The following is a 57,671-nucleotide window of genomic DNA, read 5'->3' on the forward strand; positions in this document are numbered from 1 at the left end:
CAAACGAAAAGACGCTGTATGTCCAACTTTTTCTTGATACATCCGATTAATGAGTTCGTCCATCTTACGGCTCTGGGCCTGAACCGCTTCATTACTGCTTAACGGAATTCCCTGCTCCAGTGATTTCTGTCCGAGTTCATTCAGCTTGCGCTTTTCCTCCTCATATTTGTACTTCAAATGTTGCATTGCACCCCCACCTTCTTGGAAAAGCTATGTCTGTAGACATTTTCATTTACACTGATTATGAATAGTTTTTATTTCCTCTTCTTTACGTATAACTTTTTTAAAGTAAATCTATTAGTGCCACTCAAGAATGGGATAAAAATATACGTTAGCAAGAACAATAAGTTTCTAAGTGTTACGCATATGAGTACCATACTTGGGAATATTATACGGTACGCTTATACGTATAGTCAAGATTTAAACTCAGAACAAGCGAGGAGATTCTAGTGGGAAAGAGAGTTATCGTGAAAATATCTCAGTTGACGAAAAAGCATGGTATCTCTCTACGAGAGTTGTCAAGAATATCCGATGTTAGACATGCTGCTTTGAGCGAATTAGCCAACAATAAAAGAGAAGGTATTAACTTTAATCATATTATTAGAATAGCAGAGTCATTAGAGATTACCGATATTCGAGAGATTATTGATTTAGTTGACACTGGAGATACAAATTGACCAGTAATACTGCGAGTAATCTCATGGTCAACTTTCTAGGAATTAAATATCAAGTTAAAAATCAATAAAAAAACGAGAATACCTGATTCTAATACGTCAGATGATATTCTCGCTTTTTCACCTTCAATCATTTACTTCAATCTTTTTTATCTGTAGTTCGTTCTTCCGCACCATCAGTATTATGACTCAACCCGATCTACTACTACATTTTTTACAGCATCGCTCACCAACACAGCCACTCTCCAAATGGGATGAATGTCCGGTGTGAACAACTTTATACGATGAATCTCCAACAAAGTTTGATATATGTCCGATACTCTTCTCCCGGATGATTGAATCCATAACCACCATTTATACGATTTGATATGTATTCTTTAATTCTAGTAGCGAAATCAATCTGTACACCTTCTAATAATACGTTGAGAGAAGGAGTCAACGGATCGAGCACAACAATCTCATCAATTTTATAAAGAAACTCCATTTCTCCACCACCACTAGATCTGAAAGTTATGTATATTGGAGTTTTATATGAAAAACCCTTCGCAGTATGTGGGCACGCATGAACAAAGTAATTTTTCGTTAACTCATACGTCTTACCCGCAGCAACCGACAGAACTTCAACCTCGTAGTATTTCATTCCTTTTCTCACCCCTATAATAAAATCTATAAATTCTGTTGCAATTGTTACATCCTCACATTTTCTTTTCTCTAGACTAATTACATCGTTTATCAATTCTATAATATCTGTCCAAGTAAGGCTGACAAATCCATTCTCAGGCGGATGAAGAACTTTATACTTTGTTAAAGTTACACCTATCTTAGGCACATTAGCGTCGAGCGGAAAATTTGTTGGATCAAGATACGACTCCAGTTGCCTTGTGATATCCTTTTGCAGTACAGAAGCACTTACACTCTTTGCTTCAATTACTATAACTAGTTTTTTGGTGTTCCCGTGGAATAAAGACAAAGTAATATCGCGTCTTATTTTCTTTAATCCAGCTGATAACATTTCTGCGTCTACTTGGACAAAATCGATTCCCTGCTTAAATTCTGGATACTTATATTTAGTCAGACGATAAATTACTTTTAAAAACAGCTGTATCAAGTTAGGATATCTTGAGAGTCCTTTGGTCTGCTTCGTCTCTGTATCCCCATGTAACAAATCAAAAAAGGTTGAATGGTAATCCGTATTTCCTTCATGATAAAGACGTAGCATAGTTTTCATTATCGATTCTCCCATACAAGATAAATAGGTTTCGTATTCACTAGATGCTATCATTCATTCGATGAATAGTCTGTCAGAAGTCTTTCATAATATCCCTCAGTAGCCCAAATCCCCAATACTATAATAGAATAGTATTATAAATGCAGAATTGACTTCACAAATACTAAACTGCATAACCGGAGGGACTTATGAAAAAACATATCTACGTAGTTGGAGCTGTCATCATCGAAAATAATAAGATCCTCTGTGCCCAGCGCGGGGCTACTAAAACACTAGCTTACAAGTGGGAATTCCCTGGCGGCAAAATTGAGGAAGGCGAAACACCTCAGGCTGCGCTAAAGCGCGAAATTAACGAAGAAATGAACTGTGCGATTGAGATTGGTGAAGAAATTGAAACTACCATACATGAATACGACTTTGGCTTTGTGCATCTGACTACTTTCTATTGTCACTTACTAAGTGGGAAGCCTACCTTAACTGAGCATGTTGCAATCCAGTGGTTATCTGCTCATGAACTGATGTCTCTAGATTGGGCTCCAGCTGATATTCCTGCTGTACAAAAAATCCAGAAGAAGCTGACAATATAAAATGGAAAATTCAACTGAGCATTTGAAAAGCACATTAAGCTGGGCGTTTATTGACCATCAGCAGGATTCATTGGATCAATACAAGCCTAGGCTTCTAGTCAATAATAAAGAGACCAGCGATTTTGTTCTTACTCCTTTGTTGGAAGAACTAGATCGCTGCCAGTCCTTTATTTTTTCGGTTGCTTTTATTACAGAGAGTGGACTAGCCACCTTGAAGTCGCATTTGGCTGATCTAAAAACGCGCGGAATAACAGGCAAAATCCTTACCTCAAATTATCTGAACTTCAATCAACCCAAAATCTATAAAGAGCTACTAAAAATCACAAATGTTAGCGTGCGCTTAACGGATCTAAGTGGATTTCATGCCAAAGGCTATGTTTTCCAACATGAAGATCATTCCACTATCATTATGGGAAGCTCCAACCTAACCGCTGCTGCTTTAAAAGCCAACTATGAATGGAACGTGAAGCTAACCTCTTTTAAAGATGGAGGGCTCCTAGGACAATTTCATAATGAATTTGAAAAGGTATGGCAAAAGGCTGTCCCATTAACGGATAAATGGATCGAATTATATCAAATTTTCTATGAAGAAGCTCAAAAAGCAAACCAAAAGATGAATATAGCGTTACCTCTAATTCCTGAAACTATCCCACAGACTGTTTTCAGTAGCATTTCACCCAATAAAATGCAAGAGAGTGCGCTTAAGAATCTACAGGAGCTTCGCAGCACCGGAGCGCATCGAGGTTTGGTTATTTCGGCAACAGGAACAGGGAAAACCTACCTCTCTGCATTTGACGCAAAGAACTTCGCACCAAGTCGAATGCTATTTATTGCACATCGAGAACAAATTTTGCATAAGGCTATGACTGATTATCAACGAATTATAGGTGGGAAAGATAGCGATTACGGCATTTTATCAGGTACAAGTAGAGATACGGATGCCAAATACCTTTTTGCCACCATCCAAACGATTTCTAAACTCTCAACATTAACAAGTTTTGATCCTAAGGCGTTTGAGTACATACTAATTGACGAAGTTCACAAAGCGGGAGCCCATTCTTATCTTAAAGTTATTGAACATTTTGAACCAAAATTCCTGCTTGGCATGACTGCAACTCCAGAACGAACGGATGACTTTAATATCTATGAGTTATTCGACTATAACATCGCCTATGAAATTCGTCTGCAGGAAGCTTTAGAAGAGGATATGCTGTGTCCCTTTCACTATTTTGGTGTCACTGATTTTGAATATAACGACCAAATGATCGACGATACAACGATGCTCTCTCAATTGGTTACGAACGAAAGAGTTTCTTACCTAATCGAAAAAATCGAATATTATGGACACTCCGGCGAAACGGTAAAGGGATTAATCTTTTGTAGCCGTAAAGAAGAAACTTTAGAGCTATCTCGTATGTTAAATGAAAGAGGTTATCGCACAAAGGCATTAACAGGAGATGACTCTCAGGAAGTTCGTATGCAGTGTGTAACAGACCTTGAAGCCGGGTACCTGGACTATATCCTAACGGTGGATATTTTTAACGAAGGAATCGACATTCCTTGTATTAACCAGGTCGTGATGTTGCGACAAACCCAGTCTAGCATCGTCTTTGTTCAGCAATTAGGACGTGGTCTGCGTAAGCACTCGGATAAAGAGTTCGTCACCATCATCGACTTTATCGGTAACTATAAGAACAACTATTTGATTCCAGTAGCCCTCTCCGGAGACAAGTCTCAGAACAAGGATAATATCCGTCGTCATATGAAGGACACTAGTTATATTAAAGGCGTCTCAACAATCAATTTCGAAGAGATTGCAAGGCAACAAATTTACCGCTCGATTAGCAACAGCAATTTAACAGCTCTCAAAATCCTTAGAGAAGAGTATTTCCAACTCAGAAATAGACTGAATCGAATTCCTCGATTAATCGATTTTATTGAAAATGATTCAATTGATCCACTTATTTTTACTGAGGAACACTTTAGCTATTATCACTTTTTACAGAAGATCAAAGAAACAGTGCCACATCTATCCGAGCACGAGAGAATGTATGTAATAATGTTGTCCGCTGAGATCCTAAATGGAAAACGCAGACATGAAATCATCGTGTTGAAGCTACTATTAGCAAATGATCAGGTTACTCATGAAGAGTACATAAATGCCCTGAACGAAAGTGGTTGTTCAACGGATTCCGAAACAATTGACTCAGTTAAACGTGTTTTAGATTTGTCTTTTTTCACTGAGGCGGTGAAGAAGAAATACGGTAACACTGCTATAGTGGAGTTCACAACAGATCAGTATTTTGCATTCCACCCGGCGATGGCACAGTCCTTACAGAACAACTCTTATTTCAGAAACATGATCCTAGATATCGTTCAGACCGCTTTTCATAAAAATGAGCAGTATGTATTTAGCGAGCCACTAACTCTTTATCAAAAATACTCCCGCAAAGATTCCTGTAAATTATTGAATTGGCATAGCGACGAAAGCTCTACCATGTACGGATACAAGACGAAGCACCAGACCTGCCCAATCTTTGTAACCTATCATAAGCATGAAGAGGTGGAAGCGAGCACGAACTATCAGGAGGAATTTGTGAGCCCTGAGGTCCTGAAGTGGTCCACAAGAAGTAGACGAACTCTTGAATCCGATGAGGTTAGAACGATACTTGAAGCGGATCAACGAAACATCGACCTGCATGTATTTGTGAAAAAGGACGATTCGGACGGAACGGAGTTTTATTATCTGGGTAAAGCACATCCAGATCAGAAAAGTGCTGTTCAGGCGTCTATGGTCGATAAAAATGGGACATCCATATCGGTTGTGCATATGGATTTGGTATTGGAGCGTTCGGTGGAAAGTAAGTTGTATGGGTATTTGACTCGGGGTTAGGATTGAGTTGTGGTATTGTTCAATATAATCGGCCGCTGCTCTAGCCAAATGATAATTAAATAGGAAAACCTAGAGTAACGTTGATCTTAGTCATTAACATGAGCGATAACCATTAAGAACAACGAAATAGACCATCCTACAAAGGGATAGGTGTATTTCTCTTACCTGAACAATTACATAAAAAATCATTTCAAACATATTGTACAGAAAGTTGTGTTACCATACGGCATTCTTCGTCATTTTGCAACTTTATCTTCTTCTGTATACACAGTGAAAAAAATGTATTGGGACTATTTTAATATCTTTAGTCCACAATACCATTTTTTCATTATTCACACTATTGAAGCAAGAGTAAAAAAAACAGAACACCTTTTGACTTCATGATGCATCAGTTACTCATTATCAATGAAGACATTGGACGAATTAAAACGGACTGTATCAAACATATATAAAATACTCCTTTAGTTAAAAACTTGGGCGTAATTAGACGTATTACAAGAAGTGCATTATAACACTTCATAACGTGATGTATTATCATTCGGCATGATTCAAAATCATGTGCTGTATTTTTCGTATGACCTTTCAGGAATTGATAGATCATAACACTCTAAAGGAGGGACTAAAGATAAACTGTATAGTATTTGGTTTAGAAATAATAATGTTTCTTGATATCAATACCTACTCAAACAAGTTTAGATCATGATTTCAAATTAAATGCTATACTTCGCATTCACTAACTTAATTGATCTCGATTCAAGTACCGCGAAGAAGGTGATACTTGACGTTACCTTAATAGTCGAAAGTAAAACTGATTTCACTTCCTTTACACTATCCTTATGCTAGACATTACTAAAATCAAGAATGAGGATAGACATAAGTTGTTAAACATAATAACAGACTTAACATCAAGCGTAGCTAATTAAAATAAGGGTAGCTCTGAGGAGCTACCCTTTAACAATTTGAATCCTTAATTTATATATTTATTTCACCGGTTTAACGGTGCAATCCGACCTGTCGGTTTTCTTATTACATTGCTTCTTACTAACCGCATTTCTACCTATAAGCCTTCAAGCCTCAACAAAGCTAGTTCATATATTAAGTATGAACTTCTGTTGAGTTTCTAGGTCTAAACTCAATATTTAATTTTTCTTTTAAGTATTGTTTTAAAACAAACACTTCAATTTTATGTGGGTTTCTTGGTTCATCCAAGAAATATTTGGTGTACTCTCCTTGTTGAGTTGGAGCTAAAATTATCATTTTTCGCTTTTCTCTATTAATATCTTCGATAATATCTCCATGTTTTATATCTGTATCCCAACAAATAATACTATGTAAATTGACAAAGGAATGATTAAAGTTATTTTTCAGGAAGTTTTTGAACTCAACGTAAAAAAGTTTTGATTGATAAATTGGTGTTGTATGGTCGCCTTTTACGATTACATCTATCCCAGCATGAGTATCATAATCTAAAATTTGAAAAGGAAATATGACTGGATTTATAGTTGTCAGTTGAATCGTTAAGGCGAAAACACCGCTTTCTCTTTCTGGTTGAACTAAAGTATGACCTTCATAAAATGCAATATTAGACTTATTTATCTTATCTTTACGCCAATCAAAGTCCTTTTTCTCTTTTTCCGTTGTTCGATAACCATCAGCTTCTTCTTCTAACCATTCAAGCTGTCTCCAATCATCACTTTCAATAATTTTTGAATACATTTCGTCATAAACAACTTGTTTAATGTCGTTTAATATTTCCTGAGGCGTGTTTTCTACTGATCCTCTGTTTGCAGTGAGCCTTAAATCCTGACAATTCAAGAATGCATGAAATTTTGTATATTCAGACCCTTTATATGTAATCCATTCGTTTTTTCTTTGAATCGGTATATAATCTTTACATAACCAAATTCCATATCTTTCTTGAACGGTATATGAACCAGTAGGTGCTGTATAACCTCTTCTTCTAAGCATATTATTATAGCTCTGTTTAACCTTGTTTCCCTCAATATAAAAAACAGCTTCATACTTAATTTCGGGGAAATTCTTAAGTTCCCCTACCTTAACGATTTTTTTGCAGTAGTATTCTGGAGCATTGATTGTATATTCATCAAATAATTTATTTACATCGTGATTTTCCAAAGGAAATACATGACCGAAAGATAATTCTTCATACTCAGAAGCATTTAAACCTTTTAAATAAAGTTTGGTATTATTAAGCTCGTTCTTATCAAAATGTAGTTCAATTGATCCAAATTTTGTATACCAATTAATATAATCTTTTAGTATTTCATGCGTGAATTTATCCCTTCGATTGTTGTTGTACCCCCTAATGATAACTTCTGTTCCATAATCACTAACATCTTGAATCTCTTTTGTCACATGGACAATTGGAATCTGTCTATCATACAAAGTTTTGTATGGCTCAATTACTCTAGCAGTATGCTTTTCTTTTCCCTTTCTAGTGATTACTTCAATGCTCTTACTGTTTAAATAAACTTTTGTGCCATGCCCCTTTTCTCCGATGGATTCATTATCTCCCCTTCTTAAGGAGTTCCCCAAATCAAAAAATGATTGTAAGCCTTCTATATCCATTCCTCTTCCGTTATCTTTTATTATAATTTGTAAGATACTCTCCCCATATTCTCGAATCACTTGGAAGGAAATCCATATCTTATTTGCTTTTGCATCAAAAGAGTTACTAATAGCTTCTCTCACTAATTCAAGTGGATTGGAGAAGTCGTTTGCGATTTCAATAAACTCCTGTGTTTCATCGACCTTGGGTCTTATTGTAAACTCAACGGCTTCTATCGCTTCATTTGACTGCTCCATAAATATTTCCCCTTATACATTTTTTCGCCTTTATATTCCATAATAATCCAATCATTATGGTAAGTCATTATTATTATTGAAAACCTTCGCTAAATCAACATTCATATATACACGTAACAACTTCAAATGTCCCCAAAGTCGGTTGATGGAAGTGCTTACGCATCAATTAAAATGGTATTGTCCGTAAATTGTGTTAGCTCTCCCACTACCACCTACATTCGAGCGTTCAAAAGGCATAATAATAAAAGAATGATTTTATCCCATAATCAGAAATCCCAGAAGTCTCTATAAAGGCAATAGGACATCCTCCAAGCCCCGAGTTACGATGCCCCTTCACCCCCCTTATCGGTGCTTGTTGGACACCTACTGTTTCAATACTCAGTTTTCATTGGTAATCAAACCAAAACTCCATTCAAAAATGCGCTCTCCTCTAGAAATGAAAGATCTACAATAAATCCCTTGATAGATCAAGCTCTATAAACTCTAATGTATTATCGTATTGGAAAAATTAACAGGACTCTGTCTTTAGGTTACTACTGTAACCTAAATGACATTTTATGAAAGCGATCGCAGTTACAGTAAAAATAAAAAGCACTCCTTAGAAGAGCTCAATACCGTTACTTCTCCTTTAATTTTTCATCCAAAACTAACAGTGAGCAGTATTCCACATGTGTCGAGTAGACAATGGGAACAAACTTTATACGATGTGTCCACTTCAAATGATGTGAAATTTAACTCTACCCGATAACCCTAACCGCATTCTCTTTAATCTGCGTAACCATCTCTACAAGTCTTCGTTGCTTCATCCCGTCAAATAGCTTGATGAAACTCTGCGGCTTGTCAAAGGGCGGCTTAATCAGTTCAGACACATTGTCGATATAACCGTTCTGAACTATATAATCAATTACCTTTTTAACAAAGACAATCTGCCCCTGACTCAGCGACTGATCATTGATAAATTCCGAAAAAGCAGCCGTTGCCGCCTCATATTCCAGCTTGGCAATTTTGCGCACCAGCAAGCCAAACGGAGTGTCCTTAAATTCTCGCTGATAATCCTCTGCCGTGCCAAGTTCGCCTGTAAAGATTTTCTCCAAGGCTTCATAGTCCAGCGCCGTTAACGGAATATTATTTCGGAGCTTGTGAATCACAAGATTGTCCCGGTTCTTCTCAATATAGCGGTTGACCTTGAGCTTATAATCCTCAAAGGTATAGGCCTCATACATTGCTTTCCCCTCGTGGACTTCAAGAACCTCATCGGCGAGGTTGGTATAAATCGGATTCCTGCCGCCTTCATCCACGATAAATTTAATGAGACTACGTAGCTCTGTACGTACTTTTTCAAAATTCAGTATATTAGCGCTTTCCCAGAACTCGTCCGTACCTATGGTTTGGATAATCGTCAATTTTTGTCTAACCTGCGGTATAGTTGCACGCTGCAATAGGGTGGTAGCTACCTCTATCAGTTGCTTCTTTCCCTTCTTGTATTGAGGCGATTCCTCAACCTGTGCAAGCATTAGACCATATATCAAATTATCAAAACGTTTGGCATGCTCATCTACATCATCCATGTAAACAATAGGCGAGAGATACTTAATCAGATTGGATTGATCCTGCTCCAGTAGGCAGACAAAAGCCGCATTATGTTTATACTTCTCTATATATTGCAGCTGCATTTTTACAGATATTAATTCCGTATTAAGGGCTTGAATTTGTCCTATTACTATTTCTATCAAATCAGCACGAATCAATTGATAGGGTTCATCTATAAAGATAGACTGCTGCATATGATGAATTAACCGGACCCGCTTTGCATAAATAGCTTCAGACAAGCTGTGCGCTTCATTCCCCTGCAATCCCTCCTTATGTTGACGGAAGAACTCAAAGTTACCTAAATAATCAAAAATAACAAAAAGTGTCTTGTCCTCTCCCTCTCCAAATAGATCTTTACGAAGCCTTGTCCCACGGCCTATCATCTGCCAGAACTTGGTTTTGGAACGAATCCGCTTGAAGAACACCAGATTGACGATTTCCGGCACATCTATACCTGTATCCAGCATATCTACCGTTACGGCGATATAAGGACTTTTGTCGGGTATTTTGAAATCTTCAATCAAGCTTTGCGTGTAATTATCCCCCGATACAATGCGCTGGGAAAAATCGCCTTTATATTGAGGATACAGTTTATTAAATCGATCTACGATGTACTGTGCATGTTTTTTGGTTTGCGCAAAAATAATCGTTTTTCCCAGTCGGTCTCCTCCTGACACTTTAATACCCTGAGTCATTAGATCCTCCAGCACTCGATCCACAGTTGCCTGATTAAAAATAAAATCGTTGATTGCTGGAGAGGGGATGAATTCGGGCATCTCGCCATCATCATCTGTAAAATCCTCTTCATATCGCGCCTTATCATCCTCAGAAAGAGTCTCATACGTGATGCCCTGCTCCAGAAACTTCGTCGTAACTTCAATATTATGATAAGGCACCAGAACGCGGTCGATCTCTACAGCTGTCTCGTAAGGATAAGCATAGGTCGGCACACCGCTCTCCATCTCGAAGAAATCATAGGTATTACGATCCACTTCCGTCTTGGGTGTCGCTGTCAGCCCTACAATAATGCCGTCAAAATATTCAAATATGGTACGGAATTTCTTGAATATACTCCGGTGTGCTTCGTCCACGATAATTAAGTCGAAGTGAGCAGGAGTAAATAAACGCTTACCGTCATCGCTTTTAGCGCTATCGATAGCATTCAGCATCGTTGGATAGGTGGAAAAAACAATACGAGCCGTCTTATCATCCTTATTGCTAAGCAGATTACAAAGAGACATATCCGGTAGGTAGTTCTTAAAGTCGTCCTTCGCTTGTTTGACCAAGGCTTTTCTGTCGGCCAAAAATAGGATGTTGGTCACATATCCACCACGAGATAACACATCGGTTAGACTGGAGGCTGTTCTTGTCTTCCCGGTTCCTGTCGCCATAACCAGCAAAGACCGTCTATGACCTGTCCCAATATTCTCGCATACCGCACGAATCGCTTCTTTCTGGTAGTAACGGTCTGTGATGTTATCATCAATAACCATTTCATCCAAAACCTTGCGTTCCTTCCGCCGATTCATCAGCTTCTGCAAATCTGACTTGGAGAACACACCGCTTACCTTACGCTGTGGAGAGGTAATGTCATCCCACAGATTGGTTTCGAATCCGTTGGTAGTGAACATCATGGGTCGTCTGCCGGTCATTTGCTCCAGACAATCTGCATACAGCTTGGCCTGATGGGTTCCGACCTTCGGATCCTTGGATGTACGCTTTGCTTCAATGATCGCCAGAGGCAAGCCATCCTTGCCATAAAGCACATAGTCGGCATATCCTTTTCCCTCATTATTAGGCATCCCGTACAGTTCTACTTCTTCTCTTACATCACCACCGATTGTCCAGCCAAGTAGCTTCAGGTCTACATCTATGTATTTCTTTCGAGTGCGGAACTCCGAGATATCCTCAGGGGTAAAATGACGCTCTTCCTGATGCTGCTCTTTATCTGCGGTAAGCTTGTCACTCATCGCCGCGATCTGGGCACGCAGAGCTTCTATTTCAGATTCCTTTTGCTCGATTAAGCTGTCTTTCTCTTTGATCTTGGCTTCATCCAGAATTACCTTCTCTACAGGAATATTACTCTCTGCGAAATGGCGTTCTTCATAGTTAGCACCATAGCAATAATCAATCCACTGCACGAATTCAAATAAAGCGGCCAGTGACAACACTGCATCACTGCTACTGATCGCCTTATCCGTATGTACCGCAAGGTTCCCCAGCTTGATAATATAAGAAAGCTTGCCCCAAGTCTGGTTGTCCATCGCAAATTTAAAAGTAGGTTCATGAATCAATGCCTGCAAATTGTCCTTATACGGCATGGTAATGGTGTTATCAGCAGCGTAAACCCATTTCACAGCAAGCTCAAAAGCCTTACGACTACCTACCGCCGCCATTGCCGGAGAGGTGGCAAGCACCCTCTCCGCTTCAATGGAAGCTGTAGCAAATAACTTATATTCCGTTTGTCCCTGTAAGAATTCAAAATTAGCAGGCATTGGATTCACCTCACGGGTAGAATGTGGTGGAGATTAATTGAATAATGAAAAATGATTAGGATAAGCTATAGCTCGTTATTCGAAGTACTCGCTCATTAGGCTGTCGAAGAGGTGCTGTGTCTCTTCAATGGCCTTTTTCACGAGGGATTTTTGTTTTTCTATTTTATTTACTATAGTCGCGAATTGACTTTGGAGTTCTAGTGGTGGAATTGGAATAGCAAGTTTTCTAACAATCCCCACATTCAGAATATCCATAGTTCCACCTCTTGACACCTCAGACAATCTATTTTTAAGGCTATCGGAAACAAAATAATATTTAAAATAAGTTGTGTTCACAATTTCTTTATCGAACGTTATTTTCATCAACCGTGGATTAATTATTCCCTTCTCGAATTCTTTCGGAATAATAATCAATTTACCATAAGTTCCAACTAGGCTGATTAATACATCGTTTTCTTGTATAGCACAGTTCTCTAGTTCCTTATACTTACTCTCAGAAATATAATAGTCTCCAAAGTTTGGGTCATCTTTTATTACCTGTTCTTGTCCATAAATTTTGTAACCTTGTTCAACATAAAATTCTTTCTTTAATGCAGATCCAAACGGCCCTGCTTTTATAGCATTTTTCTCTTTAGAAACAGTATCCTCGACAAGAGGCATACTCCAACCTTTATCATTAGCAACGGGATCACCAAACATTTCATAAAAGGTAGCTTTGATCAGATTGTCCAGCTCTGAAAGCTGATGTTTACGCATGGCAAGCAGTTCTGCGGCGGTGTCTAATGTTTTGGCAATTTGCTTTTGAGTTCCGAGCGGCGGTTTGGGAATATCAATTGATTTTAGTACACCGCTATTAATCCCTTGGATTGTTGCCCCCCGCTTTTGAGTATCAAAATATCGATTGTAGCTATTTATGCTATGGAGAATATAAGGCTTGTAAAAATGTTCCTCATTAATATTCTCAATTGAGATAATATCTTGGCTGGTGCACATAGGCACTGTATTGATTGAGACTTTCCCTACTCCGACCCTAGTCCCTATCATAATTGAATTTTTCGAGATTAACTTTGTTGCACTATTAAATACAGCTTCCTGTGAAATATATGTGGTTGCATCATCTTCATCAATAAATGTTTTGCCAAGAGAAGTGGTTGTAATCCAAGGGATCTCCCCTTCAAAATATTCCGGTTTACTTCTTGTAGGGGTCCCACCACTCTTAAAATCACCTATATCACCCAACTTAACCTTTTCCCACTTACTCACCCAGCAGCCCCCTCAATTCCTCCATCTTGGAGACAATATTAAGGTTCAACTCATCTAATCGAGTCATGATTACTTCCGGCTTGTCGTACTCTACCTTTTCATATACAACTTCTTTATATCTATTAATAGATAGATCATAGTCATTCGCTTCAATTGCAGACTTATCCACTAGGAAGCTTGGCTCTTTCGGCTGGCGGTCTGCTTCGCCTTCAAGATTATGATAACGGGCAATGATATCCGGAATATCGTTAGCCGCAATAGGGGAACGTTTGTCATCCAGTGAGTACCCGTCTGCCTTCATATCGTAAAACCATACTTTATCCGTGCCGCCTGCACCTGTTTTGGTAAACAAGAGAATTGCGGTGCTAACGCCTGCATAGGGTTTGAACACACCGCTTGGCATGGAGATCACCCCCTGAAGCTGATGATTCTCTACCAGCTCTTTGCGAAGTGATTTATGCGCCTTGGTCGAACCAAACAGAACGCCGTCCGGCACGATACAAGCGCAGCGTCCGCCTTTACGAAGAATGCGCAAGAAGAGAGCTACGAATAAAAGCTCCGTTTTTTTGGTATCTGTAACTGTTCTTAAGTTATCATTGATACTCTCAATGTCTACGGTTCCAGTAAACGGAGGATTAGCAAGTACAATATCATAAGCAGATGCAGTATTATTCTGTCTGGAGACACTATCCACATAATCTATATTCGGCTGGCTAATCGAATGGAGCATCAGGTTCATGGCAGACAGGCGAAGCATCGTTCTGTCGGTGTCAAACCCAGAGAACATCTCACCTGCGAAATGCTCCCACTGCTCACTGGTCATTTCCGCTTCATATTTTTCACGAATATATTCGGCAGAAGAGACAAGAAAGCCGGCTGTACCGCAAGCCGGGTCAACGATCTTATCATTAGGGGTGGGCGCAAGCAAATGGACCATCAAGTCGCGAATATGCTTGGGTGTTCTGAACTGACCGTTTTGTCCAGCCGAAGCCAGCTTGCCTAGCATGTACTCGTAAAGATCACCTTGCATATCCAAGTTTTTAATATCATGTTCATACAGTTCATCAAGACCTGTAATCATCTTTTGCAATACCTGAGGTGTTGGAACCAGAAACATGGCATCCTGCATATAACGCGAAAATGCTGTCATGTTCGTTCCATTCATTGCTTTGATAAAAGGGAATACCTTTGTGCCGACAATATCATAAATGATCCGGGCATCTTTGGTTTTGAATTTACTCCAACGCAGTTCTTGTCCCTCTTCGTCCTGTGGGAAAATCTTCGGCATGGCTTCACCGCTTAAAGCTTCAAAACTCTCATTCTCCAATTCCTTCTCATCGAGAGAACGGATAAACATTAAGTAGGTAAGCTGTTCAATAACCGTTAAAGGATTACTGATCCCACCCGCCCATATATCAGACCATATTTTATCAACCTTATTGCGAACTTCTCCTGTTAGCATCCATATTGCTCCATTCTATTCCATAATCACTCTTTATTCGATAATACTCCCTATATTATACACCTATATTCTCAATCAAAGTATCTAGGTTCCCTATACTACGGTTGCCCTCAGTCAGATCTATAAAAAGATGAACCTTGAAAATCAAAGTTATCATTATTACAAACCTCTCTACTTATAATCATTATAGATTTATGATGAACGACTACATGTAGAACTTTCGCTGTAACTCCCCAAATTTAGTTTTTATAATATCCCAAATGGAAAAATTATGATATTGTAAATCGATATTACTTTTTTGTTAAGTTCCATACTTCTAGTAAACAAATTGAGGTGATGATATTGTTAAGGTTATTTCTGGGGTTATCTTTATTAGCAGCTGCGATATTAAAAATCTTAGGAATAGCAAAAATTACAGAACCCTATGTCTTTGGCTTTTCATTAAGTGTATTTTTTATGTCTTTGGTAGGATATATTGATGATCCCTTAAAAGAAATACAAAACAAAAAAAGTTTTAGTCTTTTGCTTAAAAACATACTTTTACTTCTAAGTATACTTTCTTTTACCCTAGTCCCTTTAATTTACAATATAGGAGCTATACAAGACTTAGTTAAAATAATTGACAATGATACATTCTTATTATTTGGTATTGCATTTAGCTTTCTGACTTTATTTTCTGGAGATAGAAACCTAAAACAGTTAAAGAAACTACTAGAGTCGGAAAAACAAAGTGCAGTAAACGTGAAAGTTAAAGAAATTCTAGAGAAAGTAGACTCTATTAGAGAGCATAAGAAGAGTTGAAGGAGGGGTTTAAGTGTTCCAAGAAACAATTAATGCAAATTTAGAGAAGAGATTGGATATCACCTTTACCCGGCAAAACGATGAATTACTGAGCCCGTGGGAGATTTCTCATTTCATTAATCAATTTTCTAGCAATTACTATAAAAATGAACTATTAATTTCTATATCTAAAGCACTAAACTCTGGTATCCAAGCAGAAAACATTTTTGTACTTGATGATTCTTTTAATATTAACATTACATATTCTAAGTTAGATATCATTGATTTAAATACAACAAGAGGAATTAAACAACTTTATCATCTTGGAAAACCAGTTAGTTTATTTCCAAATGGACATATCCATGCTGTTAATATTATATTTCATTTCTTTAGAACTTTAAATGAAATCATATATAAATTAACTCATAAAAGAATTACTAAAAAAAGTCTGAAGTCCTATGTAAATCAACAAAGTGACGTTGGAACATTAGAGAAACTAATTCAAATGAAAGAGTTAGCATATTCCATTCTAAGTCAGTTAAACATTAAAGATAAAATAGTTGAAATTGAAAAAGCTTACGATATAGTCGTCTCAAAAGTAAAAAATTATCAAAATGACCAATTTGAAATAGCATTATTACAGCACAGTTTTTCTGAAAAAGATTACTCCCTTTTGAAGAAAGAGAACTACAGCAAATTAGAGTCTAAGTATTTCAATTCATTTTTCCAAGAATTTAAGAGTAATTCTCGACCTGTTGTTGGTATCTACTTCCCTGATTCAAACAAAATACAAATACTTTGTGTTAATCACATTAATAAAACAAAGAGGGATAGTAGATTTTTAGATTTAAAGCAGTTTTCACATAATAGTCCCTATGTTGTTGAGATTTTGGTTGGCATTAGTGTTGCATTACCATTAATGAAGGAAATAAAATTCCATTTAGACGAATATAAGTTAAAACAACGCCAAGAAAAAACATTCAAAGAAGAAACCGAGTTAAATAGTCGACTAGAGGAAATGTACGAAATTCTAGCGGACATCTCCAACGATGATGGATTAAAGGCAATTGATAATGTTCAAAACGAGTACTTAAAAAATAAATTAAACGATACAAAGAATAAAAACGATGAAAAACTAAATGAACCGATAAAGAAATACAATTTCTTTCTATCAAAGATTTTGTATAAAGAATAACAGTTTACCCTCTCTTTCAGAGAGGGTTTTAATCTTTTTATTTCTATTTCCAACTAAAAACGATGGCACTACCTGATGTAGCTGTATTAACAACTGTTCTAAACTTGAATCGAGATCACTTTAATAACAACAAAGCATAAGTGTTTAAACTAATTCCCTGATTAATCCAAAATTTTAATATTACAAGTTGAGTGTCCGAATCAACATGCTACATGACAAAACCGCTCAAAGCTATAGCGCGGCAGAAAATATACAATACATAAGGATTTAGATAACTGCTTGATTTCTTTATCTGCGAATATTTTCTTGCTCATACCATTCCTCTTCCCTATCTTCTTTGTTATAAGCAAAAATACCCTACCGAGAGACTTTTTAAAAATGTCACTCGATAGGATACAGTTTAAATTGCAGTCTGGCTCTTTTTTCCTATCCTTAGTTTCGAAGTAATATGTAATTTAAACTCTAGCCGATAATCTTAAAGTAACTATATTCCCTATACTTCCACTTCCCTCAGTCAGATCTATAAAAAAAATCCGAACCGTAACTCCGTCATTACTTCTATACATAATAGTTACTCCAATTCCAAACATAGCAATTCTCCAATGATAGACCAGAAAATGTCCCATCCCAACCACAAAAAAGAGCGGATTCAGCTCTATCTCTGAATCGCCGCTCTTCCATTACTCATTTCGATCTAATCAATAAGCCCCGACTTCTGCAACAACCGCTGAATCAGTACTGCCACTTCCGCACGGGTAACATTAGCCTTTGCCTCCAGCTTATTATCGCCACGGCCGCTAATCAAGCCAGCTTTGGCTGCAAGCGCCAAACTATCCTTAGCCCAGACACCTATGTTGCCTGCATCTGTAAAGGCAGCAAGTATGCTTGTCGCATCCACTGTGCCAGTCTGGTCCGCAAGGCCGGTTAACTTCATCGCCTTAGCGATAATGTTCATGGCTTGCTCGCGAGTGATTGGAGCATTCGGCTGGAATGTCCCATTCTCAAAACCGGTGATCAGACCGTACTCGGATGCCGTTTCAACAGCACCTGCATACCAGCTATTCGCTGGTACATCCGCAAATGCTGTCTTCCCTTCCCCAAGCTTCAGTCCCAGACCGCGTACGATGATCGCCGCGAACTCCGCTCGGGTGATATCAGCATTCGGGTTAAACGTCGTTTGGTTCAATCCATTAATCACCAGACGAGATCCCATATCGTTCACTGCGTCCTTCGCCCAATGATTGTCCACATCCGCAAAAGTCAGCGGATGCCAGACCACCGAATACGAACTGTTCGTCACACTCTTAATAACTGCGTAGTATTTGCCGTCCTTCAGTACGAACTTGGTCGGTACATGGCGCACTGTGCCATCTGGCTCCACAACGACTCCAGTCGTAATCCGATTCGGAGCAATACCACCTGGAAGTGCAACTATCCGCTCCACGTATGCATTGAACTGACTCACTTCCACTGTCGATGTACCGTAAGTAGCGGTAACAGTGAAATCTAGTGACGGTGCAACGAGTGTGAAGCCACCTCTACTTGCCGCACCCGCCACTACCTGGTTCATGGATGCTGAGGTCTCACTGATTGTAATCTTTAGTTTGATATCTTCCAGCTTCAAGCCATTTCCAAGTTTCTCAGCTAACGCATCGATGTAGATTTCGTCGGCTGGCAAAGTATAAGTACCTTTGCTTGTCTGAAACACTAGGGTAGCCGATGCGTTCTCCATGTTCTTAATTATTTGACCATTTAACTCAGCGACGATGATGTTGGAATCCAGCGTCACAGGAACGGTCACCACCGCCCCTTTACCTTCCGCATCCAGCTTCGCTTGGAGTTTAGCTGGGTCGACGACGATAATAGTTGTTGCCACGTTCCCTAAGGCCGTTGTTGTTGCTTTACCCGCATTCTCTTCCTTACCGTTAACAAGAACGATCACATCGGTTACGACTGTGTTCGCATTACCGGGGGTTGTTCCGCTATTCGAGTTGCTTCCGGTTCCTGGGCTGACCGGATCAGTACCAGGTATTACGGTATCAGCCACCACAGCTGCTGTTGCACTACCGTATTTCACCACTTTACCGTCAGCATCTACCTCTGCAATCCCAATCGTATCCCCATTGGCCGCAGGAACCAATCCTTCAATGCCTACAAGCGTGTATCCAATCAGGACATCTCCCACATTTGGTACGACGATGCTACCAGCGCTAAAGTTCTTATAAAAGAGCTTATGTCCTTCAGCCAGTGCAGGCGTAACGGTGATTTGCGTATAGCCGTTATTTGCCGAGCCACTTGGATCGATGGCAATCACGTTCAAGCCACCCGCAGGGTTAAGCATATTAATTGTAAAGGTCAGCGTAGTTGCCGGTCCCGCTGGAACGGACCCGCTAGCTACCACCCGTACCTTAACGATGTGCTCACCACTCAAGTCTGGAAAGTTAGTTCCGTCGTACCGTACGTAAGGTCCGTCGTCCACTGAAAATTCCATACTTGTGTCCAGACCAACAATCGTATTGTTCAGATCATCAGCCGTGACTTCAGGCGCGGACGGGATGACCGCATTCGAGTCATGAACAGTAATCTGAGCAGCAATAGAAGCGAATGCTGTTGCCGTTGCCTTTTCCCGAACATAATACGTGTTCGGCGCAAGGTCAGTAATCATTGTGTCTGTAACTTCTGTCCAAAGACCCGTGCTGCCTATTTTGTATTCCATTTGGACTGTCAGATTCTGAATGGTGCCGTTATTAGCTCCATTGTACGTTACATCCGTAACAGTCACTCCTACCGGAGCCGCTGCACGAGATGGAATGCTTAACGTCTGTACCGCACTGTCCGTAGTTGTTGAACCGTCACCTTTCTTAAGGATGCTCAGTGACGTTCCCAACCAGCTGCTATCAATTTCCAGCTTGCCATCTACTGGCACCGTAATCGCTGTATCGTTTACCATGTATGAGCCACTTGGCGTCAGGCCTGCCAACTGTTCAGTAGCATAGTCGATGACGGCCGCTGGCGTCGCTTCTGGCATTTTCGTGAATGCCGATACCGTCACTTGCACCGAAGCTGAGGTAAATGCCGTCGCTGTTGCTTTCGTCCGCACATAATACGTGTCTGGAGTAAGCCCCGTCACGCTTGTACCAGGTACATCTGTCCATGCACCTGCTGTACCTTTCTTGTATTCCATTGCAGTAGTAACATTGATGAGCGTACCATCGTTTGTGTTCAATCCCGTTTCACCCGTTGCTGTCACACCAATCGGCGCCACTGAACGGGACGGAATGCTTAGCGTCTGCACCGCGCTATCCGTTGTCGTCGAGCTGTTGCCCTTCTTCACGATGCTTAGCGATGTTCCTATCCAACTACTATTAATGGCCAGCTTACCATCTGCTGTCGCTGTAACCGCTGAACCATTTACCGTGTACAAGCCACTTGGCGTCAAGCCTGTCAACTGCTCTGCCGCATAGTCAATGATGGCTGTCGGTGTTGCTTCCGGCGTTGGCACGAACGTAGCTACCGTCACGCTCTTCGCTTCTGAAGCAAATGCTGTCACAGTCGCTTTCGTCCGGACATAATACGTGTCCGGAGTAAGTTCTGTCACGGTTGTGCCTGACACATCCGTCCATGCCCCTGCTGTGCCCTTCTTATATTCCATCGCAGTTGTTACGTTCTTCAATTTGCCATCGTTGGCATTTATAGCCGTTTCATCCGTCGCCGTTACACCAGTCGGCACCCCTGAACGGGACGGAATGCTTAACGTCTGCGCCGCACTATCCGTTGTCGTCGAGCCATTGCCTTTCTGCACAATACTCAGCGACGTTCCCAACCAACTGCCACCAATTGCTAATTTTCCATCAGTTGTTGCTGTTACCAAATCCCCGTTTACTGTGTACGAGCCATTCGGCGTGAGGCCTGTCAGTTGTTCAGTCGAATAATCAATAACGGCTGAGGGCACCACTTCCGGTGTTGCTACAAAAGCAACCACCGCCACTTGCACTGAAGCTGACGCAAATGCCGTTGCCGTCGCTTTTGTCCGCACATGGTACGTGTCTGGAGTTAGTTCCGTTACGGTTACACCCGTCACATCCTTCCAAGCACCTGCCATACCCTTCTTGTATTCCATCTCCGTTGTCACGTTCGTCAATGTACCATTGTTAGCATTTATCGCCGTTTCGTCTGTCGCCGTTACACCTATCGGCGCCCCTGGACGGATCGGAATGCTTAGCGTCTGCGCTGTGCTATCCGTTGTCGTAGAACTATTGCCCTTCTTCACGATGCTCAATGACGTCCCCAACCAAATGCTATCAATAGCTAGCTTGCCATCAGCTGTCGCTGTTAGCGAAGCCCCGTTTACCGTGTACGAGCCGCTTGCCGTTAAACCTGTTAACTGCTCAGCCGCATAATCAATGGTGGCTACCGGTGCCGCTTCCGGCGTTGGCACAAACGTAGCCACCGTCACGATCTTCGCTTCTGAAGCAAATGCCGTAGTCGTCGCTTTCGTCCGCACATAATACGTGTCCGGATCAAGTCCCGTTACGGTTACACCTGCTACACTCGTCCATACACCTGCTGTACCTTTCTTGAATTCCATCTCGGTTGTCACGTTCGTCAATGTACCATTGTTAGCACTAATCTCCGTTTCATCCGTCGCTATCACACCAGTCGGCGCCTCTGCACGTGGCGGAATGCTTAGCGTCTGCGCCGCGCTATCCAATGTCGTCGAGGCATTGCCTTTTTTCACGATGCTCAGCGACGTATCCAACCAACCACTGTTAATGGCCAGCTTACCATCTGTTGTCGCTGTTACTGCCGTACCGTTCACCGTATACGAGCCGTTTGGCACCAGACCGGTTAACTGCTCTGCCGTATAATCAATGATGGCTGCCGGTGTCACTTCCGGTGTTGCCACAAACGTAGCCACCGTCACGCTCTTCGCTTCTGACGCAAACGCCGTCACCGTCGCTTTTGTCCGGACATAGTACATGTCCGGATCAAGTCTCGTTACGGTTGCACCTGAAATATTCGTCCAAGTACCCGCCACACCCTTCTTGTACTCCATCGCAGTTGTTACGTTAGTCAATGTACCATCGTTAGCACTTATCGCCGTTTCATTCGTCGCCGTTACACCAGTCGGTGCCCCTGGACGGAATGGAATAGTCAGCGTTTGTGCCGGGCTATCCGTTGTCGACGAGCCATCGCCTTTCTTCACGATGCTCACTGACGTTCCCAACCAGCTGCTGTCTATAGCCAGCTTACCATCCGCTGTCACCGTTACCGCTGTACCGTTGTTAACCGAGTAGGCGCTGTTTGGCGTCAGTCCGGTCAGTTGCTCAGCCGCATAGTCAATGATAGCCGCTGGTGCCGGAGCTCCCGTCTCAAATATTTTAGCGGTTATTCTATAATGATCAGCATCCGTATTATCGGTTGTCACCAAGACAAGCTTGTCACCAAAGGTGGGATACAATTTGAAGCTTGGATAATATTCCACAGCGTACATCCAAGTGGCTTCATTGAAACCCTGCATAGCCACCGGAGCGGAATCCACCGGCTGATCCGATGTAAAGACTAAGTTACCGTCATTGTCATAATAATTCAGGTAAGCATACTGCGTTCCCGACCATTCTTTAAAGTTGTTGTACGCATCATTGATGGCATTGGTAGAAGTGGGATCCATACTTACGGTTACAAAGCCCGGATTTGCACCATCCCTATAAATAGCAGCCGAAGATTCGCCTAGAGAGCCACTTACTGTAAAATCACCCTTACTCGTACCGTTCTTATCATATAAAGAAACCGTTGATGAGTCGTTTCTATAGTTATATTGGCTGAACATGAAATTCCCGTTGTTCAACGTGGATAGAAACAGCTGTTTTTCATCCGTTCTTATTCCTTTATTAATCGTATTTAACAGAGTCCCACTATTACTGAATATTTTCAGATAAACAGTATCCGTCTGGGGTCCTACTCCTGAATTGTAAGCAACCATATATACACCGTCTCCAGCGGATACATTAGACATGCTCGCATTATGGGAAACCAGAAGTGTTTCTCCCGAAACTGGGTTACCCTCAACAGTGAACACACGCGTAGCCGTGCTAATATTGTCGTTCCGTTGCCAGGAAAAAGCTATATTGCCGTCAGACAATTCCGTTATAGAGACAAAGCGCGTGAGTGCCGGGGTACTGGCGGCAGAGTATGTATTAATCTGTGTCTGACCGACCACCTTTTGTCCTGACTGGTTTAGCACCATGAAATAGGCATTGGGAGTACTCTCCCTAACGGTTCCCAATTGCAAATTGTTATCGCCGCTGTCGCTTTTATGGTAAGTAATCAGAATCCTTCCATCACTTAGCGCAAGCATATTCACATCAATCATTTTGTAATAGGTATCCATTAGACTACTCAGATCAACATCTGATCTAAGTGCTCCCGTGCGGTCAAAAATCTTTAAAAAATAAGAATAAACATAGGAATTGCCTTGATAAGCGAATGTGTTCAACACTACTGCGGTACTTCCGTCAGGAAGAACATCAACATCAGAAACATTCTTACCCGAGGCGTTTGTAACTGGAGTCTGAATGGGAAAGTCCACCGTTTTGGTGAATGAGGGGATGGCAGCGTATGCCCGGAGTGAAATCATCGGTAGCAGTCCAATGACTAATATAAAAGCCAATCCAATCTTGCCTAACTTTTTTAACATTGCTTTCCTCCTTGTCGAATGACTATTCATATAATTGTTAACGCTTCCGTAATTGCAGTTACTACAGAAAAGAAGATTTCTATCCTATTATATCGACATTTCTTAGAAAATAGTTTATTTTTCGACAAAAAAATACGTTAAATCACGAAATTAATATGACTTTAGTCATATATATTTGTGATCAAAGAAAAATCATAGATTTGCATATTAAAAAAGCCCTCTCTGTCTATTAAACAGATTAGGCCGTTATGTTTTGAATTCCTCATCCTGATTGCCGATGGAAAAGACGATCTATGATCATAGTTCTAGTTAATACAAAAAAAACCGAGAAAGGCACTTTATTTAAAAGTGTCTATTTCTCGGTTATAGTTTATTCGTCCGTTACGTTAACTAGCTAGATTGCCCTTCCATCGCTCTAATAGATTCATCAACCTTCACCATCATGGAACATTCGACCCTCTTGCGGAAGACGTCACAGCTGAAGTCATAGGTTCCGACGAGGGAACCCGTCGCGTGCAGTGCATTGGCAGGACAACCACCGCTGCAGTAGAGTTTAGCCCAGCAGTCCTTGCATTCCGGCTTCGAGTAGCAGTTGCTCTCTTTAAATTGACATTGCAGCTCTGGTTGTGTGATGCCATCCCAGAGGTTTCCCATGCTGTACTCTTCATCCCCTACGAACTGGTGGCAAGGAAAAAGTTCTCCCCAGGGGGTGACAGCAAGATATTCCGTCCCTGAACCACAGCCAGTAATTCTCTTCTGGATACAAGGTCCTTCGGAGAGGTCAAGCATGTAATGATAAAAGATAAACCCCTTGCCTTGTTCACCACGCCCGATCATTTCCTTGGCGAGAATTTCGTACTGGTTGTATATCTCCGGCAGGTCCTCCTCGGTAAGTGCATAGGGTTCCTTTGGATCACAGATGACTGGTTCCATAGAGATTTTGTCAAAACCAAGATCTGCGATATGAAATATATCGTTGGTGAAATCGACATTGTTACGAGTGTAAGTTCCTCGAACATAGTACTCTTGGTCCCCGCGCTTACGAACGAATTCCTTGAACTTCGGAACAATATGATCATAGCTGCCTTTTCCGTTAACCGTTTGGCGAAGTCGGTCATGAACCTCTTTTCTTCCATCCAGGCTTAATACGACATTGTACATTTCCTGATTTAAAAACTCGGTGACCTCATCGTTCAGTAACATCCCGTTCGTCGTGAAGGTGAAGCGGAACTTCTTTTTGTATTCTTGTTCTTTGCTTCTTGCATAAGCTACGATCTGTTTAACCACTTTCCAAGCCAAGAGCGGTTCCCCGCCGAAAAAGTCGATGTCCAGGTTTCGATGATGACCCGAATTTTCAAGCAGGTAATCGATAGCTTTTTGTCCAACCTCATAGCTCATGATTGCCCTATCTCCGTTGTATTTCCCCTGGCTAGCGAAGCAATAGTCGCATGACAAATTACAGGTATGCGCAACATTGAGGCAGAGTGCCTTAACATAAGTTTTCCGTTTTTTTAAATCGAGCGAGAGGTTCTCATACTCATCTTTTGTAAAGAGCTGTCCATCATTTTTAAGTTCCTCGATATCCGCGATGGTTTCTCGAATGTCGCTCTCGGAAATGCTGGAATCATCTTTATATTTATCCAACAGCGTTGTCACGATTTTTTCGGCAGAAGTTTTCTCATAATCCGCTATAATTTCATATGCTAGGTCATCAACAACATGCACCGAGCCACTGTAGGTATCGAGCACGATATTGTATCCGTTTAGTTTATATTGATGAATCATACTTACTAATCAAGCTCCTTTTGCACACAAGTAGAAACGGCTTTGCCATCCTTTAGAGGAAGCGTCCATTTCTTAAAAATAGCCGCCCATCAGCAGAGCAATGGGCGGTAAAATTCCGAATCCTATCTGTTCATTGCATTTTCACACTTCTGGTTTGCAACGCCGCAGGAAGTTTTACAAGCGGATTGGCAAGAGGTCTGGCATGCGCCGCATCCGCCGTGTTTTGCGGTATCCATCAGTTTGCGGGTGCTCAGTGTTACGATTCTTTTCACGATAAATAACTCCTTCTGTAATTTCTTGTGATCACTTTCACTTAATTTCCATGGAACATCGTAGCAACATCACGCAAGTACGTCTATGATTCCCGTCACCTAGCAGAGCAGAGAGAGCTTGAACATAAGCATCAACGCTAATTACGCTGCAGTCTTCGTACTTGTGATCGTAAGATGCGGTAGCGGGAACCAGAGTCAGCGCAATACTAAAAAAGTGAAACAAAAAAGAGACGGCAATGATGCCATCTCTTTAACAACGATTTTTCCTCATACTTGTCCGTAAAGTCCAATAAATATAAAGATCTCATAACACTGTATCCTTCCTTACCAGTAGAGCGACACTCTCCGATTCCATATGCACCATATGCGAACATCCCTCTCATTATCATGGCTATTGTTATGGTGGGAAGAAGTCGCGTAGAATTAGGGATTTTTGTAGGGAGTGTTTCTTGAATATTCAATGAAGTTATTTATTTTTATAATGTACTACGCCTTAGTTCATAAAAATATTGCACACTTGGATGCTTTAACTTCATCTTCTCGCTCATGTTTAAAATTCGCTTTTTTCCAACTCGTCTGTCCACTAAAGCTAGAATATTCAATAAGATATCGTCGCTTTCTAAGCTCTCCTCTATGGAAATAGATAAATACTTAGTAGCTATAACAATAAAGTTCGATTTACTTAATGATGTCTGTGCTGACAAAAGCACCTTTGCAACTTCTGATATTTTTCTACTTCTTGCAATGACTATTAGACGATCCTCCGGGATGATCCCCTTACTATCTTTTCTAACCGCTTCAATGTCTTCATGGTTGATAGGAATTAGAAGATCTGAATCATTCTTAATCTCCTGCTCCGTCTGATACCATCTAATTGAGCTAGTTCTATCATTCATATTAAGTACGTTCTTTTTATCTACCGAAATATAACAATCCCCTGATTTATCAGGTAAATAACGGTAACTGCTCGCGCGATATTCAACCCTGCCGTATAACGCAGGACAGAGAAAACTCTCCAGTTGTTGCTTCAATTTGCTCCAGGACATGTATCCTCCTATGTTTTATGTTATAAATACCTGCTCAGGCAGTCGTTCTATTATACAATACATAATACAATCCCACTAAAACCTGAATAATATCTTGATATTCCGTCTTATCATCACCTCTGTACATAGAAACAAACCGATTAGGTATAGACCCCGTGGTCTGGTACCTAATCGGCTTGTTATGTTACGCCTCAAACGTTTTTACTTCGGTTATAAGTCTTACTCGGACAGATAATTCGATAACCAGTACAGGAAGTTTCAGAGCGGGTCGTATTGCTGCTTGGATGAATTATTTCTCCATTACTTATCGTGACCTTTACCCGGGTTTTCTTTTGAGTATTCAAAGGTCACTTTTACAGGCTCGCTCATATAGCCAGTCGATAGATACGCCTCATTGGTTCCCTTTAAATTACCCGTAAGTTTGAATGTGAATTGGAAGCTTCCCGCGACTGTACTCTTCGTCTCATCTTCAAGATGAACCTTGCCTTTTGGATCAAGCACCTTCAACTTCACATTTGTAAGGACGCCATTCATCAGCAATCCATCAATCGTTACTTTTTTCGCTTCCTCGTCAACCTTTACTTGTATGCCCTCAATGCCCTTCACGTCTACAGCGCCCGAGAGGTTATAGACACCAAACTCGTAGATGGAATATCCGTAATCGGTTGCTCTTTTTATGCCTTGTAACTTCATGTATCTTGCCTTGACCGGGTTGAACTGAATCGTTTCTTTGCCATCATGCGCGGTAATAATTCCGTCATTTGGCATGACATTGATCCAGTTCTGCTTATCGTTCGACACAAGAAGTTTGTATTTATCGGCGCGAGCATATTCCCAATCGATTCGAACCGTATCCATTTCCTTCACTTCATCGAGATCGACCAGGAACCAAGTATTGTCCACGTATTCGCTCGCCCATCTTGAAGCAGGGAATCCATCGACGGCTTTAGCCGGTGCATAATTCGCATTATTGCCTTCGGTCGATGAAGCTTCTACCGTTTTATTCTGCGCCAAATTGCCTATCAGGTAATAGACGCTTTCCTTCAGCGTATTGTACGCCTCATCTTTTATCGTACCTGCCTTCTTGAATTCATCCAGCTTTGCGTTAAAGCCTTGGAGATACTTGGTGACTTGCGCTGCATCTTTCCCTTCATAGCGCTTCATCATTTCCAAATAGTTGTTCAAAGAACGCACCGTTGCAGAATTGGTAAATTGCTTCGCTTTTTCGAAGCTGTCGACTAACGCTTTCATACCAGATGCATTTGTCGTTGCTTCGATAACATATGACTTTGTCACCATATGCCCCGCCGTAACGGTAATATTAAGCTCATGCTTGCCAAGCTTGCCTGCAAGCGGAATAACGGTACCCGCTGTATAAGGCTTGCCGTCATACGTCGCCGTCACTTTCGTCAGACCATCATCCGTTCTAAGCTTCCATGTAAAGGATACGGATTCTGAATCGGGCAGCTTCATCCCGCTCTGGAACGGCTTGCCGTTCATCTGCACGTCTACCTCGGAAGGCGGAGCCTCGTTGACCTGATACGTTCCTTTAACAAATTGATACAGCCAGTCGTAAAGAACGCGTGTCGCTGGATCTTTACTTACCGCGGTGTTATAGACTGCATTGTTGCCTTGGTAATACGATTTAAAGCCATCCTTCATGAGCCCTGTCTTCGCGCCGCTGTTCAAGTAATCGATATATCGCTCGCGGAACACGCCGTCCGTCAGCATCCGATCATCGAACTCGAGTTCATTGGACATGCCATACTGCTTCGCCAGATTCGCAGAATCCTCCAAGCGCTCGATATCCGTCGGCTCGAAGAAGTAGTTCGGTTGGATCGTCACCGCATCGAAGCCGACATCCTTCCACATGAACGCTTTATAAGCGAAGAAGTGCGGAATCCAGAAGAACTTCAGGTCCTTGCCGCTAATTTGCATGTCATGCAGGGTGCTGCTCACCGAACGGATCAGATCCGGTCCGGATTGGCTTGTGCTGATTTGCTCTTCGAACCAGTACATACCTACAAGCTCGAGGTTAGCGTAACCTTTTGCTTCCCATCTCGATTTGACTTGCTGCAGCCACCATTGAACTGCTTTTTCACGGTTCGCAAGGGCTTTCTCTTTGCCAACGGAATCATTGAAGTTCAGCGATTCTCCACCTTGTTCAACAGCTCCGAAATTAGTGATCGATTCACCTGGATCCGGAATCATGAGGACAACCTTTTCCTTCACGCCAGACTCGTTCAGCGCATCGGATACTTCCTTAGCCGCTGCGTTTAACGCATCCATATCGCCGCCTGCCGCAAAGGTTTTATCCAGATACCATTTCCAATCTTCCAGATAAGCCCGCCCGCCGAAATCACGACCTGGATTTGGAGAGTTTATGCCAAGATACAGGACGCCGTCGAAGAGTCGATCCTTAATCTTGCCGTCCTTATCGACATAACTAATGTTCGGAATGATCCGTTCTTTCGTCCAGATGCCTAAGTCATTCGCATATTGCCCGTTATACAAAAGTCCAAGATGCTCGATACCCGCTGTCGCTTCGCCTGCCGCCAAGAATTTCGGCGTATACGTTGGAACAGTTACGGCTCCGGCAACTTCGCCGTCTTCACCGAGGATTTCAATCTCATCCACGAAGGTCATTGCACGCGTATGCATTGTGAATGTTACTTTCACGTAGCGAGCATGGGCGATCTTCGCATCTGGGCCGATCGCTTTAATGCCGTCCTTGCTGCCGTCCCACACATAGGTCTCCGTGTATTTGCCGTCATTCCACAGCTTCTGCGTGGCATTGTCTTTGAGCAGTCCCCAGTTCACTTTGTCATCGGAGACGTACATCGATACCGTGAGTGGCACGAGTACATTGTTCGTTGGCCAATCTTCGAGGAAATTGGCTTTAATACCCGTGAGTGATTTCTTCGCCCCCAAATCAAACACAACTTCGCGTGTCTTACCCAAATGATGTCCAACCCATGCTACGTCGGATCTATTGCTTGCCCCATATATACCATCCGTAAGTGTGTTGCCTTCATCCGGATAGGAAGCTTCCGGCTCTTGCGACCACTCATAAGATAAGCCCGCTGCAAGATTGTGATATACCGCCCCATACACTGACGCAATAACACCCTCCGTACCCGCTCCCGGTAGGTCTGATGGATTCGTCACCTCGACCGGATCGGCTTCGCCCGGCGGGTTCGCTGGTGTCTGTTCCTCTGTCTGTGTAGGCGACAGCGCCTCTTCCGCTTGCGCGATCGGCATCATGGTTACGATCATGATCGCAACCATGACGAGAGCTACCCATTGTCTACTCCTCTTCATATCGTACGAACTCCCTTCTGATTCTTGAGTCAAGAAACATCAATCTCCTAAATGGTATGCGCTTCCATTTCAGCTTACCTCGATGCTCTTTCCTCCCTTCCGAGATTCCGACACGTCATAGAAGCTTATAACATATGTCAATGTCCTTATAGTAACATTATGAAAAGTGGCCTTTCTTTCAAATAGATAATTAATGACATTGGGTATACACTTGTTGACATGAAGGCCTTCACGTCGCGTTTTTATAGGTATAAAGATAGCGCTTACCTCCTTAGGTCCTACCTATTTTCTATCAATGCCCTCTAAGCAATCCGCCAAATAAAAAACGCAACCCCTCGAGGTTGCGTCGTGTTTATATATGGTGGTGCCTAATTGCTGTGGCGTTCTACTAAATTGATGCCCTACCCATAACCGAACGGATGCTTTTTGTACTCTAAGGGGCTTGAGCCGACTCTATTTTTGAACACACGACTAAAATAGTACTGGCTCTTATACCCTACCTTCACGGCCAGATCCCCGATTTTGATATTCGGCATTACGTCATCCAGAATCTCCTTCGCCTTCGATATCCGAAGCTCGGTGACATAGTCAAGGAATGAAGCACCGATTTCTTGCTTCATACGCTTGCTAAGATAGGTTTGGTTGATATGAAATAGCGCTGCTACTCGAGTAATAGACAGCTCCGGATCCTGATAATGACTGTCAATATACTCGGTCACTTTTTGGATAAGCACTGTTCCATCCCCTGTATACCCGGGAAGCCCCAGCTCCTTATCCACCCTGCTTTCATGTGAATGCAAAGGATATTTTGCCTGAAGATGCTCATCGATCCTATGAAGCAACTTGTTCAGATCACTCTTCGGCACAGGTTTTAATACATAATCGAATGCTTGCAGTTGCACGGCTTGACGCGCATATTCAAAGTTATCGTAGCCGCTGATGATGACAACCAGAACCGACGGGCAGCGTTCGCGCAATATATTTATCAGATCGAGCCCATTCATATTCGGCATGTTGATGTCCACAAGACATACATGTGGTGGGGCTTCCTCCACCATATTCAATGCTTCGTTTGCACTTTTCGCTTCTCCTGCAACTTCAAAAAGATACGAACTCTCCTCAATGTATTGTCGCAAGCCTTTGCGAATGATCGTTTCATCATCGACGATGACAATCTTCCACATCTTCATTCCGCTCCCCTTCCAAAGGTATTCGAATGACCATAACGGTAATGCCATCTTCGCTCTTCACTGCAAGGCCATATGGTACCCCGTAAGCTAGTCGAATGCGATGGTTTACACTGTATAGCCCAAAGCCTGTGGCAGAACGATCATATGTATCATCAAGAAGGGCTTGATTCATCTGTTCAAGCTTCTCTTCAGGAATCATAACCCCATTATTTTCAACCTTAATGACCAAATAATCGACCTGTTTATATGCTGTAATCGAAATTTTGCACTTTTGATTCCCAAGTGGCTTAATCCCGTGATAAATCGCATTTTCCACCAACGGCTGCAGCATGAAGCGAACGACTTGGCACTGTGCAAGCTTTTCATCATATCGAAGCTCGTAGTCCAGAATCTCCTCATATCGCACGCCTTGAATATGAAGATAACTCTCGACATGGTACAATTCCTGATCAAGCAGAATGTAGGGACTCCCTGTGCCAAGCCCTAATCGGAAATACGCGCTAAGCGCTTCCACCATCTCCACCACATTGTCTGCTCCATGTTCCGTTGCCATCCACTGGATCGTATCCAATGTGTTGTATAAAAAATGCGGCTTGATCTGCTCATGAATCAGTCTGAGTTCCATCTCCTTTCGGTCCTGCTCCACAGCGTATAATTGAACAAGCATGTCATTGAAGCTTCGTCCAAGATCGCCTATCTCATCCGAGCGCGTAACATCTGCTCGTATGGTTTGGTTGCCGTTCTGCACATTTTCCATTACCTGGCGAAGTGACTGAATTGGACGAATAATGGAAGAAGCAAGCAGCATCAGAAAGACGATAAACGCACTACCGATAAGAACGCCTACAAGCAATGCAGTCCGCTGGGTTTTGATCACCGCTAGCGATAGACTTGAATTCGGTACTTCGAGTACGAGCTTCCAGCCTTCCACATTTTGAATTGGAGCCTCAAATACACTCATGTTCTTCTTATCTGCTGCATCCTCCGCTCCATCTCCTTCCCCCAGCTCTCTGCAATCGATGATAAGCTGGCCTGACTGGTCATATAGCATTACATCTTGAGCAATCTCCTTCATCTTCTTGACGGAGACGGCTGCGGCAATATAAGCTACCTCATCATTCACCGATGGATTCACGCGATAGAGAATGACGACGATTTCAGCTGCATTCGCTTTGGATACGATCGGATTGCTCACCACATAATTGGAATCCGAATTTAGCAGTAGTTTTCGATAGTAGGGTCGGTTTAGTATCGAAAAAGGCTTGTCCCTTGCTGACCAGGAATTTCCATGAATATCCACCACGCGTATGGATTCGTACTCTACTTGCTTCTTCGCCTCGAACTTATTAATCTCTTGCAGCAATTCATCTCGTGTCCAATGATGGTCCGAAGCTAGAGAAGCAAGCATGTCTATCTCACCGATGCGCTGATTAAACCAATAATCGATCTGGTCGCTGCGTGCATTAACCACTTGCTGCGTTAAGTTCTTATTCAAAGGGACAACCGTATGGTTCATCTCCAAATATATTGTTACAAGCAATGCAATGAACAGCAGCAAGAAGCAGCTTCCTGCGATTAACGTAATTTTTAAGTGAATTGTTTTCATTGTAATCATAGCCCTTCACAATATCCGTTTCTTACATGCCCGAAAAAGACAAAAAAACGCTAATCTGTGCAAATACATAATGCTGTACTAAATCTATAATAGGTCTTGTGCATATTTTCACATGAAATAACATTCATGTCTAGGCTAGAGATAAAGGATTTGCCTAGCAAATCTTCCTCTCCCTAGTGTATGTAACCAATTCACAACAGAATGAAGGAGATATTATGCGAACTCACACGAAAAAGCTGTTATCTATTCTACTAGTCCTCAGTCTTATGTTCACGCTTGCTGCCTGCGGCGGTAAAGATGCAGCACCCGCTGCAGATGCAAACGGAGTTCAAGTCTTTGAAGGAGTTGGGCAAGGTAAACATGGCGATATTAAAGTACAAGTTTCCTTATTAGATAACAAGATCACTGACATTAAAGTAACAGAGCATAAGGAAAATGAAGTACTTGCAGAACCTGTTTATACGCAGCTCAAGCAAGATGTCATGGCAACTAACAGCGCAAAAGTTGATGCCGTTAGCGGATCTACGGTTACAAGCAAAGGATATCTCGAAGCCATTCAAGATGCAATTACGAAGTCTGGACTTACCCTTGTCGCTGGCGCTGCAGTCAGTGGAAACAAAGACAAAGAAGAAGCCGAGCAAACCTATGATGTTGTCGTCATCGGTGCCGGGGGTGCTGGCTTTAGTGCGGCTATCGAAGCGAAGAGCGCTGGAGCAAATGTAGTTCTGCTCGAGAAAATGCCAGCTGTTGGCGGCAACACATTGATCTCTGGTGGTGAGATGAATGCGCCTGACAACTGGGTTGAACGTGCTCTAGGCATCACAGATGACACGACTGAATTGTTCTATAATGATACGATGAAAGGCGGAGACAACCTCGGGGATCCAAAGATGGTTCGTATTCTTGCCGACAATGCTCTATCATCTGCCGAATGGCTGCGCGATGATATCAAGGTAGAGTTCTTACCTGATCATCTGTTCCAATTTGGAGGCCATTCCAGAAAACGTGCGTTGATTCCTGTAGGTCATACAGGTGTTGAATTGATTACTAAGTTAAAAGCCAAAACAGACGCTGATCAAATCACGATCAAAACGAATATGAAAGCCGAAACCTTGCTGAAGGACGAAAGCGGCAAAGTAACAGGTGTAACTGCGACTTCGGGTACTGGCGACAAGATCACATTCCATGCGAACAAAGGCGTCATCATAGCTACCGGTGGTTTTGGATCCAATGTAGAGATGCGTAAAAAGTATAACCCTAAAATGGATGAAAAATATATGTCTACCGATACACCAGGATCTACAGGTGACGGTATCGTTATGGCAGAAACGATTGGCGCCAAACTGACAAACATGGAGAGTATTCAAACGTATCCAATCTGTAATCCTGAGACAGGTGTTATTTCCCTGGTTGCAGACTCCCGCTTCGATGGTGCGATCCTGATTAACCAAGAAGGCAAGCGCTTCGTTGAGGAATTAGAACGTCGTGACGTTATTTCTAAAGCAATTCTTGCCCAAACGGGCGGATATACGTATCAATTATGGAATCAAGGTATTGAGGATATCGGTAAAACGATAGAAGTTCATCAAGACGAATACGATCAACTCGTTAAACAAGGATTGCTCTTTAAAGCCGATACGATTGAAGAGGCAGCTGATTTCTTCAAAATTGACGTGAACACTTTGAAAGAAACGATTAATAAAGTAAATGATTATGCGAAAACAGGTAAAGACCTTGATTTCAAACATCGCGGTGGATTGAAATCTCTTGAAAAAGGCCCTTACTACATCGAAAAAGCTGTACCATCCGTTCACCATACAATGGGCGGCTTGGTGATCGACGAGAAGACTCGCGTATTGAATGAAAAAGGCGAAGTCATCCCTGGGTTGTTCGCTGCAGGTGAAGTAACAGGGGTCATTCATGGTGCAAACCGTCTTGGCGGTAATGCCATCGCTGATATCTTCACATTCGGCCGGATTGCAGGCAAACAAGTTGTAGCAGAGTAATCTTATGTTTGTGTAACTGCTCTATTAATAAGTTAGTCTTAAAAACGTGCAAGATAGTTTGTAGAGTGCAGGTTGACTGCTAACTTTCAAGCTGCACTCTATGACATAGCAAACCGCCCTGTTAGCAACATTGCGAACAGGGCGGTTTTTTATGGTGGAGCCTAGGGGCTACGCTCGTCTAGCTCGCGGCTCTTTTATCGTTCTCCATTAGTGGAATTAAAATTGCCCATTTCTTTTCTGGTACTATCACTAAAACTATAGCAATGATTTAGTGTCTACTTGACAAGGGTTCCTCACCAACAAAGCTACCGACTCTACATGCACCGTATGCGGGAACATGTCCACCGGAGTCACCTCCACTGTCTTATACCCGCCATCTTCGAGCACCCGCAAGTCCCTTGCCAGTGTCGATGGATTACAAGACACATACACCACACGTTCCGGCTTCATCGCCAGAATCGTCTCCAAAAGTCGTGGATCGCAGCCCTTACGCGGAGGATCGACCACGATAACATCTGCCGTAATCCCCTTCTCTTTCCAGTTAGGGATTACATCCTCAGATGCGCCTACCTCAAACACTACATTATCCATACCATTCAAAGTGGCATTCGCCCGAGCATCCTCAATCGCTTCACGTACGATTTCTACACCGTAGACCTGTTTAGCATGCTGTGCAAGGAACAATGAAATCGTCCCGATACCGCAATAAGCATCTATAACAGTCTCGTTGCCCGTAAGTCCTGCATACTCTACCGTCTTACCGTAAAGAACTTCAGTTTGAGCCGGGTTAACCTGATAAAAAGAACGGGCAGAAATCGCGAATTTCACATCGCCGATATAATCGTAAATAACATCGTTCCCCCAAAGGGTACGTGTTGTATCACCGAAGATTACGTTCGTCTGCTTAGTATTCACGTTCTGGCAGATGCTTGTAACAGCTGGGATTTCACGGCGGATCTCAGTGATCCATTCGTCCAGATGTGGGATGCGTTCGCCATTAGTGACGAGTACGACCATCATCTCACCAGTACGGAAGGCTTTCTTTACTACGACATGACGCAGTAAGCCGTTGCCGGATTCTTCGTCGTAAGCAGTAATGCCGCGCTTCCGTCCGATTTCTTTCACCTTGCGCACAACGTCATCGTTATCCTCATGCTGAATCAAGCATGTTTCCATATCGATGATCCGGTGGCTTCCTCTCGCGTAAAAGCCGCCCACAAGGCCGCCTTCGGTTACACCGATCGGCACCTGAGCCTTGTTGCGATAACGCCAAGGCTCGTCCATGCCCAGTGTTGAGCGGACGAGAATGCCCGCTGCCTGATCCGTTCCAGCGTCTACGCCACCACCACTCACCTGGAGCTTCCCAATCCGCTCCAGGTTGTCCACCACCAGCTGCCGTTTCCACGCCAGCTGAGCCGCATAGTCCATATGCTGCAGCTGACAGCCGCCGCATTGGTCATAGATCTCGCAAGGCGCCGCGATGCGGGCGCTGCTCGCCTCTACTAAATTCAGCAGCTTGGCGTAGCCATACTGCTTCTTGGTCTTGAGCACCATTGCCCGGACCTTCTCTCCGGGAAGAGCTCCCTGCACAAAAAGGGTAAAGCCTTCTACGCGGCCTACCCCTTCACCTTCATGGGTCATGCCGATAATATCGAGCATAACCTCATCATTTTTATTCACAGGCAGTCCGGCGACAGGCGCCTTGCCGACTGGGCGGCTGGTGCTGCGTCCACTGCGGTGTTTACTCATTATTTATAGTTCACTTCTTTCATTATCATCGCTGTATAAACCCAATCAAATGCCTTCAATCATTATCATATCTATATATCCCACAATAATCTTCAATCGCTCTTAGCTCAGTTATTCTCAGCAAAAATCCGCAAATGCTGTGGCAAAATCCGGAATCGCCCTGGCAATTCTCCACCCAGTTCGCCATCCAAGTTCAATTGGACATGTCCTGGAGAGATTACATCCATCGCATCCGTACGGAAATAAATAACCTTCTTATCATTCAAATGTTCGCCACGAAGAGCCAATCTGACCAAACGGACAAACTCTGCCAGGTTGCATTTTTTAACCGCTATAACATCTAATAGACCGTCATCGATCCGAGCGCCGGGAGCAAGCTTTTCGAAGCCGCCAACAGAATTCGTATTTGCAATCAGGAACAGCATAAACTCATCATGAATAACTTCCTGCCCATTGGCACGAATGATTAGTTCCTGAGGAGATAGGCTGACCATTTTTTCAATACCTTTTAAATAGTACGCAAGCTGCCCAATCATGGTCTTCAGCTTACTAGGAACTTCATATGTCAGTTCGGTTAGACTACCGCCGCCTGCTATATTAATAAAATAACGGTCATTTGCCTTACCGATATCAATCGGACGTGTCTCTTGGCGAATGATCAGATCACAGGAATCTTCCCAGTTCTTCGGGATCCCCATTGCACGTGCAAAATCATTAGTAGTACCAAGCGGCAAAACGCCGAGCGGGGGAAGATTAGGCTTCTCCGCCATACCATTTATAACCTCATTTAAAGTGCCATCGCCACCGGCTGCTATGATCAAATCATAACCGCGTTCTACTGCATCTGCAGCAGCTAGCATAGCATCGCCTTCTCCGGTTGTTGCATGGCAGGTAGCTTCAATGCCACCAATATCCAGCCGGTCCAAAATATCGGCGAGCCGCTTCTTCATTTCTTCCCGTCCAGAAGTGGGATTATAAATCAATCTCGCAGTTTTCATTACCGGAACGCCACCTGTTTTTATAATAGAATAACCTAATTGATTATACCTAATTCGGACCACTACAATCAATGTTAAAGGCCCTTTCATGCAAATATTCCATTATACAGCAATTAATGACACTAAGTTAGAGAAAAACAACTATTTATATGTGTATGCAACAAATCCCGTATTATCCACGGATATGGGCACTTTTTTTATGATTAAATGTGCTCAAGGGTAGGTTTTTATTGTTTAATTCGAATCTGTTCGAGGAGTGTCTCTACCTGTCTCTCAATCCAATGCGGAAGAAGGGGATGGGGCAGAAGCGTTTGACCAGAATACTTATAGGTTAACCCTTTCAGTCTGTTCGGAATCACATGCTTAGTAAAATAGCCTTCACTCAAAAAAAGCGGCGCCACCAGAACCTCGTGACCCTGCTCCTGCCAATACTCTACCTTGCTTCTTACACTATCTGGACTCAGCAGACCATAGTCGGCCGCCGCTACGCCACTTACCTCACGTACACGTCCCGCCAGCGAAGATATGCCTTGCTGCCAGCGCTGAAGGAAGCCATCATATACACTGCCATGACCCACAAGCAAAATCGTCTCTCGCTTCGGTTCCGTAGACAGCTCACGTAGCTTGTCCCAGATCATTACAGCGATGTCTGGATCATCGTCGATGGGATCACCGTAGTGAACCTTAGCCTTCACTGAGAACAGCGCTAAATCCGTCTCACGTTCAGGCTCAGGTTTGGCGCCTAGTGCATACTCTATCTCATCGACATGTGTACTTCCCGAGGAAACGAACAATGGGATCACAATAATATCTGTGACCCCTGCGTGTTCCAGCTCATTTATTCCATCTTGAATCAGACGGCCCTCTACCAGCTCTAAAAAAGAGACCACAACAGGAATCTTTTCACCTAGCGATAATCCGCTTACGGCTTCCTCTACGATTGACACCCAAGCCTCATCGCGAGAGCCATGACTGATAATAAGTACGCCCGGTACCATAAATTAGCGTCCCAAACGTTCCAGCGTTAATTTATATCCGTCATTGCCGTAGTTCAGGCAACGTTTTACACGGGAAATCGTAGCTGTGCTTGCGCCCGTCTCTGCTTCGATCTGGTTGTAGGTGGAGCCTTTGCCGAGCATACGCGCTACTTCCAGACGCTGCGACAGCGATTGAATCTCGTTCACAGTGCACAAATCATCAAAGAACACGTAACATTCTTCCATATTTTTTAACGTTAAAATAGCTTCAAATAATTGGTCGATACTTTTATCATTTAACTTCTTAAGTTGCATCAGCTTTTCATCCCCTAAAAGTTCTATCAGCATTAGTTTCTCTAATTAAGCTCCGTACAAAACTAGCTCCGGAAACATAAACCTCATGCGACTATCCTGCCTTTACTATATTGCACTGGAGCGCATTTTTCAAGCATTAACGATTTCACGCTGTAAAGAGTGAAATCGATGGACAAACGTCCACCCATGGCGCACACTCTATATGTACCAAACTACGTTTGTTTCTTCCTTCATAAGAAATAGCACCTACACTATAGTACTACATAAGCGCCGAAAATCAAGCATGTACACGCTTTTTTCACTTCTTAAAGACGATTATAGGCATTCGCCCTTTTCCGCTCCTATCACGGGTAACCCGGGCATTCGTCTATACCGTATGTTCGCCCATGACATACAGTATAGCAAACCACTAACAAAGGAATGTGATATTATGCCTGATCATTACTATAATCATTCCCGCCGGAACCAGCGTTCACTGACCGATACTTATAATGCATCTGCTTACCCCGGGCTCAGTCCATATGCGCCTTCATCCCCCCCAGGAGAGAGCGGAATCCTTCCCACTTTAGGAGCAGAAGCTGCCACTGAAACAGCTCTAGCACTTCCTGCTGCTGAAGCTACAACAAAGGCAAGCGGCGGGCTTGCCGGATTGCTTAGCGGCTTAGGCGGTTTAGGCGGCGGGGGCGGAATCGGCGGGAATATGGAGCAAATCAAAGGTATCATCGACCGAATGGGCGGTATTGACGGGATCGTAAACTCCATGGGTAAAGTGCAGAAGGTGATGTCCGGCTTCCAGCAGATGGCTCCAATGGTTAAGCTCTTCATGGGTAGCTTCGGCAAAGGAAAAGGAGCAGCAGGCGCACTGGCGGCCGAAGAGGATGCCGCAATGTTCAGTCCGAGTCGGCGCAAAAAAAGACGCTCCACCTCTGGGCGTCGTAAATCTACTACAACCACACGCCGGCGCTCTACTCCCTCTACCGGAAAACGTCGCCGCAAATAGCGGTGACGTTTTATTTTTACTTAAACCACCCACTACGCCGGAACCATCTGAACATACTAACACCCACCACCAGCATAAACAGCAGAACGCCAAAATACCCATACTTCCATTCGAGTTCAGGCATCACCACAAAGTTCATCCCATAAATTCCGGCGATCAGTGTCAGCGGCATGAATACGGTGGTGATTACTGTTAGTGTTTTCATGATCGAATTCATCCGGTTGGAGTTAAGAGAAATGTAGCTATCACGTAGATCCGCAGTCATTTCTCGATCCGCCTCAATCATATCCGACAGTTTTAACAAATGGTCATAGATATCGCCAAAATAAATCCGTTCCTCACCGTTGCTCTGGACATGCTGCGAATTCACGATCCGGTACATCAAATCGCGCATCGGCACAATCGTCCGTCGCATCTTGAGCAGCCTTCCGCGCACATTAAACACTTGGCTCATCAAATCCTCCACCGACTCACTGCTGCCACTACTCTCCAGATCCGCAAGCTCGTCCTCTAAACTGTAGAGGCATGGAAAATACTTATCTACCAGCTTGTCCATTACAGTATATGCGGCCGCCATCGGACCACCCGACCAGCCTTTACGACTATGTATTTCACGCTTCACCTGCTCCCAAGCTTCATTCATCTCTGTTTTTTCCTGATGATGATAGGACACGAGGTAATTCGCACTCAAAAAAAGGTCAATCTCTTCAGCATCCAGCGTCTCTTCATTCAGCGCATGCAGCACAAAAAACTGTACTTCCTCATAATGATCCAGCTTCGGCCGCTGTAGCACATGCATACAGTCCTCAATCGCCAAAGGGTGAAAATGAAAATAGTGATCCAGCAGCAGCGTCTCCTCTGCCGAAGGTGTAGCAAAGTCTGCCCATATCCATGCATAATCCTCCCGCCGGATATCCTGCAAAGGTATGTCTGTCAGCACCTCACCTGTATGCGTCACCGCAAGTGTACGTATCATAAATGTTCCTCCGCTTCATCTTCTTCCACGCATCTATTGTACCGCAAGAAGTGGAGTCTTCCAAAAATAACAAAAAAGAATCTCAACCGTGAAGTCGTAGCTCTGAGGTTCCTTTATTCTATAGCGTCCCATTCCGGAAAGGATGGAATACTCTTTAGTAAGTTTCGTTCATCCTCTTCTCCCTCTGATCATTCGGCTCATTATGTATATAACGATGCTCCTCAGATGGCGGGGATAGAATGGATAGAGTAGATTGGGTTGGGTTGGGTTGGGTTGTCACCGAACTTAATCAAATCGTATTAAGTGATTTGTTTAATGATTAGTTAGTTTAAATTCTAACCGCCGCCTTGATTCGACGATGCACAAAAAGCTACGTCCAGACATAAGCTCATAAGCACCTTATCCAAGCTTTAACCACTCTCGGTTGTACGAGCTAGACTCTGCAAATTTAGGGCATTTATACCCTTCTTTATGCTTCTTCGACGTCATTCGCCAATTCAGGGGTATATCCCCTTTATGCTTATACGATGATATTTCGTCATTTCTGGGGCATTTATCCCCCTCTTTATGCTTATACGACGATATTTCGCCAATTCAGGGGTATTTATACCCCTCATTATGCTTTTTCGAGGCTATTTCACCAATTCTGGGGTATAATTGTCCCTCTTTCCACTTCTTCGTCGCTATTTTACCAATTCTGGGGTATTTATGCCCCTCTTTATGCTTTTTCGACGTAAATTAGCTAATTCTACGGGATTTATACCGCTCTCGCCCCGCACCACCCAAACAACAAAAAAAGATGTCCGCAGCCAAAGGCTAACTGACATCTTTTTATTAAAGGGATTTAAAAAATGATTTTGAAAATCAGACCGGCTAATACCGCACTGATTGGAATCGTAATAAACCAGGTAACTACAATACGTCCAGCTACTCCCCATTTCACGGCAGAGAAGCGTTTTGCGGAGCCAACACCCAGGATCGCTGAAGTGATAGCATGTGTGGAGCTGACTGGCAAATGCAGCAGTGTTGCCGAGAAAATAACGGAAGCCGCGGAAATATCAGCCGCGAAGCCGTTGATCGGCTCGATTTTGAAAATCTTCGTACCCATCGTCTTGATAATCTTCCAGCCACCAATGGAGGTACCGAGCGCCATAGCCGTAGCTGCAGCCACTTTAACCCACAGTGGGATGAAATCCATAGACTCTTGGCGTCCTGATGTAACGAGGGCAAAGGTAATGATCCCCATCGCCTTCTGCGCATCATTCGTACCATGAGTAAACGACTGTAATGCCGCCGTCACAACCTGCATGGAGCGGAAGCCCTTGTTAACCGTATGTGGACTACGCTTTGCAAAAATCCATTTCAGGACTGTCATGATGATATAACCGATAACAAATGCAATAATTGGTGAGAAGATCAAGCCCTCGACAATTTCCACAAACCCGCCCCAGTTAATATGCGACGAACCTGCACCCACATATACTGCACCAGCCAAAGCACCGATCAGTGCATGAGAGGAGGAGGACGGAATTCCGAGCCACCAGGTAATCAAATTCCAAATAATCGCAGCAATCAATGTGGCTATTATGATATCCAGACCGTTTTCCAGCAACGTGGGATCTGTGATACTTCCGCCAATTTTCTTAGCTACACCTGTAAACATTAAAGCTCCGACAAAGTTCATCAGTGCCGCCATAATAATAGCTGTTCGAGGTTTTAACGCACGTGTAGAGACAGAGGTAGCAATCGCGTTGGCCGTATCATGGAAACCATTAATAAAGTCAAACGCAAGCGCGAGAAATATAACAATTCCAAGAATCCATATCGATGTTTCCATATTCTAGTACCCCTTATGAGTTGCGCATGATGATCGATTCCAACATGTTGGCTACATCTTCACATTTATCTGTAGTGGTCTCGAGTCGCTCATATAATTCCTTGCGCTTAATCAGCTCAATCGGGTCCTTAACGGTTTCAAATAGAGCTTTGGTACAAATACGAAGGACTTCGTCCCCTTGATTCTCAAGGTCATTCAAACGGATCGTATATTCACGAATGGCCAGCAGCTTCTTCTGGGAAAGCAAATGAACCGCTTTTTGGATTTCATAAGCACACTGACGAAGGATTTCGGCGAATTGTACAATGTATTCATCCGGGTCAAGAAGGTTGTACATATAGAAACGTGAGGCAGATGCCTCCAAGCCATCAATGACATCATCCATGCTTGTAATCAAGTCCATAATGTCGTCACGCTCAAGTGGCGTAATGAACGTCTTGTTCAATTCCTTAATTACGGTGTGCGTGTAAGTATCACATTGGGATTCGTACTTCTTCATCTCTGCAGCGAAACTATCGACATTATTCTGGAGATCAGTGATATTCTGAGCAAAATAATCTGCAGCTTGGACAATGGTATCCGCCATATTTTCCAGCGTCTCAAAGAATATGTCCTTTTTTCTCAACTTCATTGTTTTAAACCCCTTTACATAATATTACCGTGAGTACAGAGTCACCCATATGTAAAAAGCATGAAAATGAATGACAACCCTTGTTATCTTAACATATCCGTAGAAGGTATAGAAGCTATAGAAATGAACTTTTTTACACTCTATTAACACTTACCCGTAATTCCGAACACAAATCTGTATATCACTGGATATTCCGACTTTCTTAGGTTGCACTATCTGCTCCACCATATACCACATGACTGCTAAATGAAGGTGCATTAGGGACGACCAAAATATGGGTGATTCCTGGATACATTAGCTCTTCTTTACCATCCTTCACAAACCTAATCACATCACCTGGCTCACGCGACCATCTGCCCTTTGTGACCTGTCCACGCTGAAAGAGCAGCGCTTCACCACCAAGCTCCACGTCAACCTGAAGTCTTCCAACATCATCAAGTACTTTATGATCGGAACCCATCACCATCACATTTGCAGCTTCTACTGGCTTATTGTTATTCAAATCCAAATGTGGTTTACCATTCACGTAACGCTGATAGGTCTGGAGCTGAGTATCGTATTTATAGTCAATTTTATAGCTTTTAAGTAAGAAGTTTATGCTAAACTCAGCGGCCTGTTCTCCGCCTGTCGGTATGTAATCTGGATTGTTAAAAAGATACCCTGGCACCTTCACACTTTTCTCATAACCCAGCTTCTCGGCACCTTCCCGCAGCTTCGCTGCATTACTGTAGAGATTATGAGGGGCTTTACGTGCTTTGTCCCGCCAGAAATAGGCTCCGGCACGACCGATTTCGTCCATATCTGCTTTTTTCTCTTTTTGCAAAATAGCATAAGCCGCGGGGCTCCCCCCGGCATGCACTGTCACACCACCGTAGCTCTCGCCAATATCGAGCAGATAAGGGCGAATACTGCGAATCGGTCCGATTTTGACCACTCCGGTATGACTTTGAAAAATACCAATCAACCGCGTAATGCCACCTTCAGCAAGGACCTCATATAAAATATCCGCTTCACTAACCCCCGACTGTGGCCGGGCCGCTGGAGCATTATTAATCATAACAGCTAAGGGACGTGGGAGACTGTTTTCAGAAACGGGAAGACCTGTTAATCCGGAAACGAGTTCAGCAGATGGATCTGCTGTAGGCGATGGTTGGATCGTTTCAATTGGCGCGGGATCTGCTGTAGGTTGCTGTGTCGGGGCAATTACATTATTTGCACTCTCTGTTCCGCAAGCGGAGAGCAATAGGGTACTTAGTACAATGGCAGATAATAGACGGGAAGAAGAGCAGTTTACTTTCATAAGCTTGTAGTTCCTCCTAAACGTTTTATGTATCTTAACTGGTTTCTTCCATTTAATCACAGCCAGTCCCATTTGTCTTGATCCGCTTGCATCAAGTGTAATCGACTTCAGCGTCCTTATTAGGACGATATACGTTTAAGCGAGAAATATAAGGATAATGCATAGCGTGAAACTTTTACTTTCTTATATTTAAAAAAAGGGTACAGCCGATCTCCGGCTGTACCCTGCGTGTATCTCATCCATTTAGTCTAGCTTCCAGCAATTGAGGCTTAATGTCCCATATTGATACGCTTGAAATATTCGCTCTGCCTTCCTGCTGCCATCCGCTGTTCCCATCGCATAAAAGAGAGGTGCGAAATGCTCTCTTCCGTAAGATGGAACCGCATCTCGAACATGCGGAGCTTTTTTCTCATAAGCAAACAGTGAAGGTAGATCCCAAGATTCTAACCCCTTGGAAATCCACGCATCGAATTCAAGCGCCCACTCTTCAGGCTGATCACTTTCATTAAGCATCCGCAAATTGTGAACAAGTCCACCGCTTCCTATCAGCAGTATGCCTTCGTCACGCAGAGGGGCTAACATCCGCCCGATATTGTACTGTTCCTTGGGAGATCGTAGTGAATCGACGGATAAAGCGACTACCGGAATATCGGCTTTTGGAAACATTTTTTTCAGTATTACCCAGACTCCGTGATCGAGTCCTCGCCCCAGAACGGGCTGATGTGAAAGATTGTTACCCTTAAAGAGCTCGGAAATCCGCTTGGTTAGAGCTGGATCGCCTGGGGCTGGATAGGTCAGCGTATACATTTCTTCAGGGAATCCGTAGAAGTCGTGTTGTGTTTCGTGCTTCTCATCCATGGTGAGTAGCTGTTCTGGGCTATCCCAGTGCGCTGAGAATACTACTATACCCCGTGGTGCTTCTAGTTCTTGACCAAGCCGCTCCAGAAAACGGGTATACTCGTTATCCTCCAGTGCGAGGAGCGGAGAACCGTGCGCGATAAAAAATGACGGTAATTTCATAGGATGCCAACCTCCATAACCCAGTATATGGTGTGCATCTTTATTTTACCGCTAATTTCAAGTTATTGCGAGTAAAGTCCATCACCTATATCATCCAATTTTGCCATTCTGTCTGCACATGCTCCTGTTCGTTCATCCACTCTCTTGTCCGCTTAAGCAGTTGCTGCTGTGCTGGCCCAGAAGAAAAGGTATGATCACCTTGAAAAATGATCTCTTTATCGCATCGTCCCTCAGGACGTGTCCAGAATAATTTCTGGTAAAGGAATGCATAATCCACGGGGATGACATCGTCAGACGTACCATGAATGACGAGCACATCACCGCTGAATTTACTAGCCTCTTGGAAAGGCTGGAAGGCCGCCAAAGAATTGAAATATACCGGTGTGAACGAGTAGCCCACGTAATCCGCCGATCCATTCTTCACCGAACGGTCATACGCCTCCCGCCCTACGATCTTCACAATATCATTGAAGGGATAACCCACGGAGGCCCACAGCACGAGATTCTTCACGCGGCGATCACGAATACTTGTCAGAAGCGCAACCGCCCCACCCAGACTATGGCCAATAAGCGTCACACGCTGTGGATCCACATCGGCAGAGCTAATTCCGTAATCGAGCACCGCTCTAGTCTGAGCGATCATCGACTCCATATCCTCCCCGCCGTAATTACCGCTGCTCTCGCCGCAGCCCGCATAGTCAAATCGAATGACCATATACCCGTCTTGCGCCAGCTCACGAGCTGCTTTGACAAATATCCGATCGACTCCAATCCGGTTACCCACAAATCCATGGCAGATTACAGCTAATGGCAATCTGTCCTTGCAACGTGTGGAAGTTCCCTTCTCTTTACTCGGATAATGGATACTCGCTGTCAATTCTTCGCCGTTATGCCGAATTACAATATTCCGTTCCATTGCCGTAACCTCCTATATTTAATCATTATTTTAATTTATTAGAATTCCGATTAACTTAGTGTGAATTATATTCTTATTATAAAGATTTCGTTCATATTGTCAACAGGAACGGGACAGATCTTAGTAATTTGCAAGAGCAAATTCGGAGTATAAACCGGAACGTCAAACAGCCAGTCTCCAAACTAATGGAGACTGGCTGTTTTTCAATCGCATGATGAGCTTCCAGGGTCGTCAATCAATCATAGCTGTCGTTAAACATCTCGTGGGTTTCTTGACTGCCTTCCCAATCCTTAAGCGCACCCTCTGTTGCTGGTTCTTCTGTGGAATTCCACATGCTGAATCCATCAGAGCCGCCCCAATCCCCCATTGAATGATTGGGCGTAGGCCCGAAACCGTTGCCCATGACACTGTCCTGTTCTTTCTTGTTCTCATGTTCCATAAAGCTCCCAACCTTTCCCAAAGCTATATTGATCAAGCAACAACATTATCAGTGTTCACTCTTATAAAAGGATTATGCATAGGAAAATAGAAATGCTTGTCCTTGCGCTGACCTGTCAGGCAAACGTATACTCTAGGTTAAAGACTATACCGATTAACACTACTGGAGGTTTACATCCCTATTATGAAAGTGAAAGATATGATTAAGGAAAATAACGCCCTGCGTGAGCAGATGACGCCTTTCAATCGATCCTATTTTGAAGATATGATCCTAACGATGCGCGCCAGTAGGGTAGAGGCTCTCCGTGCTGAAGAACTTTTACTGGATGCAGCCAAGCTGCTTCTCAAAGAACAAAAAAAAGGTAAAAACGCTAAACAGGTGTTTGGCGAGAATCCGGATGATTATTTTAAAGAAATCATAGACAGCGCTCCCACACGCTCAGCACGCAGCAAATGGAACTATTACTTGATGATTCCCAGCGCGGCTCTAACCTGTTTGTTCGGGATCTTTGCTATAGGTGGACTCTTCTTGCAATGGACTAACGGATCCTCCGGGATGTTCGGAGAGATTAGCCTCTTCACCCTCTTCGCTGTGGGGGCAGGTTCCATTATCTTGATCGAACTTATTATGAAATGGTTAACCTCCTTGTCTGAGGGGGATGCACCTAAAGCCAAACCCTTTGATATCAAGGGCCTTGGCGTCTATATCGGAATCGCCGTAGTTGCCGTATTCATTGGCTTGTACCTCGACCGATTGTTTCCGGTCATTACTTTATCCCCGTGGGTAAGCTTAATTGTTTCCCTGATTGGGGCAATTGGACTAAAGTTTATATTTTTTAGAAAATAAAAGTCATGCTCCACCCATATTTCATCCGATAGACAGGGGGAACTTTCATGAAAAAGAAGCAATATATTCTCTATTCTGTTCTAGCAGTAACATTGGGACTAGGCGCGGTACCTATAGGAACGATTCAAGCTGAAGGCGCTGCCAGCCCTCCTGTGGGAGGCACTAAGGCAAATCCTATGACAGCAAACAATAATCATGCGGAGGCTATCTATAAAGCAGCATTGCCGCTGTTGTCTTCCTCTAACAAGTTACCCGAAGCTATTAAATATTTGAACGCCAATATGTATGCGGTAGGTTCGTATCGTGCCACGATAATGACACTGAAGCTTGAAAATTTGCACAAGGCGGCGCTTCCGGCGTGGGAGAGCAAATTCAGTACCAGCAATGTCCAGCGGAAGCTCACCGCCATCTATAAGGCTGGCGCTAGTATGAAGACCCTTGCTGATGCCACAGAAGATCTCACTCTGCGCACACTGCTGAAGAGTGCCAGCGAAAATGGATATAAACTGGAGACCGCGGAAGGCACTTTTTTCCCGGTGATCGATTATGAGGCTTACCGCAAATATAAGCTTTATGTCACTGACGATATCAGCGCGTATCTATCCATTATGGCTACGGAGTCTGATCTGCCCTCCTCCAAGGATAACGGGCTGGTCATAGGTTGGACCGATGTAGCTGCGCGAGCACTATCTCAAGAGCAATTTATTCAAAATCATCCGAAATCAAACCGAATTTCATCCGTGAAATCCTTATATTCTATCTATGTTAACAATACGTTTTACGGCCAGAATAACACGCCCCTTTTCCATTATGACAATCTTGAAATGGACTTGGAGGCGCAGAAAGCCTACTCTAGCATTCTCACCAAGAATAAAGACAACAGCCCATTCCTGCAGAAACTAGATGGCTTCATGAAATTGATGAAGGACAAAGATTATAAATTAACAGATGAAGTCGAACAATACCGTAAGACTGAATTACCTCTCTAGTATGATATACAAAAGGCCCGTCCCCATTCATTCTGGGACGGGCCTTTCTATGTTCATTAACGAAATGATTAAAGTGATGAAAGAAATTAAATAAGGATGTTAAAGAGATTGGAATCCTTATTGATTTCTACATAATCTACACCCTTCTGCTGCATCCGTTCGATAAGTGGTTCATAAGCTTCAATGGACAATAGCTCTATGCCTACAAGCGCGGGACCATTCTCTTTATCATGCTTCTTGATGTACTCGAAACGGGTAATATCATCCTCTGGACCGAGGATTTCGTCCAAGAATTCACGCAGGGCACCTGCCCGTTGTGGGAAGTTCACCATGAAGTAGTGCTTTAAGCCTTCGTAAATCAGTGACCGCTCTTTGATCTCCTGCATACGGTCAATATCGTTGTTACCCCCACTAATGATACAGACGACCGTCTTCCCGCGGATTTGATCACGGTATTGATCAAGTGCTGCGATAGGTAAGGAACCCGCTGGCTCAACCACTATAGCATTCTCGTTATACAGCTCCAGAATGGTGGTACAAGCCTTGCCTTCAGGCACCATCACGATGTCATCCAGATGCCGGGAACAAATATCATAAGTCAGTCCGCCAACGCGCTTTACAGCCGCTCCGTCCACGAACTTGTTAATTTCTTTTAGCGTTACCACTTCTCCAAGCTTAATTGCTTCAGTCATTGAAGCAGCACCAAGCGGTTCCACACCAATCAACTTAGTGGATGGACTCACCGTCTTCACATAAGTGGCTATTCCTGCTGCCAGACCGCCCCCACCAATCGTTACGAACATAAAATCCGCAGGATGATCCAGGTTCTCCATCACTTCCATCGCTATCGTTCCATTGCCTGCAATAATTCTCGGCTCATCAAACGGGTGGATCAACGTCATACCATGGTCTATACAAGCTTGCAGCGCTTCATCATAAGCATCATCGAAGGTATCGCCCTTCAGAATGACCTCAACAAACTCGCCACCGAACCGCCGTACTTGTTTAACCTTCTGGTTAGGTGTTGTGCTTGGCATATAGACCTTGCCCTTAATCCCAAGTGCCTTACAGGAATAGGCTACACCTTGTGCGTGATTTCCTGCACTCGCGCAGACAATACCTTTGGCTCTATCTTCTGCAGATAGACTACGAATCATATTATAAGCTCCGCGGATTTTAAAAGAACGGACAATCTGCAAATCTTCGCGCTTCAAATATACATCGCAATCATACTTGGCCGATAGTACGGCGTCACGCTGTAGTGGAGTCCGGATGATGACCTCCCGCAGTACGTGATGAGCCCGTACGATATCTTCCATTCCTACGATTCGGTCTTCCTCTTCTCTCATAACCCTCTCGCCTCACTATCATCTATTCATTCTACTTCTTGTAAACATACTCTCCCAAAGACATTATTTCAAGCATTGTCCGCTGTATGCAATACAATTATTGATGCAAATCTTATACTTTCTTATATTAAAAAAGAGACTACAGGAATCTCCCATAGCCTCTTTAAGTTCATGTCCGTCCAAGATCTGAATCTACTAATCCTGTTGCTTCAGCATCCACTTCAGCAGATCAGGTAGGCTTGTCCACAAACGCGAGTGTACAATCACATATTCGATAGCTTCATTAGCGTCGCCCATTCCCACAAAATCCGGAAGGTTGTGCGGCAATCTTTTGATCCCTAACAAATAATCCGGCACATGCTTGTTCACATTCCGCGCTACGCGGTACAACATTTTCAGTTGGGAAGTAATCCCATTCTTCTTATATTCTAAGACCATCCGGTCGTAAGCTACTGTCGCCGCTGCATCATTGCCGAACTTTTCCAGCACCTTTTCTGTCTTCTTGAGCTTGTTGGTGTAGAGATACGCAGCCGTTAAAAGGTAACGCGCACCTGTGTTATCTTCAGGGTTCAGCTCTAAAATGTGCTCAAGTACTTTTTGTGCTTCTTCTGCATTCCCGCTAAACCAACAAGAGTCGGCGTAGCTTTTGCAAATTCGAATGTATGGACGAGTCTCGTGGAGGTCCCAGAAATGTCCCTTGTTCTCAGCGAAAAAGGCTTCTCCAAGCTCACGTTCACCTGCATCCATCCCTGCTTTTAGAAAAGCACGAGCATCTGCTTCATTCTCTGCTTCCTCAGCCAAAATGAGATACGCATCCGGACTGTCCGGATAAACCTCTAATGCGGCTTCAGCTAACTGTATCCGGCGGTTGGATGAATTGGTTTGCATAGCCTTTTGTAATAGTGCTTGCTCCTGATCCTTCGGACTGCCTGAGATATTCAGCAAAAGTAATTCTTCTTCCGCACCACCCATGCCGTATTCCTCAATGTAATTGAGCATCTCTTTGACTTTTCTAGAGATGGTAGGCGTAGTAACCTCATGTTTGGTAGCAAGATCCGCTTGTGTTAGGGAGAAGCCATATTCCTCAGACAAAATAAATTCGATCGCCGCGCAGAAAGAGCCCATTTTCTTCACAGCAGGCTTAGTCTTACGGGAATAACCATTCCACAGAACTAGAGCTTCCCAAATAAGCTCTCTATCATAGCTTTCTCTCATGCTCTCAATAAGGTGCAGCGCCAGTTGTTCATGTGCTGGATGCTCCCAATTCAGATCACGTGACACTTTTTTTCTGAGCGTAGCAAGAGTTAGCTTCACTTCAGGTTGTGCTACGGGCTCCTGTTTCTCAGCCACAGTCTCGCTAGCTGCCGCTTCTTCCTTGTTTACAAGTTGCATGATGGACTCTACTGCAGAAGTTTCTTTACCAAGGCAGCATTTCTTATATTTTTTCCCGCTTCCGCAAGGACACATATCATTTCTTCCAATCTTACTCAAAACGAATTCCTCCTTAAATCTGTGAGTAGCCATTCGCCATAAGCGTATCGCTAGTATGCACTATAAGTATCATCATTTCCAGGCACGAGGCATCCTTTATAAGGTTACTTCACAAAGTCTGAAGGACTCCGATTTAAAAGGGCCTTCCCATGATCGGAAAGACCCTTATCTGTATATATCCGCACATTTTCCCCCGTACGTGTAGTATTATAGCACTTCTTCTATCACTTGTCAGTCCTTTTTTAGGACTTTAAGCGCAAAAAATGCTAGATACAGTTCTTTATCCTTATACCAAAGCTTTCATAGCGATGTCGCTGCGGCTTTGTTTTCCGGAAAAAGAAATTCCTTCGGCTCTAGCGTAAGCTGCAACACGAGCTTCAGCAATCGTAGCACCTAGGCCTACCACGCCTAGTACCCGACCACCATTCGTCACCCAGCTTCCGTCTTCACCACGCGCCGTACCAGCATGGAAGATCAGCCCTCCTTGGCTGTCTTCAAGACCTTCAATCGGTACACCCTTTGGATAAGGGCCTGGATATCCTCCCGAAGCGAGAACTACGCATACAGCCGCTTCGTCGCTCCATTCAATGTCGATATCTGCAAGTCTGCCCTCTGTGACCGCCAGAAAGATTTCTAGCAAGTCGCTCTTGAGTCTAGGCAACACGACCTGAGTCTCAGGATCACCGAAACGAGCATTAAACTCAATCGTCTTTGGTTTCCCTTCAGGAGAAATCATCAGTCCCGCAAATAGTACACCGCTAAAGGGACGACCTTCGTCCACCATAGCTTTTGCCGTCGGCTTAATGATGGTCTCGATCGCTTCTTGGATAATAGCCTCATCAATATGTGGTAAAGGCGAATAGGTACCCATTCCGCCGGTATTAGGACCTTTATCCCCATCAAATACGGGCTTATGATCCTGGGCAGCAGCCATAGGACGTACCGTCTCTCCATCGACAAAAGCCAGAATCGACATTTCCTGTCCAGCTAGAAATTCCTCAATAACAACCTGAGCGCCTGCCTCACCGAATACCTTAGTGACCATAATATCAGCGAGTGCTTGCTCTGCTTCTTCCAACGAATAGGCAACCGTCACGCCTTTTCCTGCAGCCAGACCATCTGCCTTGATTACGATCGGAAGCGGCTGTTCCCGCAAATAAGTTAGCGCAGCTTCATAGTCGTCGAACTTCTCATAGGCTGCTGTCGGAATATTATATTTATGCAAAAGATCCTTCATAAAGGTTTTGCTGCCTTCGATCTCCGCCGCATTCTTGCGTGGGCCAAACACAGGAATATCCTGTGCTTCAAAAGCATCCACAATCCCAGCAGCGAGTGGATCATCTGGACCGATTACAACAAGACCTACTTCCTTCTCTTTAGCAAAAGCCGTCAGACGATCGAACTCAAATACTCCGATCGGCACACATTCGGCTAACTGCGCAATCCCGGCGTTGCCGGGTGCGCAATAGATTTTACCTGCCTTGGGGCTTTGGGATAGACTCCAAATCATCGCATGTTCCCGGCCGCCGCCGCCAACTACCAAAATATCCATCCGAATATGATCCTCCCAGTGCTCTAGTGTTTGAAATGACGGACGCCTGTGAAGACCATAGCAATACCATACTCATTAGCGACCTTAATCGACTCTTCGTCTTTAATGGATCCGCCTGGCTGAATCACTGCAGTGATTCCTGCTTTTGCTGCCATTTCAAGCGTATCGCCCATTGGGAAGAACGCGTCGGAAGCGAGTACGGCTCCCTTAGATTTTTCACCAGCTTGTTCGATTGCAATTTTAGCTGCACCAACGCGATTCATCTGTCCTGCACCTACGCCAACGGTCATATCATCAGCAGCCAGCACAATCGCATTAGATTTCACATGCTTAACTACTTTCCATCCGAACAACAATTGTTTCAATTCTTCCTCGGTTGGTTTACGGTCTGTAACGACTTGTAGATCATCTGGATTCACAGAGTGCACATCGCTCTCCTGTACAACCATTCCTCCATCAATAGAGGTAACTACAAAGCTGCTCTTACGCGCACTAGCCGTACTAAGGTTACCGATTTTGAGCAAACGGAGATTCTTTTTCTTCGTAAGGATTTCCAGTGCTTCTTCCGTAAAGCCTGGTGCCAACACGATTTCGAGGAAAATATCTTTCAGCAGGTTCGCTGTGTCTGCATCAATAATGCGGTTTGCTGCTACAATCCCACCAAAGATAGAAGTTGGATCCGCGTTGTAAGCTTTTTGATAAGCTTCGTATACACTTTCACCCACACCTACACCACAAGGGTTCATATGTTTAACCGCTACGACAGCAGGCTCTTCAAATTCTTTCACGATTTGCAGTGCTGCGTTAGCATCGTTGATATTGTTATAAGACAACTCTTTGCCGTGCAATTGTTCAGCCGCAGTGAGTGTATCCAGTGCCGCCAATGGCTTGCGATAGAACGCCGCTTTTTGATGCGGATTCTCGCCATAACGCAGATCCTGAATTTTCTCATAAGTCACGGTGTAGCGCTCTGGCAGAGGCTCGCCAGTAACGTTAGCCAAATAATCGGAAATCAAGGCATCGTAAGCCGCCGTATGACGGAACACTTTTGCCGCAAGACGTTTGCGTGTTTCTAGCGTTGTATCTCCACCTGCGCGAACCTCTTCAAGTACAGTAGCGTAGTCATTAGCATCCACCACTACACTGACAAAAGCATGGTTCTTCGCCGCAGAACGCAGCATCGTAGGTCCGCCGATATCGATATTCTCGATGGCTTCCTCGTAGGATACGTCAGGTTTTGCGATAGTTTCCGCGAACGGATACAGATTCACAACAACCAGATCGATGTAATCCAGACCAAGCTCCTTCATTTGACGCGTGTGCTCCTCATTATCACGAACCGCAAGCAATCCACTGTGTACAGCAGGGTGCAAGGTTTTGACACGTCCGTCCATGATTTCTGGGAATCCTGTCACATCGGAAATCCCGATAACTGGAACACCTTCTTTAGCCAAAAGCGTGCTTGTTCCACCTGTAGAGATAATTTCTACGCCTAATGCAGACAACTCGCGGCAAAAATCCACGATACCTTGTTTATCCGATACGCTGACTAGCGCTCTTTTGATACTCACTTTGAATAGTCCTCCTTCAGGTTGTACGTGCGATTTAATATGAAGAAAACCCACAACGCGACACATAACGCCGCTTATGCAATATTTCCCGAGAAATACCCTGAAACATCTCGGTCTGTCACCAAATGTCGATCCAAAACTTCGAATGGCTGCGGTGCAGCTTACTTTTCGCGGATAATCGTCTTTCTTCCACTCAGTTCCACTTTCCCGCTGGCAAAAGCGCCAACCACTTCGGGATACAGCTCATACTCAACCTTATGAATACGTTCTGCCAATGAATCCGCCGTGTCGTTATCCTGCAGGGCTACGCTGCGCTGAGCAATAACAGGTCCGGTATCCATACCTCCATCGACAAAATGCACAGTAACACCCGTCAGCTTCACGCCATAATCCAGCGCTTGTCCGATTGCATCTTTTCCTGCAAAAGCAGGCAGCAGCGATGGATGAATGTTAATAATTCGTCCAGCATACGGCGTTAAAAGCACTGGCGTAATAAGACGCATGTATCCTGCCAGCACAACCAGCCCGATTTCCCGCCGCTGAAGCTCTGCTACAATCTCTGCTTCGTAGAGTTCACGGCTGGCGAAGTCTTTTGGCCGCAGCAAGAGGGCGGGAATGCCCGCATCCTCCGCTCGCTTAGCTACAGGTGCCTCTGGCTTGTCGGATACAAGCAACTCAATATTGCCCTCACCAAGCAAGCCTGCTCTCTGTGCATCGATCAGTGCAGCAAAATTACTGCCTTGCCCAGAAGCAAAAACAGCGATTCGACTCCATTGCATCACACTTCAGCTCCAGTAAAGGTTACTTTGCGTTCCCCTTCTGTCACTTTACCAATGATAAAAGCCTCTTCTCCGCTCGCTTTGAGCAGTTCAAGAGCATGTTCTCCATCAGCGCTACTTACTACCAGAACAAGTCCAATTCCCATATTAAAAGTAGTAAACATATCACGGTTGCTTACGTTTCCTTTGTTCTGCATCAATCCGAAGATCGGCAGAATCGGCCACGATCCGTAATTAATCTCCACATCTACACCGTCAGGCAATACGCGCGGGATATTCTCGATGAATCCGCCACCCGTAATATGTGCCATTCCTTTCACCGGAAGCTGCTCCAAGAGCGCCAGCAAAGGCTTCACATAAATCTTAGTTGGTGCAAGAAGTACATCCACAAGCGGAGCTCCAAGCTCCGGAAGCACATCATTCAGGCCATAGCCATCTTCCTCAAGCAAAAGCTTACGCACCAGTGAGAAGCCGTTGCTGTGCACGCCGCTAGAAGCTAAACCAATCACTGTGTCTCCAGCAGCGATGTTAGCGCCTGTTACCAGCTTCGCTTTGTCAGCAACGCCAACTGTGAATCCAGCGATATCATACTCACCCGCTGAATACATGCCCGGCATTTCAGCCGTTTCGCCGCCAATCAGCGCACAACCTGCTTGGTGACAGCCCTCTGCGATTCCTGCTACGATCGCTTCGATTTTCTCCGGTACGACTTTGTCGCAAGCCAGATAATCGAGGAAAAATAGCGGCTCCGCGCCTTGCACTACAATGTCGTTCACGCACATAGCTACAGCATCGATCCCAATCGTGTCATGGCGATCCGCAGCAAACGCGATCTTAAGCTTCGTGCCTACACCATCAGTTCCCGATACGAGCACTGGCTCTTCATATTTATCTTTATTGAGGCCAAACAGCGCTCCGAACCCACCAAGATCCGTCATTACTTCTGGACGGTAAGTACGTTTTACGTGCTTTTTCATGCGTTCTACCGCTTCGTTACCAGCCGCAATATCCACTCCGGCGTTTTTATAAGCTTCCGACACTTGGGACACCTCATCTTTTAATAGTTTAGAGCGCGTTTGGGCGCATTCGGGACTAACTTCATTGGTGATTATTGGAGTTATTACGAGGAATGTTTGGACTTCCGATCGCTGTTATGTTTGGATTTCCTGATTTAAACCGCTCATCGCGGTAGAAATCCAAACATAAAGGCGAACGCTACGCTTCTACAGTTCCAAACTTCCTCTCCATAACTCCCTCCAACCACCGCTTTCACCCTACTGCAAGCCGCAGTGCGCGCCTTGCACACGGACCTCAAGACCTAGGTGCATGAGCTGCGCCATGCAACCTCTTCTAGCGAAACAAGCGAACACCCACACCTTTGCAAGGGGGACTTAGGGGGATGACCCCTAACTAACAACTACAACCATCTTTCTCCGCCCCGCCAAAATCAACCTGCGTCGGGTAATCATTATCGAAGCAGGAAAGACATAGCCCGCCTTTGTAATCATCTTTGTTGTGACCACCAATGGAAGTGATTAAGCCCTCCGGTGACAAGAATGCCAAGGAATCGGCATTAATCTCTTCGCACATTTCCGCAATGGACTTGTACGACGCGATGAGATCGCGGCGGTCTGGGGTATCAATGCCGTAGAAGCAAGGATTCTTGAAGGGCGGCGATGTAATCCGCACGTGAACCTCTACGGCTCCCGCTTCGCGGAGCAAATTGACGATCCGCCGTGAAGTTGTTCCACGCACGATGGAATCATCGATCATGACAACACGTTTGCCATCGACCACACTGCGCACGGCGCTTAGCTTCATTTTCACACCTTGCTCACGCAGCTCTTGGCTCGGCTGGATAAAGGTCCGGCCTGTATACTTATTCTTGATGAGCCCAAGCTCATAAGGAATGCCCGTCTGTTCCGCAAATCCAATCGCTGCCGAGATACTTGAATCCGGTACACCAGTTACGAGGTCAGCATCTACGAAAGCTTCTAATGCCATTCGGCTA

40 protein-coding genes (2 of these 40 running past the window's edge) are annotated in these 57,671 nt (G+C 43.7%); 9 read left to right on the forward strand and 31 right to left on the reverse strand.

Annotated elements, in window-relative coordinates:
• Positions 1–186: the beginning of a hypothetical protein gene (locus MKY52_RS05670; protein ID WP_341050343.1), read on the reverse strand. Its footprint begins 312 nt before the window's first position; 186 of the gene's 498 nt are visible here — the first part of the coding sequence; its start codon is at positions 184–186; its stop codon lies beyond the left edge, outside the window.
• 263 nt (positions 187–449) lie between these two features.
• On the opposite strand from MKY52_RS05670, the gene MKY52_RS05675 reads away from it, so the two are divergent.
• Positions 450–677, forward strand: coding sequence for a helix-turn-helix domain-containing protein (locus MKY52_RS05675; RefSeq protein WP_076120142.1), 228 nt, complete (start codon positions 450–452; stop codon positions 675–677).
• 274 nt (positions 678–951) lie between these two features.
• On the opposite strand, the gene MKY52_RS05680 is transcribed toward MKY52_RS05675, so the two are convergent.
• Positions 952–1,902, reverse strand: coding sequence for a hypothetical protein (locus MKY52_RS05680; RefSeq protein WP_341050345.1), 951 nt, complete (start codon positions 1,900–1,902; stop codon positions 952–954).
• A 188-nt stretch (positions 1,903–2,090) separates the two neighbouring features.
• Between MKY52_RS05680 and MKY52_RS05685 the strand changes: the two genes are divergently transcribed.
• Positions 2,091–2,489: a (deoxy)nucleoside triphosphate pyrophosphohydrolase gene (locus MKY52_RS05685; RefSeq protein ID WP_341050346.1), complete on the forward strand. Its 399-nt coding sequence runs from the start codon at positions 2,091–2,093 to the stop codon at positions 2,487–2,489.
• Between the two features lies 1 nt (position 2,490).
• Entirely contained in the window at positions 2,491–5,382 is a 2,892-nt protein-coding gene (locus tag MKY52_RS05690; RefSeq protein ID WP_341050348.1) for a DEAD/DEAH box helicase, read from the forward strand.
• Between the two features lie 1,095 nt (positions 5,383–6,477).
• Here the strand turns inward: MKY52_RS05690 and MKY52_RS05695 are convergent.
• From MKY52_RS05695 to MKY52_RS05710, 4 genes are all read right to left on the reverse strand, one after another.
• Positions 6,478–8,208: an ATP-binding protein gene (locus MKY52_RS05695; protein ID WP_341050351.1), complete on the reverse strand. Its 1,731-nt coding sequence runs from the start codon at positions 8,206–8,208 to the stop codon at positions 6,478–6,480.
• 737 nt (positions 8,209–8,945) lie between these two features.
• Positions 8,946–12,293 (reverse strand): DEAD/DEAH box helicase family protein, encoded by a 3,348-nt coding sequence (locus MKY52_RS05700; RefSeq protein ID WP_341050354.1) that lies wholly within the window; start codon positions 12,291–12,293, stop codon positions 8,946–8,948.
• Positions 12,294–12,368: 75 nt separating this feature from the next.
• Positions 12,369–13,556, reverse strand: coding sequence for a restriction endonuclease subunit S (locus MKY52_RS05705; protein WP_341050355.1), 1,188 nt, complete (start codon positions 13,554–13,556; stop codon positions 12,369–12,371).
• A complete protein-coding gene (locus MKY52_RS05710) occupies positions 13,549–15,018 on the reverse strand; it encodes a type I restriction-modification system subunit M (RefSeq protein WP_341050358.1) in 1,470 nt (489 codons plus the stop codon). The genes MKY52_RS05705 and MKY52_RS05710 overlap by 8 nt, the downstream gene beginning before the upstream one ends.
• Positions 15,019–15,360: 342 nt before the next feature.
• Here MKY52_RS05710 and MKY52_RS05715 point away from each other — a divergent pair, with 342 nt between their 5' ends.
• The gene (locus MKY52_RS05715) at positions 15,361–15,819 is read left to right on the forward strand and encodes a hypothetical protein (protein WP_341050360.1); all 459 of its coding nucleotides are present in this window, start codon (positions 15,361–15,363) and stop codon (positions 15,817–15,819) included.
• Between the two features lie 13 nt (positions 15,820–15,832).
• Entirely contained in the window at positions 15,833–16,993 is a 1,161-nt protein-coding gene (locus tag MKY52_RS05720; RefSeq protein ID WP_341050361.1) for a hypothetical protein, read from the forward strand.
• A 694-nt stretch (positions 16,994–17,687) separates the two neighbouring features.
• Here MKY52_RS05720 and MKY52_RS05725 read toward each other — a convergent pair.
• The 7 genes from MKY52_RS05725 to MKY52_RS05755 form a co-directional block, all read right to left on the reverse strand.
• On the reverse strand, positions 17,688–23,690 hold the full coding sequence (locus tag MKY52_RS05725; RefSeq protein ID WP_341050363.1) for an S-layer homology domain-containing protein: 6,003 nt from the start codon (positions 23,688–23,690) through the stop codon (positions 17,688–17,690).
• Between the two features lie 390 nt (positions 23,691–24,080).
• Positions 24,081–25,475 carry a thioether cross-link-forming SCIFF peptide maturase gene (gene scfB / locus MKY52_RS05730; RefSeq protein ID WP_341050365.1) on the reverse strand — a complete coding sequence of 465 codons (1,395 nt, stop codon included), beginning with the start codon at positions 25,473–25,475 and terminating at the stop codon, positions 24,081–24,083.
• Between the two features lie 122 nt (positions 25,476–25,597).
• Entirely contained in the window at positions 25,598–25,747 is a 150-nt protein-coding gene (gene scfA / locus MKY52_RS05735; protein ID WP_076098734.1) for a six-cysteine ranthipeptide SCIFF, read from the reverse strand.
• Positions 25,748–26,223: 476 nt separating this feature from the next.
• Positions 26,224–26,793 (reverse strand): SF0329 family protein, encoded by a 570-nt coding sequence (locus tag MKY52_RS05740; RefSeq protein ID WP_341050366.1) that lies wholly within the window; start codon positions 26,791–26,793, stop codon positions 26,224–26,226.
• A gap of 300 nt (positions 26,794–27,093) precedes the next feature.
• Positions 27,094–30,114: a DUF4855 domain-containing protein gene (locus MKY52_RS05745; protein WP_341050367.1), complete on the reverse strand. Its 3,021-nt coding sequence runs from the start codon at positions 30,112–30,114 to the stop codon at positions 27,094–27,096.
• Between the two features lie 401 nt (positions 30,115–30,515).
• The gene (locus tag MKY52_RS05750) at positions 30,516–31,304 is read right to left on the reverse strand and encodes a response regulator transcription factor (RefSeq protein WP_175618971.1); all 789 of its coding nucleotides are present in this window, start codon (positions 31,302–31,304) and stop codon (positions 30,516–30,518) included.
• Entirely contained in the window at positions 31,273–32,910 is a 1,638-nt protein-coding gene (locus tag MKY52_RS05755; protein ID WP_341050369.1) for a sensor histidine kinase, read from the reverse strand. The genes MKY52_RS05750 and MKY52_RS05755 overlap by 32 nt, the downstream gene beginning before the upstream one ends.
• Before the next feature lie 224 nt (positions 32,911–33,134).
• Here MKY52_RS05755 and MKY52_RS05760 point away from each other — a divergent pair, with 224 nt between their 5' ends.
• Entirely contained in the window at positions 33,135–34,925 is a 1,791-nt protein-coding gene (locus MKY52_RS05760; protein ID WP_341050370.1) for a flavocytochrome c, read from the forward strand.
• A gap of 255 nt (positions 34,926–35,180) precedes the next feature.
• Here MKY52_RS05760 and rlmD read toward each other — a convergent pair whose 3' ends face one another.
• The 4 genes from rlmD to MKY52_RS05780 all read right to left on the reverse strand — a co-directional run bounded on the left by rlmD (position 35,181) and on the right by MKY52_RS05780 (position 38,964).
• Entirely contained in the window at positions 35,181–36,674 is a 1,494-nt protein-coding gene (gene rlmD, locus MKY52_RS05765; RefSeq protein WP_341050372.1) for a 23S rRNA (uracil(1939)-C(5))-methyltransferase RlmD, read from the reverse strand.
• A 107-nt stretch (positions 36,675–36,781) separates the two neighbouring features.
• Positions 36,782–37,672, reverse strand: coding sequence for a diacylglycerol kinase (locus MKY52_RS05770; protein ID WP_042184783.1), 891 nt, complete (start codon positions 37,670–37,672; stop codon positions 36,782–36,784).
• Between the two features lie 227 nt (positions 37,673–37,899).
• Complete coding sequence (locus tag MKY52_RS05775) at positions 37,900–38,670, reverse strand: sirohydrochlorin chelatase (protein WP_341050373.1); 771 nt, start codon at positions 38,668–38,670, stop codon at positions 37,900–37,902.
• A gap of 3 nt (positions 38,671–38,673) precedes the next feature.
• Positions 38,674–38,964, reverse strand: coding sequence for a YerC/YecD family TrpR-related protein (locus MKY52_RS05780; protein ID WP_019913624.1), 291 nt, complete (start codon positions 38,962–38,964; stop codon positions 38,674–38,676).
• Between the two features lie 430 nt (positions 38,965–39,394).
• Between MKY52_RS05780 and MKY52_RS05785 the strand changes: the two genes are divergently transcribed.
• A complete protein-coding gene (locus MKY52_RS05785) occupies positions 39,395–39,964 on the forward strand; it encodes a tyrosine protein kinase (protein ID WP_341050374.1) in 570 nt (189 codons plus the stop codon).
• 16 nt (positions 39,965–39,980) lie between these two features.
• Here the strand turns inward: MKY52_RS05785 and corA are convergent, their stop codons facing one another.
• From corA to MKY52_RS05820, 7 genes are all read right to left on the reverse strand, one after another.
• Positions 39,981–40,940, reverse strand: a complete 960-nt coding sequence (gene corA, locus MKY52_RS05790) for a magnesium/cobalt transporter CorA (RefSeq protein ID WP_341050376.1) — start codon at positions 40,938–40,940, stop codon at positions 39,981–39,983.
• A gap of 844 nt (positions 40,941–41,784) precedes the next feature.
• A complete protein-coding gene (locus MKY52_RS05795) occupies positions 41,785–42,777 on the reverse strand; it encodes an inorganic phosphate transporter (protein WP_341050377.1) in 993 nt (330 codons plus the stop codon).
• Positions 42,778–42,790: 13 nt separating this feature from the next.
• The gene (locus tag MKY52_RS05800; RefSeq protein WP_042184774.1) at positions 42,791–43,408 is read right to left on the reverse strand and encodes a DUF47 domain-containing protein; all 618 of its coding nucleotides are present in this window, start codon (positions 43,406–43,408) and stop codon (positions 42,791–42,793) included.
• 202 nt (positions 43,409–43,610) lie between these two features.
• A complete protein-coding gene (locus MKY52_RS05805) occupies positions 43,611–44,708 on the reverse strand; it encodes a DUF3048 domain-containing protein (RefSeq protein ID WP_341050379.1) in 1,098 nt (365 codons plus the stop codon).
• A 243-nt stretch (positions 44,709–44,951) separates the two neighbouring features.
• Positions 44,952–45,728 (reverse strand): DODA-type extradiol aromatic ring-opening family dioxygenase, encoded by a 777-nt coding sequence (locus tag MKY52_RS05810; protein ID WP_341050380.1) that lies wholly within the window; start codon positions 45,726–45,728, stop codon positions 44,952–44,954.
• Between the two features lie 85 nt (positions 45,729–45,813).
• Complete coding sequence (locus tag MKY52_RS05815) at positions 45,814–46,644, reverse strand: alpha/beta hydrolase family protein (protein ID WP_042124053.1); 831 nt, start codon at positions 46,642–46,644, stop codon at positions 45,814–45,816.
• 235 nt (positions 46,645–46,879) lie between these two features.
• Positions 46,880–47,083: a hypothetical protein gene (locus MKY52_RS05820; RefSeq protein WP_341050381.1), complete on the reverse strand. Its 204-nt coding sequence runs from the start codon at positions 47,081–47,083 to the stop codon at positions 46,880–46,882.
• Between the two features lie 183 nt (positions 47,084–47,266).
• On the opposite strand from MKY52_RS05820, the gene MKY52_RS05825 reads away from it, so the two are divergent.
• On the forward strand, positions 47,267–47,929 hold the full coding sequence (locus MKY52_RS05825; protein WP_341050382.1) for a DUF1129 family protein: 663 nt from the start codon (positions 47,267–47,269) through the stop codon (positions 47,927–47,929).
• A gap of 47 nt (positions 47,930–47,976) precedes the next feature.
• Positions 47,977–48,918 carry a hypothetical protein gene (locus MKY52_RS05830; protein WP_341050384.1) on the forward strand — a complete coding sequence of 314 codons (942 nt, stop codon included), beginning with the start codon at positions 47,977–47,979 and terminating at the stop codon, positions 48,916–48,918.
• Positions 48,919–49,004: 86 nt separating this feature from the next.
• Here the strand turns inward: MKY52_RS05830 and ilvA are convergent, their stop codons facing one another.
• The 7 genes from ilvA to purF form a co-directional block, all read right to left on the reverse strand.
• Positions 49,005–50,267: a threonine ammonia-lyase IlvA gene (ilvA, locus tag MKY52_RS05835; protein ID WP_042184762.1), complete on the reverse strand. Its 1,263-nt coding sequence runs from the start codon at positions 50,265–50,267 to the stop codon at positions 49,005–49,007.
• 195 nt (positions 50,268–50,462) lie between these two features.
• Positions 50,463–51,758: an SEC-C metal-binding domain-containing protein gene (locus MKY52_RS05840; protein WP_076286939.1), complete on the reverse strand. Its 1,296-nt coding sequence runs from the start codon at positions 51,756–51,758 to the stop codon at positions 50,463–50,465.
• Positions 51,759–52,044: 286 nt separating this feature from the next.
• Complete coding sequence (gene purD / locus MKY52_RS05845) at positions 52,045–53,310, reverse strand: phosphoribosylamine--glycine ligase (RefSeq protein ID WP_076300197.1); 1,266 nt, start codon at positions 53,308–53,310, stop codon at positions 52,045–52,047.
• 23 nt (positions 53,311–53,333) lie between these two features.
• Positions 53,334–54,881, reverse strand: coding sequence for a bifunctional phosphoribosylaminoimidazolecarboxamide formyltransferase/IMP cyclohydrolase (purH, locus tag MKY52_RS05850; RefSeq protein WP_076121669.1), 1,548 nt, complete (start codon positions 54,879–54,881; stop codon positions 53,334–53,336).
• Positions 54,882–55,042: 161 nt separating this feature from the next.
• The gene (purN, locus tag MKY52_RS05855) at positions 55,043–55,660 is read right to left on the reverse strand and encodes a phosphoribosylglycinamide formyltransferase (protein ID WP_076286942.1); all 618 of its coding nucleotides are present in this window, start codon (positions 55,658–55,660) and stop codon (positions 55,043–55,045) included.
• On the reverse strand, positions 55,660–56,700 hold the full coding sequence (gene purM / locus MKY52_RS05860; protein WP_042184751.1) for a phosphoribosylformylglycinamidine cyclo-ligase: 1,041 nt from the start codon (positions 56,698–56,700) through the stop codon (positions 55,660–55,662). Before purM ends, purN begins: the two co-directional genes overlap by 1 nt.
• Before the next feature lie 370 nt (positions 56,701–57,070).
• Positions 57,071–57,671, reverse strand: partial view of an amidophosphoribosyltransferase gene (purF, locus tag MKY52_RS05865; RefSeq protein WP_076286945.1) — the 3' end only. It continues 896 nt past the right edge of the window; 601 of the gene's 1,497 nt are visible here — the last part of the coding sequence; its start codon lies beyond the right edge, outside the window; the stop codon is at positions 57,071–57,073.

Source organism: Paenibacillus sp. FSL P4-0184 (assembly GCF_038004625.1).
Taxonomy (GTDB): Bacteria; Bacillota; Bacilli; order Paenibacillales; family Paenibacillaceae; genus Paenibacillus_AQ.

What these genes read in the sequence shown, in the direction of transcription:
- rlmD (WP_341050372.1), bottom strand. Translation starts at nt 36,674, where the DNA reads ATGAGTAAACACCGCAGTGGACGCAGCACCAGCCGCCCAGTCGGCAAG.
- MKY52_RS05700 (WP_341050354.1), bottom strand. Translation starts at nt 12,293, where the DNA reads ATGCCTGCTAATTTTGAATTCTTACAGGGACAAACGGAATATAAGTTA.
- ilvA (WP_042184762.1), bottom strand. Translation starts at nt 50,267, where the DNA reads ATGAGAGAAGAGGAAGACCGAATCGTAGGAATGGAAGATATCGTACGG.
- MKY52_RS05825 (WP_341050382.1), top strand. Translation starts at nt 47,267, where the DNA reads ATGAAAGTGAAAGATATGATTAAGGAAAATAACGCCCTGCGTGAGCAG.
- MKY52_RS05690 (WP_341050348.1), top strand. Translation starts at nt 2,491, where the DNA reads ATGGAAAATTCAACTGAGCATTTGAAAAGCACATTAAGCTGGGCGTTT.
- MKY52_RS05710 (WP_341050358.1), bottom strand. Translation starts at nt 15,018, where the DNA reads ATGCTAACAGGAGAAGTTCGCAATAAGGTTGATAAAATATGGTCTGAT.
- MKY52_RS05795 (WP_341050377.1), bottom strand. Translation starts at nt 42,777, where the DNA reads ATGGAAACATCGATATGGATTCTTGGAATTGTTATATTTCTCGCGCTT.
- MKY52_RS05685 (WP_341050346.1), top strand. Translation starts at nt 2,091, where the DNA reads ATGAAAAAACATATCTACGTAGTTGGAGCTGTCATCATCGAAAATAAT.
- MKY52_RS05770 (WP_042184783.1), bottom strand. Translation starts at nt 37,672, where the DNA reads ATGAAAACTGCGAGATTGATTTATAATCCCACTTCTGGACGGGAAGAA.
- purN (WP_076286942.1), bottom strand. Translation starts at nt 55,660, where the DNA reads ATGCAATGGAGTCGAATCGCTGTTTTTGCTTCTGGGCAAGGCAGTAAT.
- MKY52_RS05800 (WP_042184774.1), bottom strand. Translation starts at nt 43,408, where the DNA reads ATGAAGTTGAGAAAAAAGGACATATTCTTTGAGACGCTGGAAAATATG.
- MKY52_RS05745 (WP_341050367.1), bottom strand. Translation starts at nt 30,114, where the DNA reads ATGAAGAGGAGTAGACAATGGGTAGCTCTCGTCATGGTTGCGATCATG.
- scfB (WP_341050365.1), bottom strand. Translation starts at nt 25,475, where the DNA reads ATGATTCATCAATATAAACTAAACGGATACAATATCGTGCTCGATACC.
- MKY52_RS05740 (WP_341050366.1), bottom strand. Translation starts at nt 26,793, where the DNA reads ATGTCCTGGAGCAAATTGAAGCAACAACTGGAGAGTTTTCTCTGTCCT.
- MKY52_RS05820 (WP_341050381.1), bottom strand. Translation starts at nt 47,083, where the DNA reads ATGGAACATGAGAACAAGAAAGAACAGGACAGTGTCATGGGCAACGGT.
- MKY52_RS05810 (WP_341050380.1), bottom strand. Translation starts at nt 45,728, where the DNA reads ATGAAATTACCGTCATTTTTTATCGCGCACGGTTCTCCGCTCCTCGCA.
- MKY52_RS05785 (WP_341050374.1), top strand. Translation starts at nt 39,395, where the DNA reads ATGCCTGATCATTACTATAATCATTCCCGCCGGAACCAGCGTTCACTG.
- MKY52_RS05750 (WP_175618971.1), bottom strand. Translation starts at nt 31,304, where the DNA reads ATGAAGATGTGGAAGATTGTCATCGTCGATGATGAAACGATCATTCGC.
- MKY52_RS05780 (WP_019913624.1), bottom strand. Translation starts at nt 38,964, where the DNA reads ATGCAACTTAAGAAGTTAAATGATAAAAGTATCGACCAATTATTTGAA.
- MKY52_RS05775 (WP_341050373.1), bottom strand. Translation starts at nt 38,670, where the DNA reads ATGGTACCGGGCGTACTTATTATCAGTCATGGCTCTCGCGATGAGGCT.
- MKY52_RS05830 (WP_341050384.1), top strand. Translation starts at nt 47,977, where the DNA reads ATGAAAAAGAAGCAATATATTCTCTATTCTGTTCTAGCAGTAACATTG.
- MKY52_RS05680 (WP_341050345.1), bottom strand. Translation starts at nt 1,902, where the DNA reads ATGAAAACTATGCTACGTCTTTATCATGAAGGAAATACGGATTACCAT.
- MKY52_RS05815 (WP_042124053.1), bottom strand. Translation starts at nt 46,644, where the DNA reads ATGGAACGGAATATTGTAATTCGGCATAACGGCGAAGAATTGACAGCG.
- MKY52_RS05725 (WP_341050363.1), bottom strand. Translation starts at nt 23,690, where the DNA reads ATGTTAAAAAAGTTAGGCAAGATTGGATTGGCTTTTATATTAGTCATT.
- MKY52_RS05695 (WP_341050351.1), bottom strand. Translation starts at nt 8,208, where the DNA reads ATGGAGCAGTCAAATGAAGCGATAGAAGCCGTTGAGTTTACAATAAGA.
- MKY52_RS05760 (WP_341050370.1), top strand. Translation starts at nt 33,135, where the DNA reads ATGCGAACTCACACGAAAAAGCTGTTATCTATTCTACTAGTCCTCAGT.
- MKY52_RS05755 (WP_341050369.1), bottom strand. Translation starts at nt 32,910, where the DNA reads ATGAAAACAATTCACTTAAAAATTACGTTAATCGCAGGAAGCTGCTTC.
- purD (WP_076300197.1), bottom strand. Translation starts at nt 53,310, where the DNA reads ATGGATATTTTGGTAGTTGGCGGCGGCGGCCGGGAACATGCGATGATT.
- MKY52_RS05805 (WP_341050379.1), bottom strand. Translation starts at nt 44,708, where the DNA reads ATGAAAGTAAACTGCTCTTCTTCCCGTCTATTATCTGCCATTGTACTA.
- corA (WP_341050376.1), bottom strand. Translation starts at nt 40,940, where the DNA reads ATGATACGTACACTTGCGGTGACGCATACAGGTGAGGTGCTGACAGAC.